The organism is Paracoccus sp. N5 (genome assembly GCF_000371965.1).
Taxonomy (GTDB): domain Bacteria; phylum Pseudomonadota; class Alphaproteobacteria; order Rhodobacterales; family Rhodobacteraceae; genus Paracoccus.
This window is the reverse complement of the sequence record NZ_AQUO01000002.1, coordinates 987,245-1,043,874: the sequence shown is the minus strand read 5'-3', so window position 1 is coordinate 1,043,874 and position 56,630 is coordinate 987,245. Positions and strand designations below refer to the sequence as shown.

Here is a 56,630-nt window from a genome sequence, read left to right as displayed (position 1 = left end):
CCGACAGCAGTGCGGCCGACCGCTTGGCCGAGGTCGCGCGCCAGGCGCGCAACCTGCTGGTGTGGGCACCGGGCTGACCTCGGCCGAGGTGATCGCCAGCCTCGACCGCAAGGTTTGCCAGGCGGATCACCGCCCTGTCGCGGCGCGGGCTGCGCTCGCGCGGGCATGCCTTCGCTATGCTGAATCCGCGGCCGATTTCGCCGGCAACCCGGCCCGCAGCGCGCTGGCACTTCTGCGCCGCATCCGCGCGGCGGCGTGGCTGGACCGGCAGTCGGGCCTGCCCTGGCAGGCGAAGCTGGGCAACCTGCGCCGCGACGGATCCGCGATCTGGGCGGCGCTGGCGCCCGATCAGCGCGCCAGGCTGGTGCATCGGCTGCGGGCGTGGTGGGACATCCACCGCTTCCGCATCGCCCCGCAGGTCGAGGCGGTCCTGGACTGGCTGATCGCCGGGCATCGCCTGACGGTGACGGCCGGCCGCAAATCGCGCGGCAGTTGGACGAGGGGATCGCGGTCATCTGGCGTGGCCGCGGCGGCCAGCCGCGACGCGAGGTCTTCGACGCGTGATCCTGACCACCGGGCCCGCGTATGGCGGCGTCGTGGCCGGCTCGCCCTTCCTGTCCGCCCGGATGCCCTTCACCTGGGCCTGGACGTGATGCAAGGCTGCCTGGCGGTCGGCGGCAACGGCGCCGCCTCGGCCGGCCTGCTGGTCGCGGGTCCGCTGGCGCGCGGCCATGTCGGCGAGCTGATGGGCATCCCCGAGGTCACGGCCCATGCCGCGCTGGTCGCCGCCCGGCTGGCGGCGAAGCTGGCGGCGCGGGAGCCCACGCCGGAAACGCCTGACTGTCCGACACTCGCCAATCCTGCGGGCGCGAGGCCATGGAGCGGCGCAGCCAAGCTGTGGAAGGCGCGCCTGCCGATCTCTTCCAAAGCATCGTATCGCCCGATCGGCCACGCCCGCACTTGGACGAGGTCTGACATCAGGGCGCCGGGCACGCATATGGCCTTTCCTCGCAGGCGAACAAGTCCGCGAATGTTCCGTCCCGCCGATTCCAACTCCTCACATGCGGCAGCATGAAGATGCCAGCCGCCGGGTTGCCCGGACCTCAGCCGCCTGCCTTCGCCCCCGGCAGGTGATGCAGCAGCGAGGAGCAGGCGCCCATGATATGGCCGCCGCGCCGCCTTCTCGGCGTCGCCCTCGCGCAGGCGGTCGGCAGCGCCCAGCCCGTGCGAAAGGGTCAGCTGCGCATGCAGATGGTGTTCGAGCCGGTCGTTCACCGCGCGGATGGTGGCGACCAGGAAGGGGCGCTGCGCGTCCAGGTAGAGCCGGCTGTGGAACCGCCAATGCCGACCGCAGCGCGGCCTCCGCTTTCCCGCGCGAAGGCGTCGCACCGCGCCTAGCCCTCGGCCAAGGTGGCCTCGGTCATATGCGGCACCGACAGCCGGATCGCGTTCGATCCCAGGATGGCCCGGACCTCGAGGATCGGGCGATCTCGGGCTCCGAGACCGTCGTCACGATGGCGACCCGGTTGCGGTGGAATTCCATCAGCCCCTCGGTTTCCAGCCGCTTCAGCGCCCCGCGCACCGGGATCTTGCCGACGTCGAACAGCCGCGCCACCTCGTACTCGACTCGCCCTGGTGCTGGAAGCGCCCTGCCGGCCGCCTCTTGACGGGCCGCGGGCGGATCGACCATTGCGACAGAACCCGGCGCGCTCCGGACCCAGTCATAGAAGCAGAGGCCTCGCCCATGACCGCCACCAATCCCGCGCCGCGGTTTCTGTCCTATCAGGATGCGATCGGCCGGCTGGCCTGGACCGATGCGGTCGAGGCGCTGCGCCAGGGCCATGCGCTGCCCCGGGCCGAGATCCGCGACGTGTTCCTGGGCCCGCCGACCGGCACGATGATGAGCCGCTCGGCCTTCATCCCGGGGCTGGGCTATGGCGCCAAGACCTTCACCGTCATGGACGGCAACGCGGCGCGCGGCCTGCCGACGGTGCAGGGCGCGATGCTGGTCTTCGACGGCGCGACCGGCACGCTGAAAGCCATCGTCGACAGCCCGCTGGTGACCGAAATCAAGACCGCCGCGGATTCCGTCCTGGGCGCCAGCCTGCTTGCCCGGCCCGACAGTCGGCATCTGCTGGTGGTGGGCGCGGGCACGGTCGCGGCCAGCCTGGTCAAGGCCTATACGGCGGTGCTGCCGGGGATCGAGCGGGTCTCGGTCTGGTCGCGGCGCCCCGAGCAGGCGCAGGCGCTGGTCGCCGCGCTGGACGGCATCCCGGCCGAGCTGGCGGCGGTGCCCGACCTGCAGGCGGCGGTCGGACAGGCCGACATCGTGACCGCGGCCACCATGGCGCGTCAGCCGTTGATCCTGGGCGACTGGGTGCGGCCCGGCACGCATGTCGACCTGATCGGCGCCTTCAAGGCCGACATGCGCGAGGCGGACGACGCACTGATGGCGCGGGCGGCGCTGTTCGTGGACAGCCGTGCGACCACGCTGGGCCATATCGGCGAGCTGATGATGCCCATCGCCTCGGGCGCGATCACGGCGGAAAGCGTGCTGGGCGATCTCTACGACCTGGTGCGGCCGGGCGCCCGGCGCCGGCAATCGCCGGATGAGATCACGGTCTACAAGAACGGCGGCGGCGCGCATCTGGACCTGATGACGGCGGACTACATCGCCAGGGTGATGGCGCGGTAAGCAGGAGCGACTGCGGTCCCGAAAGCCGAATCGGACGATTCGGTGCTGAAATATCGTCCACGAAAACCGATGGACGAGCTTTGAACCTGCCTGCCCATCCTGCCGAAGAACCCGTGAACACGCTGCTCGTCGCAATGCTCGTCGCCGCAGCCCTTGGCGCGGCGGGGCAGCGCCAAGGCTGCCGATTGCGGCACCGTCTCGCTTGCCGCGAACAACGTGCAAAGCGCCTGTGCCGCGCATCTGGATGCCGAGATCGAGGTGCCGCATCTGGTCCGGGTCGATGTCGGCTGGGGCGGCATGTTCTATGTCACCGCCGACGTGCGCCAGTTCCCCGGGCTGGAGCTGAAGCCCGAGCACGGTTGCGAGGTGCCGGGCGTCGGCCTTGTCACCGGCATCAGACCTGCAAGGGACGACGCGCCGCCGCCAGCCTCCCGCGCCCGCGACGAAAGTCTGTTCTGCGCCGGCCGGGCCCTGTGCTAACCTGCACCGCGCAGGAGGAGGACCGCGTGAGCGATCGGCAGCATGTCGAGGAGATCGAGCGGGTGCTGGGCGGCACCCAGACCGGGCGGGACGGTTTCGTCTCGGCCTCGTGGCGGCGCTGCGTCGAGGTCTATGGCATGGACCCGATGCGCCGCGACCCGGCCCATATCGTCACGCAAAGCGAGCTGCGCGACCACCGCCAGCAGGCGGAATGGATGATCGGCGCGGCGCGTTCCAGCCTGCAAAGCCTGTTCCGGCAGGTCGCCGGGCAGAACTACGTGCTGCTGCTGACCGATGCCAAGGGCGTCTGCGTCGATTTCTTCGGCGACGACCTGTTCGTGGACGACCTGCGCGGGGCCGGGCTCTATCTCGGCTCGAACTGGTCCGAGGACCTGGCCGGCACCTGCGGCGTCGGCGCCTGCATCGTGACCCGCGAGCCGGTGACCGTCCACCAGGACGACCATTTCGGCAATGCCCATGTCACGCTCAGCTGCACGGCGGCGCCGATCTTCGACAGCCTGGGGGAACTGGCGGCGGTGCTCGACATCTCGCTTCTGCGCTCGCCCACGCCGAAGCGCAGCCAGAATCTCGCCATGAGCCTGGTGACCAATGCCGCAAGGCGGGTCGAGATGGCGAACCTGATGGCCGAAAGCCGCCGCGACTGGGTGCTGCGGCTGTCCGACAGCCCCGAATTCCTGGACGTGGACCCCGAGGCGGCGGTGCGGCTGGACGATTCCGGCCGGGTGCTGGGCTATACGCAGGGCGCGCGGCGGCTGTTCCCGGACGGCGCGGTCATCGGCCGGCGCATCGACGAGGTGCTGGGCCTGACCATCGACGACCTGCCCGACCTGATGCGCGACCGCCCCACCGAGGAGCGCATCGTCGAGATGCGCGACGGCGGCGCGCTGTTCGGCCATGCCATCGCGCCGCAGGCGCCGCGCACCGTGCTGCGCGGCGACCGGCGCGGCGGGCCGCTGGCCGGGCTGTCGGGCGGCGATCCGGCGATGACGCAGCTGTTGACCCAGGCCGCGCGGCTGGCCCCGACCGCGGTGCCGCTGCTGATCGCGGGCGAGACGGGGACCGGCAAGACCAAGCTGGCCCATGCCATCCACATGGCCAGCGCGGCCGGCGGCTTCCTGGCGCTGGACTGCGCCGGGCTGACGGCCGAGGCGCTGCGCGAAGCCTGCGCCGAACTGCCCGCCGGCGCGACCCTGCTCTTGCGCCGGATCGAGGATCTGCCGCCCGCGACGGTGCCGGTGCTGACCGCGCTCTTGGACGGGCGCAGCGGGTTGCGTGCCATTTCGACCAGCTGCGCGGCGCCCGGCGCGCTGGGCCTGCCGCGCCCGCTGTTCCACCGCCTGGCCGGCGCGGTGCTGGAGCTGCCGCCGCTGCGCCAGCGCCAGGACATCGGCTGGCTCCTGGACCGCATCCTGCGCCGGCGCACATCCGAGGACATGCGCCTGTCGCCCTCGGCCCGCGCGGCGCTGCTCGGGCGGCGCTGGCCCGGCAATCTGCGCGAGCTGGAACAGGTGCTCGACGTCGCCATCGCACTCTGCGAGGGGCGCGTCATCGACCTGCCGGACCTGCCCGCGCCGGTCGACCGCGCCGCCGCCGCGGACGCGCCCGGCGAGACGCTGGAGCAGGTCATGGAGGCCTGCGGCTGGAACATGGCCCGCGCCGCGCGCCGGCTGGGCGTGAACCGCTCGACCGTGCTGCGCCGGCTGCGCCATGCGGGGTTGCAGCCCCCGGCCTGAGCCGTTGCGCGCCGTTGCGCCCGCAACACGCTGCGCCGCAGCACTGGTTTTTCCGGCCGCCGCATGCATGCCGCGATAGATCGGACGGGCAGGCGCCCGCGATACTTCTCCTCGAACAACGCGCAGAGGAGGAGACGCGATGCTCGATTCTACCGTCACGAGCCGCACGCAGGCGGTGCTGGACCAGCTCAATACCGCGCTGGAACAGGACGACGTGGCCGCCGCCGCCGGGCTTTTTGCCACCGACAGCTATTGGCGCGACCTGGTCGCCGTCAGCTGGAACCTGAAGACCGTCGAGGGGCCGGCCGGCGTCGCCGACATGCTGGACCGACAGCTGGCCCGGACCCGGCCCGGCAATTTCCAGATCCAGCCCGGAGAGATCCCCGCCGAGGAGGGCGGCGTCATCACCGCCTGGATCACCTTCGAGACCGCCGCCGGGCGCGGCTGGGGCCTGATCCGGCTGAAGGAGGACCGGATCTGGACCCTGCTCACCGCCCTGCAAGAGCTGAAGGGCTTCGAGGAAAGCCGCGGCAAGCGCCGCCCGATGGGCGCCGAACATGGCGCGAAGAAGAACCGCACCACCTGGAAGGAACGCCGCGAGACCGAGGCGGCCTCGCTGGGCTACGACACCCAGCCCTATACGGTGATCGTCGGCGGCGGCCAGGGCGGCATTGCGCTGGGGGCGCGGCTGCGGCAGCTGGGCGTGCCGACCATCGTCCTGGACAAGCACGACCGCCCCGGCGACCAGTGGCGCAGCCGCTACAAGTCTTTGTGCCTGCACGACCCGATCTGGTATGACCACCTGCCCTATATCAAGTTCCCCGACAACTGGCCGGTGTTCACGCCCAAGGACAAGGTGGGCGACTGGCTGGAAATGTATACCAAGGTCATGGAGCTGAACTACTGGACCCGCTCGACCGTCGAGCGCGCCTCCTTCGACGAGGCCTCGGGCACCTGGACCGTCGAGGTGGACCGCGACGGCGAAAAGGTCGTGCTGCACCCGACGCAGCTGGTGCTGGCGACCGGCATGTCGGGCAAGCCGAACATGCCGAAATTCCCCGGCATGGAGAGCTTCAAGGGCACGATCCAGCATTCCTCGCAGCACAAGGGGCCGGACGAATGGACGGGCAGGAAGGTGGTGGTCATCGGCTCGAACAACTCGGCCCATGACATCTGCGCGGCGCTGTGGGAGGCGGACGCGGACGTGACCATGGTGCAGCGCTCCTCGACCCATATCGTGCGCTCGGACAGCCTGATGGAGATCGGGCTGGGCGCGCTTTATTCCGAAGAGGCGGTGGCGAACGGGGTGACGACCGAAAAGGCCGACATGATCTTCGCCTCGCTGCCCTACAAGATCATGCACGAGTTCCAGATCCCGCTTTACGACAAGATGCGCGAGCGTGACGCCGAGTTCTATGCCGGGCTGGAGAAGGCCGGCTTCCAGCTCGACTGGGGCGACGACGGCTCGGGCCTGTTCATGAAATACCTGCGCCGCGGCTCGGGCTATTACATCGACGTGGGCGCGAGCCAGCTGATCATCGACGGCGAGATCAAGCTGGTCTCGGGCCAGGTCGATCACTTCGAGGCGGACGCCGTGGTGCTGGCCGACGGCACCCGGCTGCCGGCCGACCTGGTGGTGCTGGCCACCGGCTTTGGCTCGATGAACGGCTGGGCGGCGGACCTGATCAGCCAGGAGGTCGCCGACAAGGTGGGCAAGGTCTGGGGCCTGGGCTCGGCCACCACCAAGGATCCGGGGCCTTGGGAGGGCGAGCAGCGCAATATGTGGAAGCCGACGCAAGCGCCGAACCTGTGGTTCCACGGCGGCAACCTGCACCAGTCGCGGCATTATTCGCTGTATCTGGCGCTGCAGCTGAAGGCGCGGATGGAGGGTTTGGACACCCCCGTCTATGGCCTGCAAGAGGTGCATCACCTGTCCTGACGCTCGCGCGCCCGGCCGGATCGCGGCCGGGCCATCCACCCAGAACCGGAGAAAAGCAGATGAAAGCAGCACGTTGGCACAGCGCCCGTGACATTCGCGTCGAGGACGTCCCCGAGCCCCAGGCGGGGCCGGGCGAGGTCAAGGTCAAGGTCGCCTGGACCGGGATCTGCGGCAGCGACCTGCACGAATACCTGGCCGGACCGATCTTCGTGCCGGTGGGGCAGGACCATCCGCTGAGCCACGACAAGGCGCCGATCACCATGGGCCACGAATATTGCGGCACCATCACCGATGTGGGCCAGGGCGTCACCGGCCTTGCCATCGGCGACCGCGTGGCGATCGAGCCGATCTTTGCCTGCGGCAGCTGCCCGGCCTGCCACGAAGGCAAATACAACCTCTGCGACCAGCTGGGCTTCGTCGGCTTGTCGGGGGGCCATGGCGGCTTCGCCGGCTATTCGGTGGTGCCCGCCCGCATGGTGCACAAGATCCCCGAGGGGCTGTCGATGGAGCAGGGCGCCCTGGTCGAGCCGGCGGCGGTGGCGCTGCACGCCGTCCGCCTGTCGAAGATCAGGGCCGGCGACACGGCGGCGGTCTTCGGCGCCGGTCCCATCGGCTTGCTGGTCGTCGAGGCGCTGCGCGTCGCCGGCGCGGCCCAGATCCATGTCGTCGAGCCCTCGGAGGTGCGGCGGCAGAAGGCGCTGGACCTGGGCGCGACCACGGCCATCGATCCCACGGACGGCGATGCCGTCGCCGCGATCCGCGCGGCGAGTGGCGGCGTGCATGTCGCCTTCGAAGTGACGGGCGTGCCGCGCGTGCTGCCGCAATGCATCGACGCCACCCGGCACGAGGGGCAGGTGCTGATCGTCTCGATCTGGGAGGGCGAGGCGTCTTTTCATCCCAATACCGTCGTGCTGAAGGAACGGCAGTTGCAGGGCACCATCGCCTATCGCAACGTCTATCCGGCGGTGATGGCATTGATGGCGCAAGGCTATTTCAACGCCGAGAAGCTGGTGACCAAGCGCATCGCGCTGGACGACATCGTGGCCGAGGGTTTCGAGGCGCTGGTGGCCGAGAAATCGCATGTGAAGATCCTGGTCGAGGCGCCGCAGTGATCTGACAGTCCGCGCGCAGGGGCGGCCGGCAGAGCCGCCCCTCTGCGCAGCGAGATACCGTTGTCGGAACAGCCTCCTTCCCGAAGCGGATCGGAAGGCGGGAACATCCCGCCGCGCGCCGGGTTGACCTGCCGGACCGGAAGGAGACCGCAATGACGGATGCGGAAGTCGAGGCCGCGAGTCTTTCCGCGCTTGCCGAGGCCGAGGCCGATTGCACGCGCTGCCCGCTTTATCGCAATGCCACGCAGGTCGTGCCCGGCGAGGGCCACCGGCAGGCGCGCATGATGGTGGTGGGCGAACAGCCCGGCGACAAGGAGGATTTGGCCGGCCGTCCCTTCGTCGGCCCGGCGGGCCGCCTGTTCGACGCGGCGCTGGCCCAGGCCGGCATTCCCCGCGAACAGATCTTCGTCACCAATGCCGTCAAGCATTTCAAGTTCGAACCGCGCGGCAAGCGCCGCCTGCATCGCAGCCCGAATGCCGGCGAGATCGACCGCTGCAAATGGTGGCTGGGGCAAGAGCTCAAGCTGGTCGCGCCGGCCGTGCTGGTGGCGATGGGCGCGACCGCCCTGCGCGGGTTGCTGGGCCGTCCCACCACCATCTCGTCGCTGCGCGGCAAGACAGGCCACATCGAGGACGGCACCCCCCTGGTCGCCACGGTCCATCCGTCCTGGCTGCTGCGCATTCGCGATGCGGAGACGCGCGAGAAGGAGCGGATGGCGTTCATGGCCGATCTGCGCCGCGCTTGGCAGATGGTGGGATAAGGCACGACCACGGTGCCTAGCAGTCGGGCCTTGCAAGCAATGGAGGTGTCGCAGCGACCAAGGCGGGCTCGCTCCGACGCCAGTCCTGCAATCTGACGATTATTTCGAGCCCGTGGCGCTGGGGACCGACCCTTTCCGCGACGGGGTGCGGCGTGAAATCCGCATTTGTCCGCTGCGAAGCCGGTCGGCATCCTGTCCCTGGTCCATCAGCAGCGCGATCTCTGCGGGATCTGCAAGAGCGCCCGCGCACCCGATGGCATCCGAGGTCCGACCCGCTGCAAGAAACCTCCGGACCGGGCGCCCCTCGCATCGGCGTCGCCCGATCAGCTGTCGGGGCGCGCCTGATGCGTCACATCGATCCGGCTTGGCATGGCAAGCACACCATGCGTTCGGCCCATGAGACGGCGCCGGTCGAATCGTCCGGCAGCGACACCGCCTCGAGCAGCGCCACCAGCGTTCAGTCGTCGCTCTCCGGCTTGCCGCTGCGCTTGTGATGCTGGCTTTCCTGATTTTCGCCGCGCGGTATAGGATCACCGTCGTCGTCATCCGGGCCATGGGGGCGCCTTTCGCCCTCGACGATCTGCCTGTTAGGATCCTCGGCCGCCTCGAGATAGGGGCGTGGATCGAAATCCTTGTCGGCATTGCTGGTGTCCACGCGCTTCTCGATGATCTGCCGCTGCTGCTGGCGCGTCTTCTGACCGGTCATTTGCGACCTCCTTCCTGTTCTGGCGCAAGGTGCTCACTTGTTCTCGCGTCCGCGTTGCCGCGGGTCGATGCCGCCTTGCGGGGTGGTGTCGTTCAGCACGTCGCCCTCGAAGGTGTTCTCGCCGCCGATCGCGGCATCCTTGCGGGTGACGCCTTTCGAGCGCCCGATGCCCGGATCGTGGCGCAGATCCGCATCCGAAGGCTGGCTGGTCTTGGGGTGCTTGCTGGTCATGGCTGTTCCTTTCCAAAGCCTTTTCGGGACGGGCATGATAACCGGCGAACCCCCTCGATGTTCCAAGGGAATGGTTTTGCCGCCTGAACGGGCAGGGCAGCGCTTTTCCGCTGATCGCTTTTCGCTCGTGCGTTGGTTTGGCAGCGGTTAGGGGCATAGCGAAGGAAAACGAGCATGCAAAATCAAATCGTCCTCGCCTCGGCCACGATGGCGTATCTCATGGCCGGAAGCGCCCTTGCGGCGGCGTCGGTCATTACCCTGCAGGCCATGGGCGTATGGATCGCGCCGCCCGGATCGTGAAAGGCGGCTGATGCGCGGTCTTGCCTTGGCCGCGCCGAGCAGGGGGCGCGAGTTTTCGCCGCGCCAGCCCGGAAGTTCCTTGACTGTTTGTTAAAGCCTAGGGCTCGTCCTCGGTCGGCGGGGGCTGGTCCGTTTCGCGGTTGCCCACATGGTCCTGGCGCTGCTCGGTCTGGACGTGACGGCTGTCCAGGCCGCGCTGCTCCGAATGCCGGGCGGTGTCGCGGTTGGAAAGAACCGCATTCTCGGGCAGTTCGCCGATATCCTCGGGCGTCATGCCGCCGCTGCCGTCGCCCTTGCCCTGGTCCTGCTGACCGGCGCCGAACTTCTTGCCTGCCTGTGCCATGGGATCCTCCTTCGAATGGCTGGGCCGGTGGAACAAGCCAGGCGGAATTATGTTCCCGGCGACGGAAAGGGCCGGCTGAGCCCGGTCGCGCCGGCCAGCCCGAAGCGCCAGGGCCGGTCCTGCGCCTTGCTGATGCCGATGCGCGGCCCGACCAGCAGCTCCGGAGCCGTGGCCGGCAGCAGCAAGGCCAGATCCCCGCCGTCGAAGGGCGCGCCGTCATCCGCCAGGCTGAGCCCCAGCGCCTGGGCAAGGCGGCCGGGGCCGTTGCAGAGCAGCCCGTTTCCCCGCCGCGCCTCCATCAGCTCCTGCCCGGTATGCGGCGCCAGGGCGCGGATCAGCACGGCCTCGCCGGGGCGAGCCACCACGTTCAGGCACAGGTGGATGCCGTAGCAGCGATAGACATAGGCATGGCCCGCCGGCCCGAACATCGCGGCGTTCCGCGCCGTGGGGCCGCGATAGCTGTGCGAGGCCGGGTCGTCCCGGGTATAGGCCTCGGTCTCGATTACCGTGCCGCCCGCGCCGCGGACCAGCAGCGTCGCGCCGATCAGCCGGCGCGCCAGATCCTCGGCGCCAAGACCCTGGATCTGCCGTGAAAAGGGGGATGTAGCCAACTCGTCGCCCTCGGCGCTGCGGGCCCGCTCAGCGCCGCGCGCCCTTCGTGTTTTGTCCGGCATGTCGGCCCTCCTCTTGCGCCCGGCGGGAACGCGGCCGGCAAGCCGGTGTCAACCGGCCGGCCCCGCGAATGGTTCCCCCGGCGCCTGGCGCGGCGATCAGGCCAAAGAGGGATGTTCCCGGCTTTGCCGCAGCGCCTCGGTCACCTCGGCATCGCTGACCTGGTCGAAATTCACGTAATGCAGCCCGACCGCGCGAAACGGCTCGGGCGTGATCAGGCAGACCACATCCGCGACCTTGCCGCGCAGTTCCCGCACCACCTCCGGCGCGGCAACCGGGACCGCGACCACGATTTCCAGCAGGTCGAGCCGCGCCAGCGCGGCCAGCGCCACCCGCAGCGTGGCCCCCGTGGCGATGCCGTCATCGACGACGATGGCGCGCTTGCCGGCCAGCGGGATCGCCGGATGATCCTGAAGGTAAAGCGCCCGGCGGCGGGCGATTTCCGCCAGCATCCGTTGCGCCTCGGCCTCGACATAGCCGGCGGGTAGGGTGGCGGGGTCCACCGCCTCGTTCAGCAGCACCTGCGGCTCGGCCCCGTCGATCACGGCGCCGATGGCGAATTCCGGAAAGCCGGGCATGCTGATCTTGCGCACCATCAGCAGGTCCATCGGCGCCTGCAACCGCCGCGCGATCTGAAGCCCGACCGGAACCCCGCCGCGCGGCAGGGCCAGCACGACATTGCGGCCGTCGCGATAGGATTCCAGCCGGTCGGCCAGCATGCGGCCCGCCGCGTCACGATTGGGAAGCACCAGGTCGATGTTCATCACAAGCCCCATGGCCAGGTTTCGGGAATGCCGTCCTTGGCGCCGCGGGCCGGGGCGGCATCGACGGCCGAGGTTTCGTCGAACCAGACCCAGCCGTCGTATTGCCGGGCCGGCCGCGTCTCGAGGTAATGGCTCATCAGCTCGCTTTCGGGGCGATAGATGACGCCGATGAAGCGTTGCAGCAGCGGCGCGGCGCCGGCCAGTTCCGGCGCGGCGTCGCCCAGCTCCAGCAGGAAGCTGGACTGTCCGGCGTCGTGGCAGGCGGCCTCGAAACTGCCGGGCCGCGCCGGGCGCAGCGCCTTGACCTCCATCTCGGCGTCCCAAGCCGAGGCCGCGGCCACCGTGCCGCCATGCGTGCCGAAGCCCAGAAGCGCCACCGCGTCGCCCCATTTCTCGCGGCAGAGCTGGCCCAGGTTCAGCTCGCCCAGCTTGGTGCCCATCGTGGTTTCGCGCGCGTCGCCGATATGCGAATTATGCGCCCAGACCACCGCCTTGGCGCCGTCGCGCTCCATCAGGTGACACAGGGTCTCGAACATATGCCGGTCGCGCAGGTTCCAGGACGAGGCCCCGCCGTGATGCATCAGGCGATAGTAACGCTCGGCCGCGGTGATCAGCCGGGCGTTCTGCGCCGCGTCCAGGAAGGCGTCGGGATCGCGCGGCTCATAGCGCATCCTGCGCTCCAGAAGCTCGCGGCACTGGCGGATGACGGCTTCCTCGCAGGCGCGCAGCCGGGCATCGGCCGCGGCCGGCCCCGCCGCCCGCGTCCATGGCTCCAGGCAGGCATAGCGCTCGCGCGCCAGCGCGGCGGCTTCCGGGTCGATCTGGTCAAGATAGTCCAGCACCGCGCGGATCGAGCCATAGAGGCTGTACATATCGAGCCCGTAGAGGCCGGCCTGCATTTCGGGATGGCCGAGGTTCCAGCCGCGCAGCCAGTCGACGAAAGCGAAGAATTCCGCATTGCGCCACATCCATTGCGGAAAGCGCTGAAAGGGCGGTTCGCCGCGGTCGACGGGCCGGCCGCGCACCAGCCGGTTCACCGCGGCGGCGTCGGGCCAGTCCGCCTCGAGCGCGACGATGCTGACGCCGTGATTGCGGATCAGATGGGCGGTGATCGCCGCGCGGGCGCGATAGAATTCCGAGGTTCCATGGCTGCCCTCGCCCAGCAGGATGATCCGGCGGTCGGCCCAGCGGTCGAAGGCGCGGCCGAAACCGGGATCGTCCAGCGGCGGCAGGGGCGTGGCGCGATCCCGGATCGTGGCCGCAAGATCCTGCGAACTGGCTGCTTCTGGCTGCATCTGGCACCCTTTCGTCTGCAAGGGTGAAACCGCTTCGTCCCGCCGATGTTCCCGAAAGGCGCGCAGTCCAGGAAAGGCCCGCTCAGGCGGCTTGCAAATCGGGGGGCGGGCGCGAGGAAAGACCGGACCGCGCGACGGGGCGCGGGCCGGTCCCTGGCGGTTGCTCAGCCCCGCGGGCCGGGGGCGTTCGTGCCTTGCTGCAAGGCGGGCCCGCCGGCGGGTTCGGCCCCGGCGGGGGCGTCGCCGCCGGTCTCCTTCTGGGCCCGCTCGGGGGTCAGATCGGCATCGGGCCCGGTTTCGGAGGCAGCCATTTCCTGCTCGGCCTGATTCCAGTGTTCCAGCTCGCGGCCTTCGGGGCGGCCCTCGGCCTCCCAGATCTCATGCGCGCGGGCGCGGATGCGTTCGGTGTTTGCCATGGTTCTTCCTCCGATCAGGTTAACTGGCGCGTCAGCGCCATCACGGTTTGCCAGGGCAACGCGAGGCTGCCCTGGATGGGCGCATCGCGGGCGATCTCGTCAGCCGAACTGTCGAGACGCAGCCGCCATTCGCCCTCGGGCAGGGCGAATTCGGCATCCTCGCCGGCATTGACCAGCACCAGCAGCTGGTCCCGGTCCAGGGTGATCTGCATGGCCATGCAGCGCAGTTCGCCGTCCTGCCAGTCCGCCTCGGCCATCTCGCGGCCCTCGGGATGCAGCCAGCGCGCCTGCGGATCGCCCTCGGCACTCAGAAAGCGGTTCTGCGCCAGCCCGCTTTCGCGGCGGAACGCCGCCAGGGCCGCGACCGCGGCGCGGATGTCCTCGCGCGCCGCTGCCCAGTCGATCCAGGAAATCTCGTTGTCCTGACAATAGGCGTTGTTGTTGCCCTGCTGCGAATGGCCCAGCTCGTCGCCGGCCAGGATCATCGGCACGCCCTGCGCCAGCAGCATCGTGGCCAGCATCGCCCGGATCCGGCGCAGCCGCGCGGTCAGGATGCCGGGATCGTCGCTTGGCCCCTCGGCGCCCAGGTTGTCGGACAGGTTGTTGTCATGGCCGTCGCGGCCGTCCTCGCCATTCGCCTCGTTGTGCTTGTCGTTGAAGCTGACGGTGTCCATCAGCGTAAAGCCGTCATGCGCCGCGACGAAATTCACGCTGGACGTCGCCGGGCGATGGCTGTGGTCGAATTGCACCGGCGAGCCCGACAGCCGTTCCGCCAGCGCCGGCAGCAGCCCCGGATCGCGGCGCCAGAAGCGGCGGGTGTCGTCGCGGAACTTGTCGTTCCATTCCCGGAACGGCCAGCGATAGCCGCCGACCTGATAGCCGCCGTCGCCCACGTCCCAGGGCTCGGCGATCAGCTTGACGCCCGACAGCACCGGGTCCTGGCGGATGGCGTTGAAGAACGAGCCGTCACGCTCGAACCCCTCGGCCTCGCGTCCCAAGGTCGAGGCGAGGTCGAAGCGGAAGCCGTCGACATGCATGGCCTGCACCCAGTAGCGCAGGCTGTCCATCACCATGCGCAGCACCATCGGATGCGCCACGTTCAGCGTGTTGCCGGTGCCGGTGGTGTCGAAGCTGTGGCGCGGATCCTCGGGCGACAGCAGGTAATAGGAGGCATTGTCGATGCCGCGAAAGGACAGGGTCTGGCCCAGCTCGCTGCCTTCGCAGGTGTGGTTGTAGACCACGTCCAGGATGACCTCGATGCCGGCGGCATGCAGGCGGCGCACGGTCTCCTTGATCTCGCGGATGCGGCCCGATTGCAGATAGGGCGCATGCGGGGCAAAAAAGGACAGGGTCGAATAGCCCCAATAGTTCGACAGGCCCTTTTCCACCAGGTGGCGGTCATTGGCAAAGGCGTGGATGGGCAGCAGTTCCAGCGTGGTCACGCCCAAGCCCTGCAGATGCCCGATCACCGCCTCGCTGGCGAGGCCGCGGAAGGTGCCGCGGTCCGCCTCGGGCACCTCCGGGTGCAGCCGGGTCAGGCCCTTGACATGGGCCTCGTAGATCACGGTGTCGGACCAGCGGTGGCGCAGCGCCTTGTCGCTGTCCCAGTCGAAGGCCGCGTCCACCACCACCGCCTTGGGCATGAAGGGCGCGCTGTCGCGCTGGTCGAGGCTCAGGTCGTCCTGGCCGATCTCATAGCCGTGCAGCGCGTCGTCCCATTGGATCGCGCCGCGCAATTCGCGCGCATAGGGATCGAGCAACAGCTTCGCCGGATTGAAGCGGTGGCCCTGTTCGGGGGCATAGGGGCCGTGGACGCGATAGCCATAGACCTGTCCCGGCGCTACCTGCGGCAGGTAGCCGAACCAGATGCCGCCCTCCATTTCCGGCAGGTCCAGGCGCGCGATCTCGCTTTCGCCGCTCTCGTCGAAAAGACACAGTTCGACCCGCGTCGCATGGTCCGAGAACAGGGCGAAATTCGTGCCCTCGCCCAGGAATTCGGCGCCCAGCAGGTCGGACCGGGCCGAGGAGGCATCGAAGCGCAGGCTGGACAGGTCGCGCATCGCCATCCTCGTCACGCCACGTTGCGGGGCAGCGGGTGCAGCCGGGCGCGGCAGGCGTCGCGGCGTTGCAGCATCTCGGGCGTGACCAGCACGGTCTCGCCGTCGCGGCGGAACCAGCGCGCGTCCTCGTCGGGATCCTCGCCGACCACCAGCCCGTGCGGGACATGCGCGCCGGGCGCGACGATGGCGGCGCTGAGCCGGGCCGAGGCCGGGACATGGGCGCCGGGCATCGCCAGGCTGCCGCGCCCCAGCGACCATTCCGCCGCCGGCGCGGGATGGGGCAGGCGCGCGGGCGCGCCGGCCAGGAAGTCCAGATGCGCCCGGCGCAGCGCGTCCAGCGTGCCCACGTCGCGCCAATAGACCTGCCCCGAGGCGGCGGGCGGCAGGCGATAGCTTCCGGCCTCGCCCCGCGCCACCGCCATCGGGATCAGGTCGTGGCCGAAATCCGCGGCCCGCGCGGCATCGCCGAACAGGCGTTCGCGCAACCAGGCGGCCGACAGCACATAGACCCCCATCGAGACCAGCGCCTGGTCCGGCTGCCCCGGCATCGACGGCGGCGCGGCGGGCTTTTCCAGGAAATCCAGGATGCGCCCCGCCTCATCGGTGCGCATGACGCCGAAGCCGCTGGCCTGGGCGCGGGGCACCACATCCGCCGCGATCGTCACCGCCGCCCCCGAGCGGCGATGCGCCGCGATCAGCGCGGCATAGTCCATCTCGTAGATATGGTCGGCGGCCAGCACCAGCACCTGCTCGGCGCCCCAGGCTTGGATCTGCAGCCAGTTGCGGCGCACGGCATCGGCGGTGCCGTCGTAATAGCCGCGCCCGTCGCGCAGGATCAGCCCGCCGGCCGGAAAATGCCGGCCCCACTGGGCTGGCAGATGCCGGTGCAGCGTGGCCGGCGCGAATTGCGTGGCGACCAGCAGCCGGTCCAGCCCGGACCGGACCACGTTCGCCATGGCGAAATCGACGATGCGGTTGCGCCCGGCAAAGAACACCGCGGGCTTGCTTTCCCGCGCGGTCAGCTCGTGCAGGCGGGTGCCCTTGCCTCCTGCCAGCAGGATGGTTGCGGTCGCGGCGGGCAGGGAAATGGACCTGTCGGACATGGGCGAGTTCCTTTGCTGAAGGGGACGCCAGCCCGCAACCCTGGGCTGTCGGCTGGGAAACCCGCCCGGGCGCCCGATGTTCCAGCCCTCATCAATTAATTATTACCTTGCCAGAACAGCACGAGCTGCACGCCATCCGCGAACCCCTGCCGCAGCACGATGCGGGCGTCCGGTGCAGGCGGCTGATGATACAGCAGTTCCGCGCCCAGAACCCGGTCCTGGTCCTGGCGCAGCAGCCGGACCGCCCCGGCCGGGGTCTCGATCCGGGCCGAGGCCCTGCGCAGGAAGCCGGCCTGCTCCGCCCGCAGTTTCAGCAGCGCGCGGGTCCAGCGCGCCTTGGGGTCATCGGCCCGGGCCAGGGCCTGCCAGTCCAGCGGCAGGCGGTTGTCGGGATCGGTCAGCGCCAGGAAGGGCGCCTCGTCGCCGCGATAGAGGTCGGGAAAGCCCGGCAGCAGCATGTGAAAGGCGCGCTGCGCCAGCGCCAGCGCCGCGCCGCGCAGCAGAAGCCGCGCCAGTTCCGGGGGCGGGTCCGCCTGCCATTGCCGCAACACGGCACCGGCGAACCCGGCCGCCGCCTGCTCCGCCTCGCGGTCGGGGCTGGACCAGAAGCTGGTCAGCTTGGCCTCGCGCATGGCCTTCTCCAGGTGGTCGGCCAGCCTGGGCGCCGCCGAACCGGCATCGCCCTGCCACAGCGCCAAGGCCGATTGCAGCGCATACCAGCGCCACTCCGGCGCGACATCCCCGGCCGCGGGCAGGGCCGAGGCCGCCGCGTAAAGCGCCTGGAACGCCTCGGGGCCATGGCTGATGGCCGCAAGCCGCATGCGCGCATCGCCCGAGCGCTTGCTGTCATGGGTCGAGACCGCCACCATGTCCCCGGGCCGGCCCCGCGCCAAGGCTTCATTCGCCTCGCGCGCGGTGATGGTCGGCTCGTCGGGCTCGGCCCCGACCTCGTTCGCCGCCAGATAGCGGGCCCAGCGGAATCCGGCCGTGTCCTCTTGCGCCTTGGCCAGCAGCGCGCCCGAGACCTGCTGGAAGCGCCGGGCCAGGGCGCGGGCGGCTTCGTTCGGCGGCTCGAGCATCAGCGACACGACCAGGTCCAGAACCGTGCGCCCGCGCAGCCCCTGCGCCGCCCGGTCGGCGGCGGCGCGCAGGATCTCGGCGTCGCGCGGGTCCGCCGCATCGTCCAGATAGGTGCGATAGCGCGGCATCGCGACCAGCAGGGCGGTGACGGCTTCGCGCAACGATTCCGGGCCGGGCTCGGCCAGGGCCGAGCCCTGCGCTGCGGCCGCCGCCATGTCGCGCAGCTGGCGCCGCTCGGCGGCCAGTTCGTGCTCCAGCACATCCAGCTTGGCCTGCTGCAGCACGGCGCGGAAATCCCCGGTCGCGCCGGTGGCCTCGCGCCAGATGCGGTCCAGCCGCGCAAGGCCGGCCGCATCGGTCAGCAGCCGCGCGATCAGCCGCCCGGATTCGTAGCCGGTGGTGCCGGTGCAGGGCCAATCGGGCAGCGTCTCATCCCCGACCAGGATCTTTTCGACCCAGACCGGCGTGTCGGGCAGCGCCGCGCGCAGCCGGCGCAGATAGGCGCCGGGATCGGCCAGGCCATCGACGTGATCGACGCGCAGCCCCTGCACCAGCCCCTGGCGCACCAGGTCCAGGATCAGGGCGTGGGTGGCGTCGAATACCGCCGGATCCTCGACCCGCATCCCGATCAGGCTGGTCACGTTGAAGAAGCGCCGATGCGTGATGCCGTCGCGCTCCAGCTCGTGATGCACCAGCCGCCAATGCTGTGCCTCGTGCAGGGCGCGCAGATCCTGGCCCGGGTCGCTGTCCGGCGCCAGCGGCAGGCGCATCTTGCCGAATTGCCACAGGCCGTCCCGCACCGCGAAGGCCCCTTCGGCCAGCAGCTTTTCGAAGGGCTCGGGCAGAAAGGGCAGGACCAGCGGCCCGGCCTGCCAGTCGTTGTCGAAGGCCGCGGCATGGCGGCTGGCCGCGCCGTGGCGCAGCACGTCCCGCAGCCAGGGGTTTTCCAGCGTGAAGGCGGTGTGGTTCGGCACGATGTCCAGGATGATGCCCAGGCCCCGCGCCTGCGCCGCGCGCGCCAGCGCCCGGAACCCGTCCATGCCGCCCAGGGCCGGGTCGATCCGGGTCGGGTCGGTGATGTCATAGCCATGGCTCGAGCCGGTCGCCGCGACGAAGATCGGCGACAGGTACAGATGCGACACCCCGAGGCCCACGATATAATCCAGCCGGTCCCGCACGGCGGCGAAATCCACGCCGTCGCGCAGCTGGATACGATAGGAGGCGGTGGGAAGCGGCGCGTTCATGCCGGCTCCACCCACGCGGTCAGCGCGAAGCGATCGCGCCCGGGCCGGCCCAGCACGAATTCGCCCTCTGCGGGCAGGGGGGCCGGCGCGCCGGCGCTCAGCGCGACATGCAGGCTGCCCGCGCCGAAATGCCAGGCGGCGGCCAGCCCGTGGCTGCCCTGGCGCTCGACCTCGGCGGACCGCCGACCGCTTTTCAGCAGCGGCACGACCTTCCGGTGGCGAAAGCGCAGCGCGCGGCGCGTCAGCGCCTGCCAGCCGTCATCGGGGCCGTCCCAATCGAGCCGGGACCGCCGCAGCGTCGCGGGGTCCAGCGGATCGGGGGCCTCGGCAAAGCCCGCATCGGCGGCGAATTCGGCCTGGCGCCCCTCGCGCACCGCCTGGGCCAGGTCGTCCTGGTAATCGGCGAAGAACAGGAAGGGCGAGCGCGCGCCGCGTTCCTCGCCCATGAATACCATGGGGATATAGGGCGCGACCAGCAGCAGGGCATAGGCCAGCCGCACGCCATCCGGGTCGGCCAGGCTCAGCAGGCGTTCGCCCCGTGCGCGATTGCCGATCTGGTCATGGGTCTGGATCGCATTGACGAAAGCCGTGGGCGGCAGGTCGCCGCAATCCGCACCACGAGGGCCGTCGCGGCCGGGGCGGGGCTGGCCCTCCTCGACATGGCCGCGGCGCAGGGCATGGGCCAGGTCGGCCAGCGGATCGCGGGCAAAGCTCGCGTAATAGCCGTGATCCTCGGCCGTCAGCAGGCAGTGGACCGCGTGGTGGAAATCGTCGTTCCAGCTGGCGTCATAGCCCTGTCGGCGCAGGTCGGGCAGGTTGCGTTCATCCTCGACCACCAGGTGAACGGGGCGGCCGGGGCAGGCGGCGCGGGTGCGGCGGGCGAATTCGACCAGGAATTCGTTGGCGCCCGGCCCGGTGATCTGGTGCACCGCGTCCAGCCGCAGCCCGTCCAGGCGGAACGCGCCCAGCCAATGCGCGGCGCATTCGCACCAATAGTCGCGCACGGCGGGCCGGGAAAAGTCGATCGCCGCGCCCCAGGGCGTCTGGCGCGAAGCGTCGAAGAATTCCGGCGCGATGCGGTGCAAGGCGGCGCCTTCGGGGCCGAAATGGTTCATCACCAGATCCAGCAGCACCATGAGCCCCAGCCCATGCGCCCGGTCGACCAGGCGGCGCAGGTCGTCCGGCGTGCCATAGGCCGGATGCAGCGCAAAGGGCAGCACGCCGTCATAGCCCCAGCCGCGCTGTCCCGGAAACTGGCCCAGCGGCATCAGCTCGATGGCGGTGAAGCCGAGCGCGGCCAGGTGGTCCAGCCTGTCTGCCGCGGCCGCCAGCGTGCCCTGCGGCGTGAAGCTGCCGACATGCAGCTCATAGATCACCGCCTCGGCCCAGGCGCGGCCCGGCCAGTCCGCTTGCCAGGCATGGTCCGCCCGATGCGCCACCGAGGGCGCGTGAACGCCGCCGTCCTGCAAGCGGCTGGCGGGGTCGGGGAACAGCGCGCCATCGACGCGCAGCTTGTAGCGGGCGCCGGCCCGGGCGGGGACGGCGGCGCTCCAGTTGCCGTCCGGGTTCCGGGTCATGGCGTGGTCGTGTCCTTCGAGGACCAGCGCGACCTCGCGCGCTCCGGGCGCCCACAGGCTGACGCGCCAGGTGTCGCCGACCCATTCTCCGCCCCATCGGCCCATCGCCATCCCCCCATGCCTGCTTTCGCAACGCCGGCGCGCGAGGCCGCGTTCCCTCGCAGGGGCCAAGGGGGCTCATGCCGATGGTGGCGGTTCGTCCGCTTCCGGCAGGGCCGGGATCAGTTCTCCTGCCCGGTCCGGGCCAGCCGGGCGATATTGCCGGCGATCAGCCGCGCCGGATCGCCCGGCGCGGCGCTGTCCAGCAGCAGCACTTCGATGCCCTCGCCCGTCAGCGCCTTGGCCAGGGGTTCGGGCAGGTCGCGGGCGGTCAGCGCGGTGTCGATTCCCTCGGCCGCCATCCAGTCCGCAAGCTTCGCCGCCCGCTCCGGCGTCCATTCCGAGGGCGCGGCGATGATGCGCGCCCGCAGCTCCAGCCCCAGATCGGCGGCGAGATAGCCGAATTGCGGCGACAGCGCCACCGCCTCGGCGCTGTCGCGCGCGGCCATGGCCTGATCCGCCCCGGCCTTGGCCAGCAACAGCTCGTGCTTCAGCCCGCGCAGGTTCTGTGCGATCCGTCCGGCCTCGGCCGGCGCCAGGCGCGACAGGTCGCCCGCGACGATCTCGGCCATCTCGCCCAGCCGGGTCGGGGACAGCCAGGGCGCCGTCTCCTCGCCCGCGGGCGGCATGGGCTCGAGCCCGAGCATCGCATAGAGCGGCGCGTCGGCGGTGTCGGCGCCCAAGCGCGCGATGCCCGGCATGCGCTGGTCCAGGGGCCGGGTCGCATCGATCTCGACGATGCGGATATTGGCGCGGCGGGCGGCGGGATAAAGCGGATCGGCCGGCCAGATGCCGCCCAGCGTCAGCACCGCATCCGCCGAGCGCGCCGCCTGCTCCAGCCGCTCGCGGCCCCGCCCGGCCAGATAGGATTGCAGGCGCGAGGCGGGCAGCTTCTCGGGCTGCACGGCCTCGACGGTGATCGCGGTGTTCTGGGTCAGCCGCCGCGCCAGGGCCTCGGTCGCGGGATGGGCGGTCAGCAGCGTCTCGGCCGCGACGGGCGCGGCCAGCAGCGCCAGCAGCAAGGCAGGGAGAAGGCGTTTCATGCGTCACCTCGCAAGGCCCGGATCAGGGCGCAGAGCAGGAAGCAACTGCCCGCCACCAGGATGATCGCCGCGCCCGAGGGCACCGGCAGGTCGAACTGCATCGGCAGCAGGATCCCCGCCAGCGTAGCGAAGGTCGCGATGCCGACCGAGATCCACCAGAAGCCGCGCACGCCGCGCGCCACGGTGCGCGCCGCCGCGGCCGGGATGACCAGCAGCGCGCCCACCAGCACCGCGCCGACGATCTTGAGCGAGGCGACGGTGACCACCGTCACCAGCATGACGAAGAGATAGTCGAGCCGCCGTACCGGCACGCCGCGCACCACCGCCAGCGCCGGATGAAAGCTGGCCGCCATGAAGCGGTTGTAGAGCCAGGCGGTCAGCGCCATGACCAGCGCCCCGACCGCCGCCAGCACCGCAAGGTCGGTGCCGTTCACCGTCAGGATCGAGCCGAAGAGCACGTTTTCCAGGATATGCACGTTGATCCTGCCAGCGAGGATCAGCAGCACCGAGGCCCCCAGCGCCAGCGACATCGACAGGAACACCCCGATCAGCGTGTCGGCGGAAAGCCCGGTGCGGCCGCGCAGATATTCCAGCCCGATGGCAAAGAGCAGGCAATAGCCGAACAGCGCGCCATAGGGGCCGGTATAGGGCTCGCCGGCCAGGATGCCGATGGCGACACCGGTCAGCGCGGCATGGCCCACGGCCTCGGCGAAGAAGGCGTGGCGGCGGATCACCACCAGCGTGCCGAGACCGCCCAGCATCGGCCCGACGACCAGCCCGGCCAGCATGGCGTTGACGGCAAAGCCCCAGCCAAGCGCCGAGGGCAGCCAGCCCGCCTCGGCCAGGGCCTGCACGGCCTGGCGGAAATGCTCGAAGCTCATGCGGCGGCACCCCGATGCGAAAACAGCGCCAGCACCCGCTCGGGTGTCAGCTCGTGCTGCGGCAGGCCGTCGAACAGCACCCGGCGGTTCAGCGCGGTCACGCGGTCGGCCAGGCGCCGCACCGCCGCCAGGTCGTGCTCGACCCAAAGCACGGTCACGCCCTGGCTGCGCAGATCGGCCAGCAGCGTCTGAAACAGCGCCGCCCCGGATTCGTCCAGCGCAGCCATCGGCTCGTCCAGGATCAGCAGGTCGGGGGCCGGGTCCAGCGCCTGGGCCATCAGCACGCGCTGCCGCTCGCCCCCCGACAGGGCGCCCATGCGGCGATCCGCCTTGCCGGCCATGCCGACATGCGCGAGCCGCGCCTCGATCCGGGCGCGGGCCGCGGCATCGGGGCGCAGGAAGACCGGGCGGTTTCCGTCCAGCGCCGCCAGGAAATCCAGCACCGTCATCGGCAGCGAGGCGTCGAATTGCAGCGCCTGCGGCACATAGGCGATGCGCCCGGCCGCCCCCGGCCAGTCCAGCGCCACCTGCCCCTGATGCGGCATCTGCCCCAGCAGGCAGCGGATCAGCGAGGACTTGCCGCCGCCATTCGGCCCGACCAGCGCATGGATGCTGCCCGGCGCCACGCTCAGCGCCACATCCTCCAGCACCCGCGTGCGGCCGAAGCTCAGCGACAGGCCCTGGACCGCGATCCCCGGCCCGCTCATGCCTTGCCGCCCTCGCGGATGGCGCGCACGACGGTGGCGAGGTTCTGGGCCATCTCGACCTCGAACTTCTCGGGCGTATAGGCGCCGTGGATGATATGGGACAGCGGATACATGGCGACGCCGGTCTCGGCCTCGATGGTCTCGACATAGGCCGAGGGGAAGTTCGATTCCGAGAAGATCACCGCGACGTTCATCGCCCGGATCTTGTCGATGGTCCGCGCCAGTTGCGAGGGCGAGGGCTCGATGCCATGCGCCGGCTCGACCACGGCGCTGACCTCCAGCCCGAATTCGCGCAGCAGGTAGTCATAGGCGCCGTGGATGGTGGCGACCCTGAAGTCGGGCGAGGGCGCCTGCGTCACCTGCGCCAGCGCATCGGCGCGCAGCTTGCGCAGGCGGCGGTTATAGGCGCGGGCATTGCCGGCAAAGACCTCGGCCCGGTCGGGATGCAGCGCGCCAAGCTCGGTCGCGATGGTCTGGACCTGCGAAATTGCCCCGGCGATCGAGATGAAGGTGTGCGAATTCACCACCTTGCCGTCGATGGTCTCGCCAAGGCCACGGGCGAAAGCGCCGACGGCCGGCAGCAGCGGCACGTTGCGGTTCGCCTCGATCACCGGCACGTCGGGCCGTTCCGAGGCGGCGATCATCCGGCCGGCGAAATCGTCATGACCGATGCCGTTCAGCACCACCACGTCCAGCGCGCCGATGCGGCGGATGTCCTCGGCCCGCGGCTCATAGGCATGGGGGTTGAAGCCCACCGGAACCAGCGGCACCGCCTCGGCCTGGTCGCCGGCGATATGGGCGACCCAGGAATAATAGGGATGCAGCGTCACCCCGATCCGCAGGGGCGCGGCCGCGCGGGCGCGCGTGGCGAAAGGCAGGGCGGCGAAAGGCAGGGCAAGGCCGGCCGCCAGAAGGCCGCGTCGGGTCAGGGTCACGGGTGGGCATCCTTTCGCGTGACGCTGGCGTCATAGCGGGTCACCACCTGCCGCCAGCCGGCCGCGATCAGCGCGGCATCGTCCAGCACCGCCGGCACGCCGGCACCTTCGCCGATCCAGACCGTCGGACTGTCCTTGTCCATGCGCAGCAGCATCGGCCGCGCGATCTCGGGCTTTGCCGGAACGCCCAGCCAGCCGCGCAACGCACCTGTCCCCAGTTCCTGCCAGACATGGCCACCGCGCGCCTCGGCCGTGGCGTCGGGGACGAAGGGCGGCAGCCCCTCGGCGGCCAGCGCGGCCGGGGCGTTGTCGGGCAGCCAGGCGAATTCCGGCGCCGCGTTCAGCAGGTCGGCGGTCAGCCCCTGTTCGGCGGCGTTCAGCCCCGAGCGCAGGTCGACCTGCCAGCCCGGCAGCGCCGTCACCGAGGCGCGGTCGCGATGCAGGGCGACGACCAGCGACGACCCGGCCAGGATCAGCAGCGCCAGGACCAGCACGGCAAGGCTTTCCCGCCGCCCCGAGGCGGGCGGGACGATGACGCGGGCATTCACGGGCTCAAGCCCTCGACGTCCTGCCAGTCGACCTCGACGACATGGCCGGGGCCGGCGTCGAACAGGATGTAGAACTCGCCCTCCGGCTTGGCGAAATGCACCTTGCTGGCGGCGTCGAATTTCGCCGGCACCAGCACGTCCTCGTCATAGGAGATCACGTCCAGCTTGACCCCTTCGGCGCTGGTGCCGTCGGAAAAGCCGCCCTCGCAGGTGATCTGCCCGCCCTCGGCCATGCAGGTGCAGAAGGGATAATGCGCCGCGGCCGGCAGGGCCGAGACCAGCAGGGCGGCGCAAGCGATTGCGATCCGGGTCATTCGCGTTTCTCCTCTATGCGGCGCAGCCAGTCGGCGGTGGCGGGCGAGGCCACCTCCAGCGCCAATTCGCCCTTGTGGACGCTGCCGTCCCATTCCTCGACGGTCAGCCACAGCCCGTCATCCGGCCGGGCGCTTTCGGGCACGGCCAGGTCGGCCGACTGCCGGGCCGGCGGACCGCTGAACAGCGCCCCGGCGGCGCGCAGCGAGCGCGGCTTGCCGATGCGGACATGGACGGCGCGGATGCGGTCGTCGCAGCCTTCGCACAGCGCCAGGCGGAACACCTTGCGCATCCCCGCGACGCCGGCGTCGATCGGCGCGTAGCCGTCGAATTCGACCAGCCGCAGCGCGAAAGGCCCGACCTGGACCAGGCTCGGCTCGCGCGCGCCCAGGCCCGCCTCGCCGGTGCTGAGCCGGGCCAGGTGATAGAAGGCCGGGAAGGCAGCGATAGGCACCACGATCAGCAGCACGTTCAGGTGAAAGCGCCAGTCCTGCCACCAGCGCCCCAGCCGGGTGGTGGCATTGCCGCGGGTGATGCCGGCGCTCATTCCGCGGGCTCCAGCCGGGTGGCGCGGCGCTCGGCGATGAAGGCGCCGGTCTCGCGCGCGGTGCGCCTGGTCCAGATCAGCATCCCGGACAGCACCATCATCGACAAAAGCACGCCGAAGATGAAATAGACCAGCTTCAGCCAGACGCCCAGGAAATCGCCGAAATGCAGCGGATACATCGCATCCGTCACCAGTTCGACCACGCTCTTGTCCGAGACGCGGCGCAGCTTCACCACCTCGCCGTCATAGGGGTTGATCGAGGCGGTCTCGTAGAACAGCGGGAAGGTGCTGCGCCCGAAGATGCTGGCCGGAGAGAAGGCATCCGCGGGCAGCGACAGGAAATCGACATGCAGCCCCGGATGCGCCGCCCTGGCCGAGGCGATGATCGCGTCCAGGCTGACCGGCGGCAGGTCCGAGCGATGCGCCGCGACCGGCACCGCCTCGCGCTCCAGCACCACCGGGATGCCGGCGGTCGAGACGGTGACGCCATTGTCCGACAGCAGCGCCTCGAGGAAGAACCAGGTCCCGGTCACGCCGATGATGGCGACGAAGGGGATCGACCAGATGCCCGCCAGCCGGTGGAAATCGCCCCAGAAGGTGCGGGCGCCCTTGCCGATGCGCAGCCGCGGCTTGAAATAGGCCCGCCAGAATTTCTTGTAGACCAGGATGCCGGTGATCAGCGAGCCGATCATCGGCAGGCCCATGAAGCTGACCGCATACCAGCCCCAGGAATAGCCCCCGGTCCAAGGCAGGAACAGCCAACCGTGCAAGGCGCGGATGAAATAGCGAAAACCCACGGTGCCCGCCACGCCCTGAACCCGCCCGTCATAGGGGTTGACGTAGAGCGTCGCGGATTCGCCCTTGGCATCGCTGACCGTGACGGTGGGGGCGAAATGGGTCTCGACCGGCCAGGAGATCGCGCTGACGCGGCTGCCGGGGCGCTGCTCGGCCACGGCGGCGGCCAGCGCATCGGCGCCCAACCGCTCTTCGGCGCCCTCGGGGCGGATGGCGCGGACATCGGCATTGGTCAGCCAGATCAGCTCGTGGCTGATGGTGGCGATGGTGCCGGTCACGCAGATGAAGAACACATAGGCCCAGAGCGGCAGCGCCAGCCAGCCGTGAATCAGCAGCCACAGGCGCGCCAGGCTGCCCTTCTTTTTCTTCTTCGGCGTCGCGGCCGGCGCCGGCCCGGGATGCGCTCGGTCTGTCATGGCATAGCCCTGCTGTTTCGCGGCACCCTTATCGCAAAAGAATCCTGATAGGAATAGTAAGACTTCGGCCGGCTTGCCGCTTTTTGTTGGCCGGCCGGTGCAGGCGGTCATGCATCGGCGGCTGGGCGCGGATCACCGGCCACGCCACCCTGCGCCATGGGTTTCGGATCGCCTGAACGGCGGATGAACCGCAAGATCGTCGCCGGCCATGGCGGGACGGGGTCGGGAGGGCATGAGGCCGGCATGACGGCTCAGTTGCCGATTTCGAATGCGGCCGCATCGGCGGCTGCGCGCGAGTCGATCCTTTTGTTCCTTCTGCTGCCCTTCGAGATATTCACCGCCGCGACCTGACGCTATCCCCGATCCCGTGAAAGGCAGCCGATCAGCGCATTGATGACGTCATGGCCGCCTTTTTCACAGCTGCGGTGTCGTCACGGGCTTTGGCACCAGAGTCGAAAATGATTAACAAGACATGCACTCCATGGTAGAGTCCCTGATACGAAAAGGAGATTCGAGATGCGTTTCCTTGTTCTTTGTCTTGCGCTTGCCTTTTCTCTCGCTCCGACCGTGACCGTTTTTCCTGCCATGGCCGGGGTCTGCGACCCCAACCTTCAGCGCTGCTGACGGCTGACGCCGGGCCTGTGACGGGCCCTGGCCGTGTATCGTTATTGGTATCGGAGGCTGCATGGAAAACCCGTGGCCCGCCGGCGTTCCCATGTCGCTTTGGACCTATGGCGACCTGCGCCCGGATGCGCTGAACCAGGTCCCGATGATGGGCATAAAATTTGCGCCCGGCTTTCTTTACGCCTTTATCTTCGGCTGCGTCTTCATCGCGCTATTCGCCTGGAAAAGATTTCTCGTCAAATCCGATGTCCGATCCGTGTCGCGCGCCTTGGGCGAGCTGAGCCCCGGCGATATCGGCGGCCATGGCGCCCTGATCCGCGCCTATTTCATCTATTGCGGCGCGATCCTGCTGCTTTATGTCTCGCTGACGTTTTTCGGCCGGCTGATCCTGCAATCGACGCAGATGATCCCGGTCGCCGGCATCCAGATGGATGTCGACAAGCTGCAATTCGACAGCGCGCAATGGCCGCTGATGCTGGCCTTTGCCTTCGCCGGGCTGGCCGAGATGCTGCCGCCGGTGAAACTGACCGAGGGCTGGCTGCGCAACCGCGCCTATCGTGCCGTGGGCATCCCGGTGCGGCTGGAGCAGACCATGCGCAACCTGATCGTGGCGCTGGACGCGGCGACCAGCGCCACCGATTCCGCAAGGGATGACCTGACCCGGCGACTGGCGGGCTATCGCGGGCCCTGGGAGCAGAGCTTCGCGCGCCATCCCTGGTCCAGAGACCCCGCCATGCAGCGCAAGTCGAGCCAGGATGCGCTGATCTCGTTGCTGGCCCAGCTGGAGCTGCTGATTTTCTGGGCGCGGTCGGCACGGGGGAAATGGCCCGGGCGCGAGGTCTCGAACCGGGTCCACGCGATGGAACAGGACTATGTCCACGACGCCGCCAAGCTGCTGGACCAATTGCACAAGCGCATCTCCGAAGTGCCCGAAGCCGCCACCGGCGTCGATCTTGCGAACCGCAAGGACCGTTTCCGCACCGATATGGCCGAAGCGGCGACAAAGGCCGAAGCCCTGCGCCTGGACCTGGTGGGGATTCTCGCGATCTTCATCGAACGCGACCCCGACAGCCCGGTGCAGGATCCCGAATCCGAGGCGCGCGGACCCGGCCGTCCCGGCACCGTGCGCATCGACCCGGCGCTCTATCGGCTGCTGGTCGCGGCCGATCCGCCGGATTCGGCCGGGGTCGGCCCCGAGGCCGGGCTGTTCCTGGCGCTGATCGCGGTCTTTCTGGTCTATGCCGCGGCGGCCTGGCGCGGCGTGGTCGAGCCGATCGGCACTTTCGTCGAAACCAGCAATGTCTATGGCGTGCTGGCCACCGCCCTGGTCGAGACGCTGCGCATCGCCGCCCTGACCTGGCTGCCGCTGCTCGCCGCCTTTTCGCTGCGGCAATATCTTTGGGACAGCGGCGACTGGGCCGGCGCGGCCAGGACCCAGCGCCGGTCGGGCTATGCGATGCAGATCTTCTCCTGCCTGTGCCTGGGCGTTGCGGTCTCGGTGCTGGGGCTGATGGGCGTGGGCGCGCTGAAGGCGTTTTTCGTCGCGCCGACGGCAAGCTATTTCTTCAGCCTCTATGTCGGCAGCACGCCGTTCATCCTTTATTTTCCCAGCCAGGCGATCATCCTGCTGGTGCTGATCCCGATGGCCCTGCTGTCGGCCGATCTGCGCAAGAGCTCGGCGATGCGGCTGTGGTATGGGACGGGCTGCGCGGCCGGGGTCATCCTGCTGTCGATCGAGCACCAGTATTACTGGAACCCCTCGCTGGCGCAGCAATGTCCGGGGCTCGCCATGCTGTCCTCGAGCGATTGCGCCGGGCGGGGCGAGCTGGTGATGCATCTGGTGCTGGGCATGCTGGCCTTCCTGGCGGCGGGCGTCCTGGGCGAGTTGCCCGAACGCAACCGCCGGCTGCGGCAGCGCTGGCTGCCCGACGAGGTCCTGCCGCTGGCGCTGATCGCCGCATTGACGCTGTGGCCGGCGCATCCCGCGCTGGCGCAGACCGCGCGCGAGGGTGCGCGCAGCAGCAGGGGTCCGCAACAGGTCGTCATGGCCATGCGCGCGGATGCGCCGCCGTTTTCCTATCTGCTGCCGGGCAGCGACCCCAGCCGGCCGGGTGCCTGGCACGGCTATCTCGCGCAGCTGTGCCTCGACATCTTTGCCGGCCAGGACCTGTTCCAGGTCACGCTGCGGCCCGTCACCTCGGGCGACCGCTTCCAGGGGCTGAACCTGCCGCTGGCGCACAAGGACCAGGCCGACATGCTGTGCGACGCCGTGACCATGCGGTTTTCGGATGCGGTGCGGTCGGAAAGGACGGTGTTCTCGCCCATCGTCTTCGCCTCGGGCGTGTCCTATCTCGACAAGATCGAGCGCGACATGCGCAACGGCATGCTGATCGGCTATATCGGCAGCACGACGGCGCGCGACGTGGCCTTCAAGGCCTGCGAGGTCGATCACTTCAACGCCCTGCTGCCGATGCAGCGCGGCATCCTTTACCAGCGCTGCAAGCTGCGCTGGAGCGCGGCCGAGGCGCGCCGGGCGCTGGAAAGCGTCCCGCTGGACACCAGGCTGGCCGGCGACAGCGTGGCGGCCCTTGCGGATGCCGCGCGCAGGCTGGACGCGCTTGCGCAGGACAGGAAGCTGGTCTCGCGGCTGGACCCGGACAGCCGGCGGCTGATGGAACGGGTCCTGGGCGCGCCCGGCCAGGCCGATTCCGCCGCCATGGCGCAAAGCTCGGGCGTGGAGCCCTGCCGGTCCGCTTTGGCTCATGCCGCGGCGGGAGTATTGCCCCAGGCCTGCAACGCCGTCCTCGCGCTCGTTCGGGATCCCAGCTGCGACAGACCGCAGCCGCAGGACCAGACACTGGCGGACAAGCCGATCGCCGAACGGCCCTGGCCGGACTATCGCTTCTGCCCGCTGGCTTCGCACGAGGCGCTGATCGAATGGTTCTGCGCCGGCCCCTCGACCCAGCGGCGCATCTACATGGGCGACCGCGAGTTGATCCTGGACCGGCTGCAAGGCTGGAACGACAAGCGCGGCCCCTGCATGGTCGAACAGCCCGGCGGCGCCGAATTCCTCTCCTATGAGCCCTATGCCTTTCCGATCTCGGTCTATCGGCCGCGGCTGATCCAGTTCGTGCAGCAGCGCATCTACAAGCTGTTTTCCGACCGCGCGCAGATGAACGCCCGCTTTGCCGGCAGTTTCGAGGGCCGCCGCATGTCCTCGACCCTGGCCTATCTGTTCCTGCTGAACGCGGTCGAGGACGAGGCGACGCTGCGCCCGCCGGCCCGCTCGGCCGAAACCCCATCCGCCGAGCAAGAGGTGCGTCCGTGAAGATCCTGCTGCAAGGCCAGCCCCTGCCGGACGCTGGCGACCCCGAGATCCGCGCCGCCGTGCTGATGTCGGCGAACCGGGACGAGGCCGACCGGACCGAGCTCGACATCGCCGACAACGAGGTCGTCGAGATCGAGACCGACGACGGCGCCCGGCTGATGATCCGCGGCGACGAACTGGCGCGGCGCCTGCCGGGCAGCATGGTGCTGTCGCGTTCGGGGGCCGCGCCCGATGTGCTGGCGATCCCGCACGAACTGGTCCTGCAACCGCCGCCCGAGCTTGCCGCCGCCGACGCCGCGCGGGGCATCATCACCTGGACCATCCGCCGCGTGGTCGTGCGCGGCCCCCAGGCGTCGGCGCTGGATCTGGCCCGGGAATACGAAGGCCGGGTGCCTCTGGGCCTGAAGCTGTGGAGCAGGGACGGCAGCCTGGCGCCGCTCGCAGATGGATTGCAGCCGGGCGAGGACCAGCACGACCTGCCTTGGCTTCTGTTCCTGCATGGCACCGGTTCCTCGACCCTGGGCAGTTTCGGCAAGCTGCAACCGGGTCAGCCCGAGGTCTGGCAGGCGCTGCACCTGGCCTATCCCGGCCGCATCCTGGCCTTCGACCACCGCAGCCTGACCGAGGATCCGGTGCAGAACGCGCTGGACCTGCTGGGGCAATTGCCGCAGGGGGCCGAACTGCATCTGGTCAGCCACAGCCGCGGCGGGCTGGTGGGCGAGCTGCTGGCGCTTGGCCATCTGGCCGAGCCCCAGGGCGATACCGTGCTGCGCCCCGAGGATCTGGCGCTGTTCGAGGGCGCCGCGCGCGACCGCGCCGAGGAACTGGGCCGCGCCCTGGTCCGGCAGCGGATCGCCGTCACCCGCTTTGTCCGCGTCGCCTGCCCGGTGCGCGGCACCTGCATCGCCGACGGCCGGCTGGGCGACTGGCTGGGGCTGGTCTTCAACGCGCTGGCGCGCAGCGCCCGGATCCTGGGCGAGGCGCCCGCGGATTACATCGAGGCGCTGGCCCGCATCTCCGCCGCCGCCCTGGCCGGCGGCGACCGGGCCGACGCGCTGCCGGGCGTGGCGGCGATGGCGCCGGAATTCTCGCCGCTGGTCCGGATGCTGAACGCCGGCCGCCCGCTGCGCGGGGAGGCCACGGACGGGCTGGTGGTGATCGCGGGCGATCTGGAGCTGTCGCTGTCGGCCAGGAAGCTGATGCTGTTCTTCCTCGACAACTTCTTCGGCAGCGACCATGACCTGGTGGTGAACACCGCGCTGATGGAGGGCGGGCTGCCGCGGCACGATCCGGTCCTGCTGGTCGATCGCGGCCCCAAGGTCACGCATTTCGGCTATTTCGGCAATGCCCGCTCGGCCGCCCAGTTGCGCGACGGGCTGCTGGCGCCCGATCGGCTGCGCGGCATCGCCCCGCCCGACACGCGGCTGGCCGAGGCCGAGCGGGCCGAGAAGGACCGCGGCGTCACCCGCGCGCCGGTCCCGGCCGAGACCGGGGCAGAGGCCGGGCTGGTGCTGTCCGAAGGCCCGGCCGCGCCGGCGCTGCTGCGCGGCGCGGTGCTGCCCTTGGCGGTGATCCTGCCCGGGATCTCGGGCAGCCATCTGGCGGCCGGGGGGCAGCGGGTCTGGCTGAATCCGGGCGGCATCTGCACCGGCGGCGTCCGCCGGCTGGCGATCGACCAGCCCCGGGTCGGGCCGGACGGGGTGATCGAGCTGTATTACGGCGAATTGCGCCAGCACCTGTCGCACACGCATGAGACCTTCACGCTGGCCTATGACTGGCGCCTGCCGATCCAGACCACCGGCGCGGCGGTGGCAAGGGCGGTGCTGACCAAGCTGCGCGGCAATCCGCAGCGTCCGATCCATTTCGTCGCGCATTCCATGGGTGGGCTGGTGGCGCGGGTCGCGCTGCGCGACCCGGTCCTGCTGCAGGCCTTCCAGGGCAATGCCGCCTCGCGCCTGCTGATGCTCGGGACGCCGAACGGCGGCTCGCTGGCCATGGCGCTGGGGCTGCTCGGCCTGTCCCGGACGGTCAAGATGCTGGCCGCCCTCAGCCTGACCGAGGACATCGCCCAGATCAGCGCGATCATGCGGGCCTGGCCGGGCGCCTTGCAGCTGCTGCCGCCGGCCTTGCTGGACGCGGGCGCATGGCAGGCTCTGGCCGGGCCGCGGGCGCTGGACCCGGCGGCGCTGGCGCAGGCGCGCAGCTTCTGGGCGCTGATGCGCAACAATGCCGGCCTGCCCAGCGGGCGCTGCCTTTACCTGGCCGGCATGGGCCAGACCTGCGACCAGCTGTTCCGCGACGCCTCGTCGAGGCTGATGATGACCACGACTCCGCGCGGCGACGGCACCGTCTTGTGGTCCAGCGGCATCCCGGCCGGCGTGCCGGCCTGGTATGCGCCGACCGAACATGGCGATCTGTGCAAGGACCGCTCTCTGCACCCGGCGATCAGCGACCTGCTGCTGAAGGGCCAGACCGAGCTGCGCCGCGTCACCCGCGGCCCCGGCCTGCGCGCGGCCGAGCCGGTCGCCGGCCCGCGCGAGGCGGTCAGCGCCGACATGCCGCTGCCCGCCATGCCCTCGACCCTGCAGCTCGTCGCCATGACCATGGGCGGGCGTCCCCCGGCCCTGCTGGAAACCGCCCCGCCGGCGACGCCCGAGGTGCGCGTCAGCGTCGTCCATGACGACCTGCGCCATGCCCGCCACCCGATCCTGGTCGGCCATGGCCTGGGCGACGCGATCCGCAGCGCCGAACAGGCGCTGGACCAGCGGCTGAACGGCCGGCTGCGGCGCCGCAACGCGCTTGGGCTGCATCCCGGGCTGATCGGCAGCTGGGACGTGCATCTGTCCCCTTGCGCCGAAGCGCCGGACGGCGTGACCGGCGGCATCGTCGTCGGCACCGGCGTCATGTCCGGCCTCAGCACCGGCGCGCTGACCACCACCATCCGCTCGGGCCTGCTGGCCTATGCCGATGCGGCGCGCGACCTGCTGGCGCCGCCCGTGACCGCGGCCAAGGACGAGGCGCAGGCCGCTGTCCCGCGGGATCTGGGCGTCTCGGCGGTGCTGATCGGCTGCGGCTCGGGCGTGGTCTCGGTCGCGGACAGCGTCTCGGCGCTGCTGAACGGGGTCGAGCAGGCCAACCGGATCCTGTCCGGCCAGGCCGGGACCGACATGCCCGTGCGCTTTGCCGAATTGCAGATCATCGAGGCGGTCGAGCAGGTCGCCGTCACCGCCTGGCACGCGCTTGGCCAAAGGGTCCGGCGCATGCGCGACCCCTTCCGCCGCGAGGGCCCCTTGCAGCTGGGCAGGGGCGGCTTCCGCCGCACCGGCCCCGAGGCCGACCCGGATTCCTGGATGGAGGTCACGATCACCGCCCCGCGTCCCGAACCGCCCGCCCCGGGCGCGCCGGCGCCGTCGCTGGGGCCGCTGCATTACCTGCTGGTCGATGGCCGCGCCCGGGTCGAGGCCGAGACCGTGGCGGTCAGCCGCCGGCTGGTCCAGCATTACGTCGCGCAGATCCCCGACCAGCCCGTGACGCTGGATGCCGACGGCATCTCGCCGGGCCGCACGCTTTTCGAACTGCTCTGGCCCGCGGCCCTGAAGCAGCACAGCCTCGAGGATCGCAACCTGCGCCTGGTGCTGGACCGCGACAGCGCCACCATCCCCTGGGAGATGCTGGACGACCGCCGCCCCGACGAATACGGCCGCTTTCCCGAGCTCCTGAAGCCGCCGGCGGTGCGCTATGGGCTGATGCGCCAGCTGGTCAGCCAGCGCGACTCGCCCACGCCGCCCCGGCGCGGCGGGCCGCGCAGTGCGCTGGTCATCGGCGATCCGGGCGACGGCAGCGGCGGCCTGCCGCCGCTGCCCAACGCCCGGGACGAGGCCTTGGCCATGGCCGCGCAGCTGGAAGAGGCCGGCTTCGCGGTGACGCGGCTGGTCGGCCCGGATGCGACGCCGGCGCGGGTCATCTCGGCGCTGTTCTCGCGCGGCTGGAGCGTGGTCCATATCGCCAGCCACGGTGTCATCGACTGGCGCCCGACGCCGGATGCGCCGCCGATGACCGGCATCGTGCTGGGCGCGCCGCCCCTGGGCGTGCTCGAGGCGCCGCTGTTGCGGCAGATGCCCGAAGCGCCCGAACTGGTGTTCCTGAACTGCTGCCACCTGGGCCAGATCGGCACCGAGGACGGCTTCGGCGCCGCCCTGCGCCGGGACCGGCCCGGCTTTGCCGCCAGCCTGGCGGTGGAGCTGATCGAGATGGGCTGTGCGGCGGTGGTGGCCTGCGGCTGGGCGGTCTCGGACGCGACCGCGAAGCAGTTCGCGCAGGGGCTTTACCAGCAATTGTGCGGCGGCACCGACTACGGCACCGCCCTGCGCCAGGCCCGGGCCGAGGCCTATGAGGCCTCGGGGATGGCGACGAACACCTGGGCCGCCTATCAGTGCTACGGGCATCCCGGCTTCGTGCTGACCCCGGCCACGGCCGAGCGCCAGGGCGACGGCGTCGAGCTTGCCTCGCCGGCCGAGGCGCTGGCCCAGGTCCGGGCCGAGATGGCCTTGCCCGACGCGCCGGGCCAACGCCCGCTGGCGGAGCGGCTGGCGCATTTGCAGGACAGGATCGAGCGCGCCGGATGGCTGGACCATTCCGATCTGGCTGCGGCGCTGGGCGACGGCTGGATGGCCTGCGGGCAGAGCGACAGGGCCATCGCCGCCTATGGCCATGCGCTGAAGGCCGAGATGCCGAACCTGCCGTTGAGCAGCCTGCAAGGCAGCGCGGTCCTGCTGGACGGCAGCGATCCCGACCAGCCGCTGGCCTGGGTCGAGCTGCTCGAGGCGCTGAACCGGGCCTGCCAGCCCAGCCTCGGCCGGCATGTCCTGCTGGCGCGGCTGTTCCGGCAGCGCGCGACCGGGGCTTTGAATCGCAACCAGCGCGACAAGCACCTGCGCGACATGGCCGCCGCCCTGGATCAGGCGCTGGCCTTGGCCGGCCAGCGCTCGGATGGCGACCGGGTCGATGCGCTGCGGCTGGAGCGGCTGCTGGCCCAGGCCCTGCTGTCGAAACCGCCGGCGCGCCTTGCCGCACAGCTCGCGCCCCTGGCGGGCCGGCTGAGCGGTGCCGGACGCCTCGGCGCCCTGCTCGCGCTGGTGCAGGCGGTCGTCGGCGCCGATCCGGCCCGGCTGCCACCCGCCGCGGCCCTGCGTGACCCGGCGGAGCTCTTGCCTCTGGCGCTGCTGGCGCTGGCCGCCCTGCCGGCGCGCTCGCCCCTGCGTCCGGCCCTGCGCCAGGCGCTGGAGAACCTGCCCTGAGCCTGTTCCAACCCGGCAGGTCATCGACATGGGTTCAGAGGCGCTGGACACAGGCCTGGCCCGCACGACCCGGCCCGAACGCCATGCCGGCAGGCGCGCCTGCCTCAAGCAGATCGGGGGGCGGAATTAGTGCCGCGCGCTTTCCGCGACCAGCCAGTCGCGCAGGCCTTGCGTCGCCGGCTCGTGCGGGGCGCGCTGGATCATGTGATAGCCTTGGCCGGGCGCCACCCGCTCGGGGCCGAAGCGGACCAGCTGACCGCGCGCCAGCAGCGGATCGACCAGCCCGCCCCAGCCAAGCGCCACGCCCTCGCCGGCCAGCGCCGCGTCGATCACCAGCGAATAGGTGTTGAAGCGCAGGTTGCCCTGGTCGCGGGCCAGGTCGCCCGCGCGCCCGATGGCCGCAAGATAGCGGCGCCAGTCGAACCAGGCGGCGGGATGCGGGCTGTCGAGATGGATCAGCCGGGTCGCGCCAAAGGCGCCCGCGCTGCGGCCTTGCGCGAAATGCGGGGCGCAGACCGGGACGACGCGCTCCTCGATCAGCAGTGTCGCCTCGGGACCCAGCGTGGCGGCGCTGCCGAAGACCACGGCGATGTCGCCGGGCTCAAGCTGCCCCAGGTCGCTGTGCTGCGAGGCGATGATCTGCAAATCGGCCTCGGGCTGGGCGTCGCGAAAGCGGTGGATGCGCGGGATCAGCCACAAGCCGGAAAAGGCATAATCGGTATGCAGCCGCAGCACCGCCGCGCTGGCCTTGCGCCGCAGCCGCGCGGCCAGCTCGTCCACCTGATCGACGCTGCGCGTCAGGATCGCGAGCAGCGCCTCGCCGGCCTCGGTCGGCGCGACGCCGCGATGCCCGCGGGTCAGCAGGGCCGCGCCGAATTCCGCCTCGGCCCGGCGGATCTGATAGCTGACGGCGGGCTGGGTCAGGTTCAGAAGCCGCGCGGCTTCGGACAGGCTGCCGGCGCGGCAGACCTCGACGAAAACCCGCATCCAGCCCAGGTCGACATGGCGCATCGGCGATAAAGATCCTTTATGGCCTGCATGAAAAGAATCCCGCTGCACGGCAGGCTTGGCACAAGGCTATATAAGCCCATGGAATAGCGCCTTCCGCGGCGGCATGGCAAGGGGCAGGGGGCCCGGCGCCCGCGTCACGCCGGGCGGTTATTTCGACTGACTATCCCGGCGCGCCGGGCTATAGGCGGCGGCAGGCCGATGCCGCAACCCGGCCCGCGCGCCCAGACCCTGAACGACCGAGACGAGCCCGAGATGACACGCCCGAATATCCTTATCCTGATGGTGGACCAGTTCAACGGGACGCTGTTCCCGGACGGGCCGGCCGCGTTCCTGCACGCGCCGAACCTGCGGGCGTTGGCGGAACGCTCGGTGCGCTTCGCGAAGACCTATACCGCGAGCCCGCTTTGCGCCCCGGCGCGTGCCAGCTTCATGTCGGGGCAATTGCCGCGCCGCACCCGGGTCTATGACAATGCGGCCGAATTCGCCTCGGACATACCGACCTATGCCCATCACCTGCGCCGCGCCGGCTATTACACCGCGCTGTCGGGCAAGATGCATTTCGTCGGCCCCGACCAGCTGCACGGCTTCGAGGAGCGGCTGACCACCGACATCTATCCGGCCGATTTCGGCTGGACGCCGGATTACACCAAGCCGGGCGAGCGCATCGACTGGTGGTATCACAATCTCGGCTCGGTGACGGGCGCGGGCGTGGCCGAGATCACCAACCAGATGGAATATGACGACGAGGTCGCCTTCAACGCCACGCAAAAGCTCTATGACCTGTCGCGCCGGCTGGACGACCGGCCCTGGTGCCTGACCGTCAGCTTCACCCATCCGCACGACCCCTATGTCGCGCGCCGCCGGTTCTGGGATCTCTACGACGACTGCCCGGCGCTGGAGCCCGAGGTGCCGGCCATCCCGTTCGAGGATCAGGACACGCATTCGCAGCGGCTGATGGAGGCCTGCGACTTCCGCGCCTTCGACATCACGCCCGAGGACGTGCGCCGGGCGCGGCAGGGCTATTTCGCCAATATCTCCTATGTGGACGAAAAGATCGGCGAGATCCTCGACGTGCTCAAGCGCGGCCGGATGGACGACAACACCATCATCCTGTTCGTCTCGGATCACGGCGACATGCTGGGCGAACGCGGCATGTGGTTCAAGATGAGCTTTTTCGAGGGCTCGGCCCGGGTGCCCTTGATGATCGCGGCGCCGGGCTGGCAGCCGGGGCGCATCGACCAGCCTGCCTCGACCCTAGACGTGGTGCCGACGGTGGCGGCGCTGGCCGGGCTGGACATCAGCACGCTTTCGCGCTGGACCGATGGCGAGGATCTGACGGGGCTCGCCACCGGGCAGGGCGCGCGCGGTCCGGTGCCGATGGAATACGCGGCCGAGGGCACGGTGACGCCAATGGTGGCGCTGCGCGACGGCGACTGGAAGCTGGCGCTGTGCAATGCCGATGCGCCGATGCTTTACAACCTGGCCGACGACCCGCAGGAGCTGCGCAACCTGGCCGACGACCCCGCCCATGCCGAGACCCTGGCGCGGCTTTCGGCGCAGATGCGGGCGCGCTGGGACCTGGAGGCCTATGACGCCGAGGTGCGCGAAAGCCAGGCCCGGCGCTGGGTGGTCTATGAGGCGCTGCGGAATGGCGCCTATTTCCCCTGGGATTACCAGCCGCTGCAAAGGGCCTCGGAGCGCTACATGCGCAACCACATGGACCTGAACGTGCTCGAGGAAAACAAGCGCTATCCCCGGGGCGAGTGACGCGCCCCAGGGCGGCGGGCCGGCCCCCGTCGCCAGATCCTCTCCGCGCCCCCCCCGGATGACCGCCCCATGCCCTTTGCCCGCAAGACCGCCCCGCGCCGCCTGATGCTGTCCTTTCTGCAGCGGATCAACGAGGTCCGACGGCAGCTGCGCGACCAGGAGGCGATGCTGGTCGTCATCGCCTTCGCGCTTGGCGGGCTGGTCGGGCTGGCGGTCGCGGGGCTGCACCGGCTGCTTCTGGCGGCGCAGGGGCTCTTGTTCGGTCTGCCGCGCGACGCGGCGCTGAGCGCGCTTTCGGACCTGCCGGCCTGGCCCTATGCGCTGGTCCCGGCGGTGGGCGGGCTGGTGCTGGGGGTCTGGGCGCTGGTCGCGCAGCGCATCCGCCCGGCCGAGATCGTCGACCCGATCGAGGCCAATGCGCTTTACGGCGGCAAGATGTCGGTCTGGGATTCGCTGCGGCTGGCCTGGCTCACGCTGCTCTCGAACCTCTCGGGCGCCTCGGTCGGGATGGAGGCGGGCTACAGCCAGCTTGGCGCCAGCCTGTTTTCCGCCGTGGCCCAGCCGTTCCGGCTGCGGCGCGAGGACAAGCGCTGCCTGACCTCGGCCGGGGCGGCGGCGGCCATCGCCGCGGCCTTCAACGCGCCGCTGGCAGGCGCCTTCTACGGCTTCGAGCTGGTCCATGGCTCCTACGCGCCGCGCAACATCGCCATCATCGGCGCGGCGGTGATCTCGGGCACGCTGGCGCGCCGCGCGGTCGAGCCGCATGGCTCGCTGTTCCACCTGCCCGATGTGGCGGCGCTGCCCGACACGCTGCTGCCGCTGTTCATCATCATCGGATTGCTGGCGGCGCTGGTCGGCACCGCGACCATGCGGCTGGTCTCGGTCTTCGAGCGGCTGTGCCAGAAAAGCCGGCTGGCGGTCTGGGCGCGTCCGGCGGCCGGCGGGCTGATCCTGGGCGCCATGGCGCTGGCCAGCCCGCAGGTGCTGGGCAGCGGGCACGACTCGATCCAGGTGCATATCAGCCAGAACTGGGGCCTTTGGGCGGTGGCGCTGCTGCTGCTTGGCAAGATCCTGGCCTCGGCCCTGTCGCTGGGCGTGGGCTTTCGCGGCGGGCTTTTCAGCTCGTCGCTGTTCATCGGCTGCCTGCTGGGGGCGCTGGTCGCGCAGCTTCTGGTGCTGGCGCTGCCCGGCCTGCCCGAGCTGCGCATCCCCGCCATGCTGGCCGGCATGGCCGCGGTCGGCGCCGCCATCACCGGCGCGCCGCTGACCATGGTCTTTCTGGTGCTGGAGATCACCGGCAATTTCGCCTTTACCGTCGGCGTGCTGACCGCGGCCTTCATCGCCTCGACCGTGGTGCGGCTGACCTTCGGCTATTCCTTCTCGACCTGGCGCTTCCATCTGCGCGGCATCCCGCTGCTGGGGGCGCATGACGTGGGCTGGGTGCGCGACCTGACGGCGGGGCGGATGATGCGCAGCGACATCCGCCGCGTGCCGCTGCACCAGCCGGTGGCGATCCTGCGCGAAGAGCTGCCGCTCGGCAGCCGCAAATACGCCTTCGCCGTGGACGAGCACGACCGCTATGCCGGCATCATCGACATGGCGACCGTGCACGACCCCGAGATCACCGAGCTGGCCGATGTCCTGCTGGCCGCCGATTGCATGATCGGCGCCGATGCGCATGTGTTCCGCCAGGACAATATCCAGGCCGTGCTGGACCAGTTCTCGCGCACGCAGCTGGAAATCCTGCCGGTGCTGGACGGGCCGGCGACGCAGCGGGTGCTGGGCTCGCTGACCGAGGCCTATTGTCTGAAGCGCTATGCGCAGGAACTCGACAGCCGCCGCAGCGACGAGATCGGCGCGCCCTGAAGGGCGCGGTTGATCTTGCGCCCCCCTCGCGTATCATGGCCGCCGCACAGCAAGCCTTCTTGGGGAGGAAAGGTGATGATGTGTTTCGAGGAATGGAGCAATTGCGTCCTGTCCAATTGCGGCCAATACGATTGCACCCCCGCCGAGCGCAACCGGCGGGCCGTGGGGGATTTCCGGCTGCGCCGCCGCCACGGCATCGACATCGCCGAGATGGATTGCCGCATCGACCGCATCGACCGCCAGCGCTCCGGCATCCGCAGCGATGACAGCGAATATCTGTTCCTGCTGATGCAGCGCGCCGGCGAGGCGCGGGTCATCCACAATGGCGCGGCCGAGGTGCTGGCGGCCGGCGACTGCCTGCTGATGGATTCGACCCGCACCGCCCAGATCCGCTTCGACGGCCGCGACGCCAGCTTCACCTCGGTGCATCTGCCGCGCGCGCTGTGCCTGGAAGGCCGCCCCGCCGCGCCGCTGACCGGGCGGCGCATCCCGGCCCGGCATCCGCTGCTCGCGGGTCTTGGCGCCCTGCTGGCCGAGGCGCCCGAAGCCGATGACGCCGCGGACTATCTGTTCGATTTCGTCGCGCTGCTGTTTCGCGGCGAAGGCCCGGCGCCCGGCTTTCGCGACCGCGCCGGCCGGTTCCGCCATGCCTGCGAGACCATCGAGCGCCACCTGACCGACCCGGAATTCTCGATCGAGCGGCTCTCGGCGCTGGTCAACCTGTCGCGGCGCCAGTTGCAGCGCGATTTCGGCGACCACGGCACCAGCTTCACCCGGGTGCTGGCGCAGCGCCGCGCCCGGCTGACCGCCGACCACCTGCGGCGCGCGGCGCAGATGAACCGCCGGCCGGTGATCTCGGAACTGGCCTTTCGCGCGGGCTTCGGCGACCTGTCGCATTTCAACCGGGTGTTTCGCCAGCATTACGCCATGGCGCCGGGCGACTACTACGCCTCCTGCCGCGCCGTGCATTGATCGCAAAGGCTTTTCCTGGCGCGCCAGCCCCGGTGGCTGGCGCGGCACGCCAAGACGCCGCTCGGCCCCGCGGCCTATGCTTTCCGCCATGCCCGGTTGAGGAGCCGGCGCGCTTTGGGAGGAAAAAGATGGATTACAGGATGCTGATCGGCGGTAAGCTGGTCTCGGCCGAGCGCATGGTGGACGTGCTCAACCCCGCCACCGAGGAGGTCTTTGCCCGCGTGCCGCACGCGACCGAGGCGCAGCTTGACGAGGCCGTCGCCGCCGCCGCCGCCGCGCAACGCGACTGGGCCAGGACCAGCATGGCCGAGCGGCGGGCGAAGATCGAGGCGCTGGCCGCCGCCATCGGCGAGCACGCCGAGGACCTGGCGCGCACCGTCACCCAGGAACAGGGCAAGCCGCTGCCCGAGGCGCTGGGCGAGGTGCAATGGAGCCAGGGCTATCTGGCCCATACCGCGACGCTGGAACTGCCCGACCGGGTGATCCAGGATGACGCGGATTTCCGCATCGAGACCCGCCACAAGCCCCTGGGCGTCGTGGGCGCGATCATCGCCTGGAACTTCCCGCTGCTGCTGGCCTGCTGGAAGATCGGCCCGGCGCTGATGGCCGGCAATGCCATCGTGCTGAAACCCGCGCCGACCACGCCGGTCGCGGCGCTGAAGCTGGGCGAGCTTTGCGCCAGGATCCTCCCGGCCGGGCTGGTGAACATCATCACCGACGCGAACGACCTTGGCCCGCGCATGACCACGCATCCGGGCATCGCCAAGATCGGGTTCACCGGCTCGTCCGAGACCGGCAAGCGCATCATGGCCAGCGCCGCCAGCACGATGAAGCGGGTCACGCTGGAGATGGGCGGCAACGACCCGGCCATCGTCCTGCCCGACGTCGATGTCAGGAAGACCGCCGAAAAGGTCTATGGCGGCGCCTTCATGAACGCGGGGCAGGTCTGCCTGGCGGTCAAGCGCGCCTATGTCCATGACGCGATCTATGACGAATTCTGCGACGCGCTGGCCGAGATCGCCCAGGCCGCCGTGGTCGATGACGGGCTGAAGCAGGGCACCACCATCGGCCCGATCCAGAACAGGGCGCAGTATGAGAAGGTCAAGGGTTTCCTGGCCGATGCCAGGGCCAGCGGCAAGGTCATCGCCGGCGGCGAGGCGCGCGAGGGCAGGGGCTATTTCATCACGCCGACCATCGTGCGCGACGTTCGCGACGGCCAGCGCATCGTCGACGAGGAACAGTTCGGCCCGATCCTGCCGGTAATCCGCTTCGACGATATCGACCAGGTGATCGCGCGGGCCAATGCCTCGGATTACGGCCTGGGCGGCTCGGTGCATTCGGCGGATGTGGACCGCGCGGCCGAGATCGCCGGGCGCATCGAATCCGGCACGGTCTGGGTGAACCAGCAGCTCAACATCGGCCCGCATATCCCGATGGCCGGCTTCAAGGGCTCGGGCCTGGGCGTCGAGCAATCGGTCGAGGGGCTGACCGAATATACCCAGATGCAGGTCGTCAACATCGCGCGCGGCTGAAGGTCGCCCCGGCCGGGGCGCGGTCCCGCCGCACCCCGGCCCTTGAAAGGACAGGAGACGATCATGACGCATCCGCTTTCCCGTTCGGCCGCGCCGCAGGACGGGCTGTCGCATGTGCGCGGACCGGCCGAGCCGCCGCTGAAACATGCCACCATCCCGCAACTGCTGGCCGAGGCCGTGGCCGCGCATGGCGGCAATGACGCGCTGGTGTTTCGCGAAAGCGGCGACCGGCTCAGCTATCGCGAATTCGCCGCCCGGGTGGACCGGCTGGCGGCCGGGCTCTTGTCCCTGGGCATCGCCAAGGGCGACCGGGTGGGGGTCTGGTCGCCGAACCGGCTGGAATGGGTGCTGACGCAGTTCGCCACCGCCCGCATCGGCGCCATCCTGGTCAATATCAACCCGGCCTATCGCCTGTCCGAGCTGGACTATGCCCTGAATAAGGTCGGCTGCCGGGCGCTGGTTGCCGCCAGCCGCTTCAAGGGCTCGGACTATGCCGCGATGCTGCGCGAGCTGATGCCGGAACTGGCCGCGGGCGGCGCCCCGGCGCGCTTTCCCGAGTTGCGCCATGTGGTGATGATGCAGGACGATCCCGGTCCCGGCATGATCGCCTTTGCCGAGCTGTCGGCCCGCGCCACGCCCGACCTGCTGGCCCGGCTGGACGGCATCGCGCTGGACCCCGACGAGCCGATCAACATCCAGTTCACCTCGGGCACCACCGGCCAGCCCAAGGGCGCGACGCTGTCGCATCTGAACATCGTCAACAACGGCCGCTTCGTCACCGACCGCATCGCGCTGAGCCATGCCGACCGGCTGGTGATCCCGGTGCCGCTTTACCATTGCTTCGGCATGGTGATGGGCGTCCTGGGCGCGGTCAGCAAGGGCGCGACCATGGTCTTTCCCTCCGAGGCCTTCGATCCCGCGCAGACGCTCGACGCGGTCGAGGCCGAGCGTGCGACGGCGCTTTACGGCGTGCCGACGATGTTCGTCGCCATGCTGCAGGAACTGGACCAGGCGCATCGCGATCTCGCGAGCCTGCGCACCGGCATCATGGCCGGCGCGCTCTGTCCGATCGAGGTGATGAAGCGGGTCAATCGCGACATGCACATGCATGAGGTGACGATCTGCTACGGCATGACCGAGACCTCGCCGGTGTCCTTCCAGAGCTTTACCGACGACCCGACCGAGAAGCGCTGCGAGACCGTCGGCCGCATCCACCCGCATCTCGAGGTGCGCATCGTCGGCGAGGGCGGCGCGACCGTGCCGGTCGGCGAAAAGGGCGAGATCTGGACCCGGGGCTATTCGGTGATGTCGGGCTATTGGGCCGATCCCGCCGCCAGTGCCGAGGCCATCCACGACGGCTGGATGCAGACCGGCGATCTGGGCACGCTGGACGAGCAGGGCTTCTGCACCATCGTCGGCCGGGTCAAGGACATGATCATCCGCGGCGGCGAAAACATCTATCCGCGCGAGATCGAGGAATTCCTGATCCGCCACCCGCAGGTGCGCGAGGTGCAGGTCTTCGGCATCCCCGACGACCGCTTTGGCGAAGAGGTCTGCGCCTGGGTCATACCCCGCAGCGGCGAGACCATCGACCCCGAGGCCCTGCGCGCGCATTGCAAGGGGCAGATCGCGCATTTCAAGGTGCCGCGCCATGTCCGCGTGGTGACGGAACTGCCGATGACCGTCACCGGCAAGCCGCAGAAATTCGTCATGCGCGACCGCATGGTCGAGATGCTGCGGGCCGAGGCGGTGCAGCCCTGACGGCGGCGAGCGCGCTCAGTCGGCCTCGGGTCGCACCAGCCGGGCGCAAAGGCAGGTGGCGGCCACCGCCAGCGCCACCAGCGCCAGGCTGGCCTGCAACGAGGCCGCCTTGGCGACGAAGCCCATGACCGCCGGCCCGACCAGCAGCCCGGCATAGCCCATGGTCAGCACCCGCGACATCGAGCGCCCGCCATCCGCCAGTCCCAGCCGCCCGGCAGCCGAGAACAGGATCGGGATGACATTCGCCATGCCGAGCCCGCAGAGCGCCAGCGCCGCCAGCACCGGGACCACGGCGCCCGCGACCAGCATCGCCGCCAGCGCCAGCGCCACCGTCGCCGTGCCCAGACGGAACAGCCGCGCCGCGCCGAACATGCGGTTGGCGCGGTCGCCCAGCAGCCGGCCCAGCAGCATGGCGCCGGCAAAGGCCGCGTAACCCAGCGCGCCGGTGCTCTCGCTGGCGCCGAGGATGCGCACTAGGTAAAGCGCCGCCCAGTCCATGATCGCCCCCTCGGCGAAGAAGATGGCAAAGGCCACCGCGCCAAGCGCCAGCACCCGCAGGCCGGGCGTTGCGGTCGCGCCGCGGGCTTGCGCCGGGATGGCGTCGTCCTGCGGCGCGGGGGCGCCGCCCGCGCAGGTGGCGGCCAGCGCGGCGAGCAGCAGGATCAGCAGTCCGGCCGCGACCAGGCTGGCCGGCGCGGCGCCGCCGGCATGGGCGCGCCAGGCATAGCCGGCGGCGCCGGCCAGGGTGCCGGCGCTGAACATGGCGTGAAAGAACGACATCACCGGCCGGCCGGCGCGGGCCTCGAATTGCGCGGCATGGCTGTTCATCGCCACGTCCAGCGCGCCGAAGACCACGCCGCAGAAGCCCGCGACCAGCGCCGCCTGTGCCATCTGTCCGACCAGCGCCACGGCGGCGATGCCAAGGCCGAACAGCCCGGCCGCAAGGCAGGAGACCCGCCCGGCGCCGAAGCGCGCCATCAGCCGCGGCACCAGGTTCATCGAGACGATCGCCCCGGCCGCGAAACACAAGAGCACCAGGCCGATCTGCGCCTCGTCCATGCCGGTGCGGCGGGCGAGCGCCGGCAGGTTGGCGCCCCAGACGCCGATGCCCAGGCCGCCGGCCAGGAAACACCCCAGAAGCATCGACCGGGTCTGGCGAGAGGTGGGCGGCATGGCGGTGGTTCCTGCGGGTGAAAGGCGCGCGATGCCATGGCGGCGCCGATTCTGCAAATCGGGGGATCAGGCGGCGCGGGGGAAATGCAGCCGGGCGCAAAGGCCGCGACCGCCGGCGCCGGGGTGCAGGCCCAGCCGGCCGCCGAAAAGCCGGGCGATTTCCTCGACCACCGGCAGGCCCAGGCCCAGGCCCGGCCCTTGGCTCGGACCCTGGCCGCGCGCGAAGCGGCCGATGGCGGCGGCGCGGGCCTCGGCGGGGATGCCGGGGCCGTCGTCCTCGACCTCCAGCACGGCCTCGTCGCCCTCGGCGCGGACGCGGATCGTCACCATCGCGCCGCGCCCGGTGTGCAGGATCGCGTTCGAGATCAGGTTGGCCAGCGCCTCGCCCAAGAGCAGCGGCTCGGCGCGGACGGGCAGGGGGCCCTCGCCCTCGAGGCCGCCCTCGAAGCCCAGGTCGATGCCGGCCTCGGCGGCGGCGGGGATCTGCTCGGCGGTCAGGTCGCGGGCGAAGGCGGCAAGGTCGATCACGTCGGGCGCCCGGCCCGCCGCCGCATCGACCTTGGCCAAAAGCAGAAGCTGCGCCAGGATGCGCTCGGCATGGGCGACCGCCGCGTCGCCCTTGGCAGCGGCGGCCTGCGCCTCGGCCAGCGTGCCGGCGCGGGCCGCCAGCGCCAGCTGCGTGCGCACCACGGCCAGCGGCGTGCGCAGCTGGTGGCCGGCGTTGCCGGTGAAATTGCGCAACCCGTCCAGCGCCGATTTCAGCCGCAGCATGAAGCCGTTGATGGCGCCGACCAGCCCGCGCACCTCGCTGGGCACCGGGGTCTCGACCGGCGAAAGGTCGTCGGGGCTGCGGGTGGCGATCGCCTCGGAGAGCCGCGACAAGGGCCGCAGCGAGACGGTGACCGCGATGCCGACGATCAGCGCCGCGCCCAGCATCATCAGCCCCAGCCGCAGGGCCGAGCGCATCAGGATGGTCCGCGTCAGTTCCTCGCGCGCGGTGGTGGTCTCGGCCACGGTGACGGTAAAGGGCACCTCGTCGATGCCGGTCGAGGCGGCGCGGGCCAGCGTCGCCACCCGCACCGGCTGGTCGCGGAACAGGCCGTCGGCAAAGCCCGGATCGCCGCCCGGCACCGCCGGCGCCACCGGCAGGTCGGCATAGCCGGTGACCAGCCGCCCCGGCGGGCCGTCGACGCGATAGAACACCCGGTCCTCGGCCGCCGAACTCAGCATTTCCAGCGCGCCATAGGGGATCTCGATGGCGATCATGCCCTCTTCGTCCAGCGAGGCGCGTTCGGCGATGACCAGGGCTGAGCCGGCCAGCACCCGGTCGGCCAGCGCCGTCGCCATGTGCCGCGCCTCGCGCCCGGTGTCGACCAGCGCCAGCGCGCCGAAGACCGCCGTCGCCGCCAAGAGCCACAGCAGCAGCCGGCGGCGGATGGAAAACGGCCGGCTCATGCCCGGTCCAGGAAATAGCCGATGCCGCGCGCCGTGCGCACCGTCAGCCCGGCCGCCGCCAGGCGCTTGCGCAGCCGGCTGACATATTGCTCGATGGCATTGGCCGACAGGTCGTCCTCCAGCGAGGTCAGCGACTGCACGATGCTGTCGCGCGGCACCACCTTGCCGGCGCGGGTGATGAGCAGCTCCAGCAGGCCGCGTTCGCGCGCGGGCAGGTCCAGCGGCTGGCCCTCGACCGAAAAGCTGCGGCTGTTCTGGTCGAAGCTCAGCGCGCCGAAGCTGACCGTCGCCGTGCGCAGCCCGGCCTGCCGGCGCAAGAGCGAGCGGATGCGGGCCTCGAATTCGCCGATGTCGAAGGGCTTGATCAGATAGTCGTCGGCACCGAGGTCGAGGCCGCGCACCCGCTCCTCGGGCGTGCCGCGCGCGGTCAGGATCATCACCGCGGCCGGGTTGCGCCGTGCCCGCATGGCGCGCAGGACTTCCAGCCCGTCCATCTGCGGCAGGTTCAGGTCCAGGATCACCAGCTCGAAGCTTTCGGCCGCCGCCAGGGCCTCGGCGGAGGCGCCGTCATGGACCACGTCCACGGCATAGCCGGACTGGCGCAAGAGCGCCGACAGGCCCTCGGCCAGCGAAAGATTGTCCTCGACCAGCAGGATGCGCATGAATCCCTCTCCGGTCCGGCAGGTTAGCCTGCGTGCCGGCGCTTGTGAACGGGGTCCGGCTGGGGCAGTCTGGCGGCCATCATGCGCCTTGCCCTCGTGTCCGCCCTGCTGATCCTGGCCCTGACCGGCATCGCCCGGGCCGAGGCGGTGCTGTTTCCCGCGCCCTCGGGGCAGGCGGCGGGCGAACTCACGATCTATTCCTCGCTCGACGACGATCTGGCCCGGCCGCTGGTCGAGGCCTTCAGCAGCGCCGGCCCGACCTTGCCCTGCGCTACGAGAACCTGCTGACCGGCGCCCTGCACGACCGCATCGTGGCCGAGACCGAGGCGGGCACCGGCACGGCGGATTTCGCCTTTTCCTCGGCCATGGACCTGCAGGTGAAACTGGCGAACGACGGCTTTGCCCGGCCGGTGGTGACGCCCGACACGCCCGGCTGGCCGGATTGGGCGAACTGGCGCGACACCGCCTATGCGCTGACCTTCGAGCCCGCCGTCTTCGCCTATCACAAGCCCAGCTTCCGCGACCACCCGCCGCCCTCGACCCGGGCCGAGCTGCTGGAATGGATGGCCGGGCATCCGGCCGAGGCGCAGGGCCGCATCGGCACCTATGACGTGGCGCGCTCGGGCGTGGGCTATCTGTTCCTGGCCCGCGACCAGGAGCTTTACCCGAAGATCTGGGAGGTGGTGCGCGCGATGGGCCGCATGGGCGTGCGGCAATACCCGACCACGGCCGAGATCCTGACCCGCATCGCCGACGGAAGGCTGGCGGTGGGCTACAATCTGCTTGGCTCCTATGCCGCCGACTGGGCGCGCCAGCACCCCGAGGTGGGGGTGATCCTGCCGCGCGACTTCACCGTGGTCGTTTCGCGCGTGGCGCTGGTGCCGCGCGCGGCGCGGGCGCCGGAACTGGGCGCGGAGTTCTTGGCCTTCCTGATGTCGCCCGAGGGGCAGGCGCTGCTGTCGCGTACGCTGCGGCTGTCGGCCGTCAGCCTTGAAGTCGCGGGGCAGGATTCGCCGCTGGGCGGCATGGCGGGGCTGGAGGGCGTGCGGCTGAAGCCGGTGCCGGTCAGCCCGGGCCTTCTGGCCTATCTGGACCAGGCGACGCGGGCGCGGCTGCTGTCGCGCTGGAACCGGGCGCTGTCCGCCAGATAGCGTTTCCGGCAAATTTTTCACGCCCGCGTCAGGTCCATGACAGGTTTCTGTGATGCAAAGGGCGCAGGGCCCGCCACCGGGTTCACGGAGGACCGCCCGCGTTTTGGGAGAAATGCGGGCCAAAGCCAGAAAAACAGCCAAACGGGCCGGCGCCGCGCGCGTCCGGTCGATGCGGAGGAAACCATGAAGCATCTCGTTCTCGCCAGCCTCTTTGCCGGCGCCATGGCGCTGCCGGCCATGGCCGATTACACCATCATCGCGCCCGCCAACCCCGGCGGCGGCTGGGACCAGACCGCGCGCACCATGCAGACCGTGCTGCAAGAGGACGGCATCTCGAAATCGGTGCAGGTCCAGAACGTGCCCGGCGCCGGCGGCACCATCGGCCTGGCGCAATTCGCCAGCCAGAACAAGGGCAACCCGGATGCGCTGATCGTCGGCGGCTATGTTATGGTCGGCGCCATCCTGACCAACGGCTCGCCCGTCTCGCTGAAGGACGTGACGCCCATCGCGCGGCTGACCGGCGAATACGAGGCCATCGTGGTCCCGGCCGCGTCCGAGATCCAGGACATGGCCGGGCTGGTCGAGAAGCTGAAGGCGGACCCGGGCGCGGTCAGCTGGGCCGGCGGCTCGGCCGGTGGCACCGACCATATCGCCGTCGGCCTGATCGCCAAGGCGGCCGGCGTCGATCCGACCAAGATCAACTACATCGCCTATTCTGGCGGCGGCGAGGCGCTGGCCGCGATCCTGGGCAACCAGGTCACAGCGGGCGTCTCCTCGCTGGGCGAGTTCGAGGCCCAGGTCAAGGCCGGCACCCTGCGCCTGCTCGCGGTCTCCTCGCCCGAGCGGATCGAGGGCGTGGACGCGCCGACGCTGAAGGAATCGGGCCTGGACGTCGATCTGCAGAACTGGCGCATGGTCGCGGCCGCGCCGGGGCTTTCGGACGAGCAGAAAGCCAAGGTCACCGCCGATATCGAGAAGATGGCCAAGTCGGAAAACTGGCAGAAGCAGCTGGCCAACAAGGGCTGGATCGACACCTTCCTGGCCGGGCCGGAGTTCGACGCCCAGCTCGCCAAGGACGAGGAATCCACCGCCGCGATCCTCAAGGACATCGGTCTGGTGAAATGAGCGACCTGCAACCGCAAACCAAGCGCCGCCCGGATGGGGCGGCGCTTGTCATCGCGCTCGGCCTTGCCGTCATCGCCGGGGTGATGCTGTGGGACAGCGCGCGGCTGGCCGACCTGGGCGGCTATTCCGGCGTCGGCCCGGCCAGCGTGCCGCGCGTCGTGGCCTTCTGCCTTCTGGGCCTGGCCGGCTGGACCGTGCTGGCCGCGCTGCGCGGCGATTTCCCCGAACGCCCGCCGCAGCGGGCCGCCCCGGTGCTGTGGATCGTCGCAGGCCTTGCCATCCAGCTGCTGCTTTTGCATGTCGCGGGCTTTTCCATCGCGACGGGCATCCTGTTTGCCTGCACCGCCTTCGCCTTCGGCAAGCGCAACCTGGCGCTGACCCTGCCCATCGGCATCGCCTTCGCCTTCGTGGTCTGGGTGGTCTTCTCGCAACTTCTGATGCTGCACCTGCCGCCCGGCCCGCTGGAGCATCTGTTCTTCCCGGGGGGCTGAGCCATGGGCGCCTTCGATTTCCTGATGCAGGGGCTGGCGACCGCCGCCGACCCGATGCTGCTGTTCTATGCGCTGATCGGCGTCACGCTGGGCACTGCCGTGGGGGTCCTGCCCGGCATCGGCCCGGCGCTGACCGTGGCGCTGCTGCTGCCCGTCACCTATCGGCTGGACCCGGCGGGGTCGCTCATCATGTTCGCCGGCATCTATTACGGCGGCATGTATGGCGGCTCGACCACCTCGATCCTGCTCAATACGCCGGGCGAAAGCGCCTCGATCATCACCGCGCTGGAAGGCAACAAGATGGCCCGCAAGGGCCGGGGCGGGCCGGCGCTGGCCACCGCCGCCATCGGCAGCTTCATCGCCGGGCTGATCGCCACGCTGCTGCTGGCCTTCCTGGCGCCGACCATCGTCAAGCTGGCGCTGGTGTTCGGGCCGCGGGAATATTTCGCGCTGATGGTGCTGGCCTTCGTCACCGTCTCGGCCGCTTTCGGCGATTCGGCGCTGCGCGGGCTGACCTCGCTGTTCCTGGGCCTGGCGCTGGCCTGCGTCGGCATCGACCAGCTCACCGGCCAGGCGCGGCTGTCCTTCGGCCAGGCCGAGCTGCTGGACGGGATCGAGGTCACCACCATGGCCGTCGCCATGTTTGCGGTGGGCGAGGCGCTGTTCATCGCCGGGCAGCGCGATCAGCACGAAGACGAGGTTACCGCCGTCAAGGGCTCGGTCTGGATGAATCGCCAGGACTGGGCGCGTTCGTGGAAACCCTGGCTGCGCGGCACCGTCATCGGCTTCCCGATCGGCGCCATGCCCGCGGGCGGGGCCGAGATCGGCACCTTCCTGTCCTATGCGACCGAGAAGAAGCTCTCGAAGCACCCCGAGGAATTCGGCCAGGGCGCCATTGAGGGCGTGGCCGGTCCCGAAGCGGCGAACAACGCCAGCGCGGCGGGCACGCTGGTGCCGCTCTTGACGCTGGGCCTGCCGACCTCGGCCACGGCGGCGATCATGCTGGCGGGTTTCCAGCAGTTCGGGCTGCAGCCCGGCCCGCTGCTCTTTGCCACCAACCCGACGCTGGTCTGGGGGCTGATCGCCAGCCTGCTGATCGCCAACGCCATGCTGCTGGTGCTGAACCTGCCGCTGATCGGGCTGTGGGTGAGGCTCTTGACCGTGCCGAAACCCTGGCTCTATGCCGGCATCCTGCTGTTCGCGACGCTGGGCACCATCGGCGCCAATCCCTCCAGCGTCGAACTGGGGATGCTGCTGGGCTTCGGCGTGCTGGGCTATGTGATGCGGCTTTACGGCTATCCCATCGCGCCCATCGTCGTCGGCCTGATCCTGGGTCCGATGGCCGAGCAGCAGCTGCGCCGGGCGTTGTCGATCAGCCAGGGCGACTGGAGCTATCTGCTGCATTCGCCCATCGCGGCCACGCTTCTGGGCATCGCCGCCCTGGCGCTGATCGTGCCCTTGATCCTGCGGGCGCGCGGCAAGGGCCAGGTGCTGGCGCAGCTTGCCGGCGACGAGGACTGAGACCCGCGATCCCGGCCCGCCATCGGCGCGGCCGGGATCGCCATGCCCTGCGCACATGGCGGCATTGCCCAAATGCTGCGTTGCGGAAACGGCGGGGGAGGCCCATCTCTGTTGGCGTAGAAACACCGACAGACAGGCTAGACAGATGACCGCCCTTCAGTCCCTCCGCTCGTTCTTCGGCGCCTTCCGGGCCGCCGTTCACGCCGCCGCCGCGGTGGACATGCACCGCACCCCGGACGCGCGCGACCTGAAGAAACTGGGCATTCCCAAGGCTGCCTTCAGCCAGATCCACCTGTAAGGACGACCGGGGCAGCAGGCCCCATGCCCCGCGCCATCCCGCCGCCCCGATCAGCCGATCCGGGCGGCGTTTCGTTGCGATCGACAGCGGATCGCGGCCGTCTCCGTGCGGCGACTGTCCGGATAGGGCAGGATCTGCCCGAAGAGCATGTCGGCGCCGACCTGGTAGCGGCGGCCGCGACCGCCAGGAAGGGCGGGATCCTCGCCGACGAATGTCTCGGGCGCGGTCCGCGGCATCGGCAGCGGATCGCCCCGGTTCGCGCCCCGGCGGCGTTCGGACCGAAGATCGCTCAGCGGCCTTTCCCGTGCAGATCATGCGGCACGCGCCCGCCGTCGCGAAAGGCCCCGCGACGGGACGCGGGGCTTTCTGCCATCAGCAACTGGCCAGAGAAAGCCGGGACCAGCCCTCAGGCAGCGCGGGCCTGCGCGTCCAGGGTGGCGGCGAGGCCGTGCAGCAGCCGGCGCGTGTCCTCCCAGCCCAGGCAGGCGTCGGTGATGCTTTGGCCATAGGTCGGCACGCGGTCGGGGGCCAGATCCTGCCGCCCGGCGACGAGGTTGCTTTCCAGCATCACGCCGCGGATGCGCGTCTCGCCGTCCCGGATCTGCGCGGCGATGTCGGCGATCACCGCCGGCTGGCGGGCGGCGTCCTTGCCGCTGTTGGCATGGCTCGCGTCGATGACGATGCCGGGATCCACCCCGGCCCTGGCGGCCGCCGCCGCGACGGCTTCCACATCGGCGGCGCCGTAGTTCGACCCGGCATGGCCGCCGCGCAGCACCAGATGGCAGGCCGCATTGCCGGTGGTGCGGGCAATCGCGGCGCGGCCATCGGCGGTGATCGCCGGGAAGCTGTGCGCGCCCGCGGCCGAGCGGATCGCATCCAGCGCCACCTGCACGCCGCCATCGGTGCCGTTCTTGAAGCCGACCGGGCAGGACAGGCCCGAGGCCAGTTGGCGGTGGATCTGGCTTTCCGTGGTGCGCGCACCGATGGCGCCCCAGGCGATCAGGTCGGCGAAATACTGCGGCAGGATCGGGTCCAGGAACTCGGTCGCCGCCGGCAGGCCCAGGCGGTTGATGTCCAGAAGCAGGCGGCGCGCCATCGGCAGCCCGTCCTCGATCCGGTCCGAGCCGTCCAGATGCGGGTCGTTGATCAGCCCCTTCCAGCCGACCGTGGTGCGCGGCTTTTCGAAATAGACCCGCATGACGATCTCGAGCCGGTCGGACAGCGCCCGGCGTTCCTCGGCCAGCCGCGCGGCATAGTCGAGCGCGGCCTTGGGATCGTGGATCGAGCAGGGGCCGACCACCACCAGAAGCCGGCGGTCCCGGCCGGCCAGGATGGCGCGGATCGCGGCGCGGCTTTCGGTGACGAGGCGTGAGATCGCGTCGTCGCGCGGCAACTCGGCCGCCAGGGCGGCGGGTGCGGGCAGCAGGCGCAGGCTGTCGATATGCAGGTTTTCGGTCTGGATGGTCATGGCTCTTTCTCTGCGAAGGGCCGGACCGGGGGTTTTCGAAAGACAAAAGCCGCCGGTCGGGCCAGCGGCTTTCGGGGATGGTATCGCGTTCCTGACGCTACACGGCAACCCGGCTCCGCTGGGGACAGCGGAACCAATAAAACGAGGCGGTGTAGAAATCACGATGCGACATGGCGTCATGGTTAGCCGGGCCGCGCCGGCTTGTCACGCCTTTTCTGCGCCTCAGTCCGGCAGGGCCAGCGGGCCGATCCGCGGCCACAACTCGCCCGGCCCGGGGTTCTCGGGCGCGCAGGCGCCGCCCAGATGCGCCATCACCCCCCAGACCGCGTTCAGCGCCGTCTGCACCGCGCCCTCGACCCAGGCCGGGGTCCAGCTGATGCCGTCGCCGGCCAGGAAGATGCCACGCTGCTCCTCGGGCATCGCGCCTTGCATGAAATGGCCATACATGCGGTGGTTATAGCGGTAATGCCCGGGCAGCGCGCCCTTGAAGGCGCCAAGGAAATTCTCGTCCGCCTCCCAGCTGACGCAGATCGGGGCGCCGCGAATATGGCTGCGGATGTCGACGCCGGGATAGATCTTGTCGAGCGCATCCAGCGCCAGTTCGACCCGCCGCTCGGGCGCCAGCGGCAGCACCTTCAGCGCGTCGGTCATCCAGGAATAGCTCAGGCAGATCACCCCCGGCCGGTCGGGACCGTTGTCGAAGAAATAGCTGCCCCGCGTCAGCCGGTCGGTCAGCGTCATCGACAGCAGCGGCCGCCCGGTCGCCGGATCGGTGTCGTTCCAGAACGGCCGGTCGACCATGACGAAGGTCTTCGCCGCCTGCATGTAGCGGGTGCGGTCCAGCGCCATCCACAGCTTCTGGTCGAAGATCGACTCGTCCACCGCGACCGAGGTGGTCAGCAGGTGGCTCTGGCAGGTCACCAGCACGGCCGCATAATCGCGGGCAACGCCCCATTGGTCGGTGACGGTGAAGCCCGATCCCTTGCGGGCGATGCGGCAGGCCCGGCCCAGCGTCGCGCCGCCGTTCAGCGCGCTGAGCGTGGTGCCCGCGGGCCAATGCACGCAGACCGCCGGCTGGCGCCACAGCCGTTGCAGCACGTTTTCCACCCCGCCGACGATGAAGCGTTGGTTGTCGTCCAGTTCCAGCAGGTTCACCCGCAGGATCTCCAGCATCGAATTCGGAAAGTCGCTGTCCCAGCCGCCGGTGCCGAAGCCGACCTGGCCGAACACCTCGCGGTGGCGGAAGCCGAGGCCCCGGAACGCCCTGGACGAGATCACGAAATCGTAGAAGGTGCGCTCGTCCCATTGGGCCACCAGCGGATCCCACAGCGCCTTGAGCCGCGCCACGTCGCGGTCGCGCACCGCCTGTTGCAGCGCGGCGAAATCGGCGTGCTCCTCCAGCGCGGCGCGATAGGCGGTGGCGACCTCGTGGTAAAGCCGGGGCAGGTCGTCGAGGCTGCGGGCGAAATGCGTCTCGCCCTCGAGATCGATCACCGTCGAGCCGGCGGCGGCGGTCAGCGGGTTCGGGAACGGCCGGCTTTCCAGCCCGACCAGGTCGACGTAATGGTAGAAGGCGGTCGAGGAGACCGGAAAGCGCATCCCGCCCAGTTCCGCCACCACGTCCTCGGTGCCCTCGAAGATCTCGGATCGCAGCCGGCCGCCCAGCTTGGCCGATTCATAGATCTCGGGATGCAGGCCCAGCTTCATCAACTCGTGGCTGGCGACGATGCCGGCGCAGCCGGCGCCGATCACCGCGACCTTGGTGCCGAACCGCTCGGCCGGGATGGCGCCCAGGCCCGCCGGATGGCGCAGCCAGTCGTCATAGGCAAAGGGGAAATCCGGCCCGAAGGCGGTGACGGGGCGGTCGGTCATGCTGCTCTCCCACGGGGTCGGCTGGCGAAGGCCGGAGGATCGGTTAGACTGCGCGCCAGTATCGCCGCGAAGGGGCTGAAAAGTGAAGATTGCACTCTGGCAGGCGCCGCCGACAAATGGCCGGATCGACGCGGTTTTCCGGGCGATCTGCCAGCAGTTGCGGGCGGCTTCGGCGGCGGGCGCCGGGCTGCTGCTGACGCCCGAGCTGATCCTGCCCGGCTATAACCGCCCCGACCTGCATGCCGCGCTGGCCCAACCGCTGGAGGGCGCATGGATCACCCGCCTGCGCGCGATGGCGCGCGAGGCCGGCTGCGGATTGTGCCTTGGCTGGGCCGAGCGCGCGGGCGAGGCGCTTTACAACGCCGTGACGGTGATCGGCGCTGACGGGGCGATCCTGTCGCATTACCGCAAGATCCAGCTCTATGGCGCCATGGAGCAGGC

Annotated in this window: 50 protein-coding genes (2 of these 50 running past the window's edge); 24 read left to right on the top strand and 26 right to left on the bottom strand. The window is 70.3% G+C overall.

The window, feature by feature from the left end; all coding sequences use genetic code 11:
• Positions 1-77, top strand: the end of a protein-coding gene (locus PARN5_RS23015; RefSeq protein WP_018001420.1) for an FAD/NAD(P)-binding protein. It extends 394 nt beyond the left edge of the window; 77 of the gene's 471 nt are visible here — the last part of the coding sequence; its start codon lies beyond the left edge, outside the window; the stop codon is at positions 75-77.
• The gene (locus PARN5_RS23010) at positions 62-1,075 is read left to right on the top strand and encodes a hypothetical protein (protein ID WP_051071047.1); all 1,014 of its coding nucleotides are present in this window, start codon (positions 62-64) and stop codon (positions 1,073-1,075) included. The genes PARN5_RS23015 and PARN5_RS23010 overlap by 16 nt, the downstream gene beginning before the upstream one ends.
• Before the next feature lie 345 nt (positions 1,076-1,420).
• On the opposite strand, the gene PARN5_RS24640 is transcribed toward PARN5_RS23010, so the two are convergent.
• Positions 1,421-1,690, bottom strand: coding sequence for a GntR family transcriptional regulator (locus PARN5_RS24640; protein ID WP_026155580.1), 270 nt, complete (start codon positions 1,688-1,690; stop codon positions 1,421-1,423).
• A 54-nt stretch (positions 1,691-1,744) separates the two neighbouring features.
• Between PARN5_RS24640 and PARN5_RS0119310 the strand changes: the two genes are divergently transcribed.
• The 6 genes from PARN5_RS0119310 to PARN5_RS0119285 all read left to right on the top strand — a co-directional run bounded on the left by PARN5_RS0119310 (position 1,745) and on the right by PARN5_RS0119285 (position 8,741).
• Entirely contained in the window at positions 1,745-2,695 is a 951-nt protein-coding gene (locus PARN5_RS0119310) for an ornithine cyclodeaminase (protein WP_018001418.1), read from the top strand.
• A 153-nt stretch (positions 2,696-2,848) separates the two neighbouring features.
• Entirely contained in the window at positions 2,849-3,175 is a 327-nt protein-coding gene (locus PARN5_RS24635) for a proline racemase family protein (RefSeq protein WP_026155579.1), read from the top strand.
• A 26-nt stretch (positions 3,176-3,201) separates the two neighbouring features.
• Positions 3,202-4,929: a sigma-54-dependent Fis family transcriptional regulator gene (locus tag PARN5_RS0119300; RefSeq protein ID WP_026155578.1), complete on the top strand. Its 1,728-nt coding sequence runs from the start codon at positions 3,202-3,204 to the stop codon at positions 4,927-4,929.
• 139 nt (positions 4,930-5,068) lie between these two features.
• Positions 5,069-6,868, top strand: coding sequence for an NAD(P)/FAD-dependent oxidoreductase (locus PARN5_RS0119295; protein ID WP_018001416.1), 1,800 nt, complete (start codon positions 5,069-5,071; stop codon positions 6,866-6,868).
• Positions 6,869-6,927: 59 nt separating this feature from the next.
• Positions 6,928-7,980: a 2,3-butanediol dehydrogenase gene (locus PARN5_RS0119290; protein ID WP_018001415.1), complete on the top strand. Its 1,053-nt coding sequence runs from the start codon at positions 6,928-6,930 to the stop codon at positions 7,978-7,980.
• Positions 7,981-8,069: 89 nt separating this feature from the next.
• Positions 8,070-8,741 carry a UdgX family uracil-DNA binding protein gene (locus PARN5_RS0119285; RefSeq protein WP_346420790.1) on the top strand — a complete coding sequence of 224 codons (672 nt, stop codon included), beginning with the start codon at positions 8,070-8,072 and terminating at the stop codon, positions 8,739-8,741.
• A 457-nt stretch (positions 8,742-9,198) separates the two neighbouring features.
• Here the strand turns inward: PARN5_RS0119285 and PARN5_RS0119280 are convergent, their stop codons facing one another.
• Together PARN5_RS0119280 and PARN5_RS0119275 are read right to left on the bottom strand one after the other, a co-directional pair.
• Positions 9,199-9,447 carry a hypothetical protein gene (locus PARN5_RS0119280; protein WP_018001413.1) on the bottom strand — a complete coding sequence of 83 codons (249 nt, stop codon included), beginning with the start codon at positions 9,445-9,447 and terminating at the stop codon, positions 9,199-9,201.
• A 33-nt stretch (positions 9,448-9,480) separates the two neighbouring features.
• Complete coding sequence (locus PARN5_RS0119275; RefSeq protein WP_018001412.1) at positions 9,481-9,678, bottom strand: hypothetical protein; 198 nt, start codon at positions 9,676-9,678, stop codon at positions 9,481-9,483.
• 174 nt (positions 9,679-9,852) lie between these two features.
• Between PARN5_RS0119275 and PARN5_RS25175 the strand changes: the two genes are divergently transcribed.
• Entirely contained in the window at positions 9,853-9,978 is a 126-nt protein-coding gene (locus PARN5_RS25175) for a hypothetical protein (RefSeq protein WP_018001411.1), read from the top strand.
• A gap of 97 nt (positions 9,979-10,075) precedes the next feature.
• On the opposite strand, the gene PARN5_RS0119265 is transcribed toward PARN5_RS25175, so the two are convergent.
• The 17 genes from PARN5_RS0119265 to PARN5_RS0119185 all read right to left on the bottom strand — a co-directional run bounded on the left by PARN5_RS0119265 (position 10,076) and on the right by PARN5_RS0119185 (position 26,815).
• Positions 10,076-10,321 (bottom strand): hypothetical protein, encoded by a 246-nt coding sequence (locus PARN5_RS0119265; protein WP_026155577.1) that lies wholly within the window; start codon positions 10,319-10,321, stop codon positions 10,076-10,078.
• Positions 10,322-10,368: 47 nt separating this feature from the next.
• Complete coding sequence (locus tag PARN5_RS0119260; RefSeq protein WP_018001409.1) at positions 10,369-10,995, bottom strand: DNA-3-methyladenine glycosylase; 627 nt, start codon at positions 10,993-10,995, stop codon at positions 10,369-10,371.
• A 96-nt stretch (positions 10,996-11,091) separates the two neighbouring features.
• Positions 11,092-11,757, bottom strand: a complete 666-nt coding sequence (locus tag PARN5_RS0119255) for a phosphoribosyltransferase family protein (protein WP_036745150.1) — start codon at positions 11,755-11,757, stop codon at positions 11,092-11,094.
• A complete protein-coding gene (locus PARN5_RS0119250; protein WP_018001407.1) occupies positions 11,757-13,052 on the bottom strand; it encodes an erythromycin esterase family protein in 1,296 nt (431 codons plus the stop codon). Before PARN5_RS0119250 ends, PARN5_RS0119255 begins: the two co-directional genes overlap by 1 nt.
• 164 nt (positions 13,053-13,216) lie before the next feature.
• Positions 13,217-13,468 (bottom strand): DUF2934 domain-containing protein, encoded by a 252-nt coding sequence (locus PARN5_RS22630; protein WP_018001406.1) that lies wholly within the window; start codon positions 13,466-13,468, stop codon positions 13,217-13,219.
• A 14-nt stretch (positions 13,469-13,482) separates the two neighbouring features.
• Positions 13,483-15,528, bottom strand: a complete 2,046-nt coding sequence (gene glgX / locus PARN5_RS0119240) for a glycogen debranching protein GlgX (protein WP_157404088.1) — start codon at positions 15,526-15,528, stop codon at positions 13,483-13,485.
• An 11-nt stretch (positions 15,529-15,539) separates the two neighbouring features.
• Entirely contained in the window at positions 15,540-16,631 is a 1,092-nt protein-coding gene (locus tag PARN5_RS0119235) for a sugar phosphate nucleotidyltransferase (RefSeq protein WP_018001404.1), read from the bottom strand.
• Between the two features lie 95 nt (positions 16,632-16,726).
• Positions 16,727-18,955, bottom strand: a complete 2,229-nt coding sequence (gene treY / locus PARN5_RS0119230) for a malto-oligosyltrehalose synthase (protein WP_018001403.1) — start codon at positions 18,953-18,955, stop codon at positions 16,727-16,729.
• Positions 18,952-20,643 (bottom strand): malto-oligosyltrehalose trehalohydrolase, encoded by a 1,692-nt coding sequence (gene treZ / locus PARN5_RS0119225; RefSeq protein WP_018001402.1) that lies wholly within the window; start codon positions 20,641-20,643, stop codon positions 18,952-18,954. Before treZ ends, treY begins: the two co-directional genes overlap by 4 nt.
• Positions 20,644-20,753: 110 nt before the next feature.
• A complete protein-coding gene (locus PARN5_RS22625) occupies positions 20,754-21,674 on the bottom strand; it encodes a zinc ABC transporter substrate-binding protein (protein ID WP_085999870.1) in 921 nt (306 codons plus the stop codon).
• Entirely contained in the window at positions 21,671-22,555 is an 885-nt protein-coding gene (locus PARN5_RS0119215) for a metal ABC transporter permease (RefSeq protein ID WP_018001400.1), read from the bottom strand. The genes PARN5_RS22625 and PARN5_RS0119215 overlap by 4 nt, the downstream gene beginning before the upstream one ends.
• A complete protein-coding gene (locus tag PARN5_RS0119210) occupies positions 22,552-23,262 on the bottom strand; it encodes a metal ABC transporter ATP-binding protein (protein ID WP_018001399.1) in 711 nt (236 codons plus the stop codon). The genes PARN5_RS0119215 and PARN5_RS0119210 overlap by 4 nt, the downstream gene beginning before the upstream one ends.
• Positions 23,259-24,197: a zinc ABC transporter substrate-binding protein gene (locus tag PARN5_RS0119205; RefSeq protein ID WP_018001398.1), complete on the bottom strand. Its 939-nt coding sequence runs from the start codon at positions 24,195-24,197 to the stop codon at positions 23,259-23,261. The genes PARN5_RS0119210 and PARN5_RS0119205 overlap by 4 nt, the downstream gene beginning before the upstream one ends.
• On the bottom strand, positions 24,194-24,745 hold the full coding sequence (locus PARN5_RS0119200; protein ID WP_018001397.1) for a DUF6162 family protein: 552 nt from the start codon (positions 24,743-24,745) through the stop codon (positions 24,194-24,196). Before PARN5_RS0119200 ends, PARN5_RS0119205 begins: the two co-directional genes overlap by 4 nt.
• Entirely contained in the window at positions 24,742-25,059 is a 318-nt protein-coding gene (locus tag PARN5_RS0119195; RefSeq protein WP_018001396.1) for a hypothetical protein, read from the bottom strand. The genes PARN5_RS0119200 and PARN5_RS0119195 overlap by 4 nt, the downstream gene beginning before the upstream one ends.
• Entirely contained in the window at positions 25,056-25,604 is a 549-nt protein-coding gene (locus tag PARN5_RS0119190; protein ID WP_018001395.1) for a hypothetical protein, read from the bottom strand. The genes PARN5_RS0119195 and PARN5_RS0119190 overlap by 4 nt, the downstream gene beginning before the upstream one ends.
• Positions 25,601-26,815: a PepSY-associated TM helix domain-containing protein gene (locus tag PARN5_RS0119185; protein ID WP_018001394.1), complete on the bottom strand. Its 1,215-nt coding sequence runs from the start codon at positions 26,813-26,815 to the stop codon at positions 25,601-25,603. The genes PARN5_RS0119190 and PARN5_RS0119185 overlap by 4 nt, the downstream gene beginning before the upstream one ends.
• Positions 26,816-26,998: 183 nt before the next feature.
• Between PARN5_RS0119185 and PARN5_RS24395 the strand changes: the two genes are divergently transcribed.
• From PARN5_RS24395 to PARN5_RS0119170, 3 genes are all read left to right on the top strand, one after another.
• A complete protein-coding gene (locus PARN5_RS24395; protein ID WP_018001393.1) occupies positions 26,999-27,166 on the top strand; it encodes a hypothetical protein in 168 nt (55 codons plus the stop codon).
• Positions 27,167-27,530: 364 nt separating this feature from the next.
• Positions 27,531-30,767 (top strand): hypothetical protein, encoded by a 3,237-nt coding sequence (locus PARN5_RS22620; protein WP_018001392.1) that lies wholly within the window; start codon positions 27,531-27,533, stop codon positions 30,765-30,767.
• Positions 30,764-36,064: a CHAT domain-containing protein gene (locus PARN5_RS0119170; protein ID WP_018001391.1), complete on the top strand. Its 5,301-nt coding sequence runs from the start codon at positions 30,764-30,766 to the stop codon at positions 36,062-36,064. Before PARN5_RS22620 ends, PARN5_RS0119170 begins: the two co-directional genes overlap by 4 nt.
• 126 nt (positions 36,065-36,190) lie before the next feature.
• Here the strand turns inward: PARN5_RS0119170 and PARN5_RS0119165 are convergent, their stop codons facing one another.
• Positions 36,191-37,075 carry a LysR family transcriptional regulator gene (locus PARN5_RS0119165; protein ID WP_018001390.1) on the bottom strand — a complete coding sequence of 295 codons (885 nt, stop codon included), beginning with the start codon at positions 37,073-37,075 and terminating at the stop codon, positions 36,191-36,193.
• 252 nt (positions 37,076-37,327) lie between these two features.
• On the opposite strand from PARN5_RS0119165, the gene betC reads away from it, so the two are divergent.
• The 5 genes from betC to PARN5_RS0119140 all read left to right on the top strand — a co-directional run bounded on the left by betC (position 37,328) and on the right by PARN5_RS0119140 (position 44,973).
• A complete protein-coding gene (gene betC, locus PARN5_RS0119160) occupies positions 37,328-38,842 on the top strand; it encodes a choline-sulfatase (protein ID WP_026155575.1) in 1,515 nt (504 codons plus the stop codon).
• Between the two features lie 69 nt (positions 38,843-38,911).
• Positions 38,912-40,708, top strand: a complete 1,797-nt coding sequence (locus tag PARN5_RS0119155; protein ID WP_018001388.1) for a chloride channel protein — start codon at positions 38,912-38,914, stop codon at positions 40,706-40,708.
• A 75-nt stretch (positions 40,709-40,783) separates the two neighbouring features.
• Positions 40,784-41,680: a helix-turn-helix domain-containing protein gene (locus PARN5_RS22615; RefSeq protein WP_051071046.1), complete on the top strand. Its 897-nt coding sequence runs from the start codon at positions 40,784-40,786 to the stop codon at positions 41,678-41,680.
• Between the two features lie 128 nt (positions 41,681-41,808).
• Complete coding sequence (locus PARN5_RS0119145) at positions 41,809-43,212, top strand: aldehyde dehydrogenase family protein (RefSeq protein ID WP_018001386.1); 1,404 nt, start codon at positions 41,809-41,811, stop codon at positions 43,210-43,212.
• Positions 43,213-43,275: 63 nt separating this feature from the next.
• Complete coding sequence (locus tag PARN5_RS0119140; RefSeq protein WP_018001385.1) at positions 43,276-44,973, top strand: AMP-binding protein; 1,698 nt, start codon at positions 43,276-43,278, stop codon at positions 44,971-44,973.
• A gap of 15 nt (positions 44,974-44,988) precedes the next feature.
• Here PARN5_RS0119140 and PARN5_RS0119135 read toward each other — a convergent pair whose 3' ends face one another.
• The 3 genes from PARN5_RS0119135 to PARN5_RS0119125 form a co-directional block, all read right to left on the bottom strand.
• Positions 44,989-46,146, bottom strand: coding sequence for an MFS transporter (locus PARN5_RS0119135; RefSeq protein ID WP_018001384.1), 1,158 nt, complete (start codon positions 46,144-46,146; stop codon positions 44,989-44,991).
• Between the two features lie 66 nt (positions 46,147-46,212).
• Entirely contained in the window at positions 46,213-47,601 is a 1,389-nt protein-coding gene (locus tag PARN5_RS0119130) for a sensor histidine kinase (protein WP_018001383.1), read from the bottom strand.
• Positions 47,598-48,263 (bottom strand): response regulator transcription factor, encoded by a 666-nt coding sequence (locus PARN5_RS0119125; RefSeq protein WP_018001382.1) that lies wholly within the window; start codon positions 48,261-48,263, stop codon positions 47,598-47,600. The genes PARN5_RS0119130 and PARN5_RS0119125 overlap by 4 nt, the downstream gene beginning before the upstream one ends.
• Positions 48,264-48,344: 81 nt before the next feature.
• On the opposite strand from PARN5_RS0119125, the gene PARN5_RS25025 reads away from it, so the two are divergent.
• The 6 genes from PARN5_RS25025 to PARN5_RS24630 all read left to right on the top strand — a co-directional run bounded on the left by PARN5_RS25025 (position 48,345) and on the right by PARN5_RS24630 (position 52,849).
• Positions 48,345-48,551, top strand: coding sequence for a hypothetical protein (locus PARN5_RS25025; protein WP_232419470.1), 207 nt, complete (start codon positions 48,345-48,347; stop codon positions 48,549-48,551).
• A gap of 23 nt (positions 48,552-48,574) precedes the next feature.
• A complete protein-coding gene (locus PARN5_RS22610) occupies positions 48,575-49,414 on the top strand; it encodes an ABC transporter substrate-binding protein (protein ID WP_232419468.1) in 840 nt (279 codons plus the stop codon).
• Between the two features lie 183 nt (positions 49,415-49,597).
• On the top strand, positions 49,598-50,539 hold the full coding sequence (locus PARN5_RS0119115; RefSeq protein ID WP_018001381.1) for a tripartite tricarboxylate transporter substrate binding protein: 942 nt from the start codon (positions 49,598-49,600) through the stop codon (positions 50,537-50,539).
• The gene (locus tag PARN5_RS0119110; protein ID WP_018001380.1) at positions 50,536-51,030 is read left to right on the top strand and encodes a tripartite tricarboxylate transporter TctB family protein; all 495 of its coding nucleotides are present in this window, start codon (positions 50,536-50,538) and stop codon (positions 51,028-51,030) included. Before PARN5_RS0119115 ends, PARN5_RS0119110 begins: the two co-directional genes overlap by 4 nt.
• A gap of 3 nt (positions 51,031-51,033) precedes the next feature.
• Positions 51,034-52,551, top strand: coding sequence for a tripartite tricarboxylate transporter permease (locus PARN5_RS0119105; RefSeq protein WP_018001379.1), 1,518 nt, complete (start codon positions 51,034-51,036; stop codon positions 52,549-52,551).
• Positions 52,552-52,696: 145 nt separating this feature from the next.
• Entirely contained in the window at positions 52,697-52,849 is a 153-nt protein-coding gene (locus tag PARN5_RS24630) for a hypothetical protein (protein ID WP_018001378.1), read from the top strand.
• Between the two features lie 406 nt (positions 52,850-53,255).
• Here PARN5_RS24630 and PARN5_RS0119090 read toward each other — a convergent pair whose 3' ends face one another.
• Both PARN5_RS0119090 and PARN5_RS0119085 read right to left on the bottom strand, forming a co-directional pair.
• Positions 53,256-54,317: a 3-deoxy-7-phosphoheptulonate synthase gene (locus tag PARN5_RS0119090; RefSeq protein ID WP_018001376.1), complete on the bottom strand. Its 1,062-nt coding sequence runs from the start codon at positions 54,315-54,317 to the stop codon at positions 53,256-53,258.
• Positions 54,318-54,539: 222 nt separating this feature from the next.
• Positions 54,540-56,189 carry an NAD(P)/FAD-dependent oxidoreductase gene (locus PARN5_RS0119085; protein WP_018001375.1) on the bottom strand — a complete coding sequence of 550 codons (1,650 nt, stop codon included), beginning with the start codon at positions 56,187-56,189 and terminating at the stop codon, positions 54,540-54,542.
• An 82-nt stretch (positions 56,190-56,271) separates the two neighbouring features.
• On the opposite strand from PARN5_RS0119085, the gene PARN5_RS0119080 reads away from it, so the two are divergent.
• Positions 56,272-56,630: the 5' end (the start) of a nitrilase-related carbon-nitrogen hydrolase gene (locus PARN5_RS0119080; protein WP_018001374.1), read on the top strand. 427 nt of this gene lie beyond the right edge of the window; only the first 359 of its 786 coding nucleotides appear in the window; it begins with the start codon at positions 56,272-56,274; its stop codon lies off the right edge, out of view.

Bases quoted from the DNA above. Each gene is read 5' to 3' on its own strand.
- PARN5_RS0119135 (WP_018001384.1), bottom strand. From the start codon at position 46,146: ATGCCGCCCACCTCTCGCCAGACCCGGTCGATGCTTCTGGGGTGTTTC.
- PARN5_RS0119280 (WP_018001413.1), bottom strand. From the start codon at position 9,447: ATGACCGGTCAGAAGACGCGCCAGCAGCAGCGGCAGATCATCGAGAAG.
- PARN5_RS22620 (WP_018001392.1), top strand. From the start codon at position 27,531: ATGTCGCTTTGGACCTATGGCGACCTGCGCCCGGATGCGCTGAACCAG.
- PARN5_RS0119185 (WP_018001394.1), bottom strand. From the start codon at position 26,815: ATGACAGACCGAGCGCATCCCGGGCCGGCGCCGGCCGCGACGCCGAAG.
- treZ (WP_018001402.1), bottom strand. From the start codon at position 20,643: ATGGCGATGGGCCGATGGGGCGGAGAATGGGTCGGCGACACCTGGCGC.
- PARN5_RS0119090 (WP_018001376.1), bottom strand. From the start codon at position 54,317: ATGACCATCCAGACCGAAAACCTGCATATCGACAGCCTGCGCCTGCTG.
- betC (WP_026155575.1), top strand. From the start codon at position 37,328: ATGACACGCCCGAATATCCTTATCCTGATGGTGGACCAGTTCAACGGG.
- PARN5_RS0119250 (WP_018001407.1), bottom strand. From the start codon at position 13,052: ATGCAGCCAGAAGCAGCCAGTTCGCAGGATCTTGCGGCCACGATCCGG.
- PARN5_RS22625 (WP_085999870.1), bottom strand. From the start codon at position 21,674: ATGAAACGCCTTCTCCCTGCCTTGCTGCTGGCGCTGCTGGCCGCGCCC.
- PARN5_RS22630 (WP_018001406.1), bottom strand. From the start codon at position 13,468: ATGGCAAACACCGAACGCATCCGCGCCCGCGCGCATGAGATCTGGGAG.
- PARN5_RS0119125 (WP_018001382.1), bottom strand. From the start codon at position 48,263: ATGCGCATCCTGCTGGTCGAGGACAATCTTTCGCTGGCCGAGGGCCTG.
- PARN5_RS22615 (WP_051071046.1), top strand. From the start codon at position 40,784: ATGATGTGTTTCGAGGAATGGAGCAATTGCGTCCTGTCCAATTGCGGC.
- PARN5_RS0119275 (WP_018001412.1), bottom strand. From the start codon at position 9,678: ATGACCAGCAAGCACCCCAAGACCAGCCAGCCTTCGGATGCGGATCTG.
- PARN5_RS0119195 (WP_018001396.1), bottom strand. From the start codon at position 25,059: ATGACCCGGATCGCAATCGCTTGCGCCGCCCTGCTGGTCTCGGCCCTG.
- PARN5_RS0119130 (WP_018001383.1), bottom strand. From the start codon at position 47,601: ATGAGCCGGCCGTTTTCCATCCGCCGCCGGCTGCTGCTGTGGCTCTTG.
- PARN5_RS24395 (WP_018001393.1), top strand. From the start codon at position 26,999: ATGAACCGCAAGATCGTCGCCGGCCATGGCGGGACGGGGTCGGGAGGG.
- PARN5_RS0119255 (WP_036745150.1), bottom strand. From the start codon at position 11,757: ATGAACATCGACCTGGTGCTTCCCAATCGTGACGCGGCGGGCCGCATG.
- PARN5_RS0119265 (WP_026155577.1), bottom strand. From the start codon at position 10,321: ATGGCACAGGCAGGCAAGAAGTTCGGCGCCGGTCAGCAGGACCAGGGC.
- PARN5_RS0119295 (WP_018001416.1), top strand. From the start codon at position 5,069: ATGCTCGATTCTACCGTCACGAGCCGCACGCAGGCGGTGCTGGACCAG.
- PARN5_RS0119145 (WP_018001386.1), top strand. From the start codon at position 41,809: ATGGATTACAGGATGCTGATCGGCGGTAAGCTGGTCTCGGCCGAGCGC.
- PARN5_RS0119210 (WP_018001399.1), bottom strand. From the start codon at position 23,262: ATGAGCGGGCCGGGGATCGCGGTCCAGGGCCTGTCGCTGAGCTTCGGC.
- PARN5_RS25025 (WP_232419470.1), top strand. From the start codon at position 48,345: ATGCGCCTTGCCCTCGTGTCCGCCCTGCTGATCCTGGCCCTGACCGGC.
- PARN5_RS0119310 (WP_018001418.1), top strand. From the start codon at position 1,745: ATGACCGCCACCAATCCCGCGCCGCGGTTTCTGTCCTATCAGGATGCG.
- PARN5_RS0119215 (WP_018001400.1), bottom strand. From the start codon at position 22,555: ATGAGCTTCGAGCATTTCCGCCAGGCCGTGCAGGCCCTGGCCGAGGCG.
- PARN5_RS0119115 (WP_018001381.1), top strand. From the start codon at position 49,598: ATGAAGCATCTCGTTCTCGCCAGCCTCTTTGCCGGCGCCATGGCGCTG.
- PARN5_RS0119260 (WP_018001409.1), bottom strand. From the start codon at position 10,995: ATGCCGGACAAAACACGAAGGGCGCGCGGCGCTGAGCGGGCCCGCAGC.
- PARN5_RS25175 (WP_018001411.1), top strand. From the start codon at position 9,853: ATGCAAAATCAAATCGTCCTCGCCTCGGCCACGATGGCGTATCTCATG.
- PARN5_RS0119085 (WP_018001375.1), bottom strand. From the start codon at position 56,189: ATGACCGACCGCCCCGTCACCGCCTTCGGGCCGGATTTCCCCTTTGCC.
- PARN5_RS0119235 (WP_018001404.1), bottom strand. From the start codon at position 16,631: ATGTCCGACAGGTCCATTTCCCTGCCCGCCGCGACCGCAACCATCCTG.
- treY (WP_018001403.1), bottom strand. From the start codon at position 18,955: ATGAACGCGCCGCTTCCCACCGCCTCCTATCGTATCCAGCTGCGCGAC.
- PARN5_RS0119140 (WP_018001385.1), top strand. From the start codon at position 43,276: ATGACGCATCCGCTTTCCCGTTCGGCCGCGCCGCAGGACGGGCTGTCG.
- PARN5_RS0119165 (WP_018001390.1), bottom strand. From the start codon at position 37,075: ATGCGCCATGTCGACCTGGGCTGGATGCGGGTTTTCGTCGAGGTCTGC.
- PARN5_RS24630 (WP_018001378.1), top strand. From the start codon at position 52,697: ATGACCGCCCTTCAGTCCCTCCGCTCGTTCTTCGGCGCCTTCCGGGCC.
- PARN5_RS0119155 (WP_018001388.1), top strand. From the start codon at position 38,912: ATGCCCTTTGCCCGCAAGACCGCCCCGCGCCGCCTGATGCTGTCCTTT.
- glgX (WP_157404088.1), bottom strand. From the start codon at position 15,528: ATGCGCGACCTGTCCAGCCTGCGCTTCGATGCCTCCTCGGCCCGGTCC.
- PARN5_RS0119290 (WP_018001415.1), top strand. From the start codon at position 6,928: ATGAAAGCAGCACGTTGGCACAGCGCCCGTGACATTCGCGTCGAGGAC.
- PARN5_RS24640 (WP_026155580.1), bottom strand. From the start codon at position 1,690: ATGGTCGATCCGCCCGCGGCCCGTCAAGAGGCGGCCGGCAGGGCGCTT.
- PARN5_RS0119190 (WP_018001395.1), bottom strand. From the start codon at position 25,604: ATGAGCGCCGGCATCACCCGCGGCAATGCCACCACCCGGCTGGGGCGC.
- PARN5_RS0119110 (WP_018001380.1), top strand. From the start codon at position 50,536: ATGAGCGACCTGCAACCGCAAACCAAGCGCCGCCCGGATGGGGCGGCG.
- PARN5_RS0119105 (WP_018001379.1), top strand. From the start codon at position 51,034: ATGGGCGCCTTCGATTTCCTGATGCAGGGGCTGGCGACCGCCGCCGAC.